A 43,362-nucleotide genomic window follows, 5' to 3' on the forward strand; every position below is an offset into this window, starting at 1 on the left:
GAAACCTCTGATATCTCTACAAAATTCTCCCTAAATTTGTTTGCATAATTAAAATATGTTATATTTATAACTAAGGGGAAGAAAAAACATGTTTAGTAACTTAAGAAAATTAGTAATCTTTATTTTAATATTATTTCAGGTTCATATTCTTTTTGGAACACCTGATTTTAACTCCAATATTCTAAGAAGACAGAGAGATGTCACATTTCCTCTCCTAACAGCCGAGGAATTAGTGGCTGCAGTTGATGAGTGGTCAGGCTACGATTGGATACCTGAGCCTAACCCCTGGCGTCGTATAGGCGCCATAAGCACTTTAAGGGGGCAAACTATTGGAGAGAATGAGGTTTTCAAAATCTATAGAAACGATTCCGGATTCATGACTTTTTACAAACATCTATTCATAAAACTCCTGGATGATTATTGTGTAAGTAGCGGTAGATATACACATCCGCACATTAGCCCTCCATTAGCTACTTTTGAAACAGATAATAAAAAAGGCTACTATCATATTTACGCTGAAGGATATGAAGGTTTTGAATGGTTCGAAGATGGGGATGCCCAACGCTTGGATGAGTGGCCTCTTTTTTCTTACCATATGGATTTAGCTGGATTCGATATGCACTATGATTTAGTAGATGATGATAATGCTGATCATAATGTTATAGTGGCTGGATCAATATTATGGACAAGAATAGATTTCGATGGCAGAAGTTGTCCTAATAATTCAGCTAAGACAGCACAGTTCTTAGAAGAACATGCCCAATCTTTACAAGCTGTTTTGGGGGATGATAAATACAGGCTTCTTGAATTAGCTTATAGAGGATATGGAGATGGTGATGCTGTAACGGAATCTGAAATGGTAGAATTTAACGCTCTTCTTGCCCAGTATCAGCGTGAAGCCTTAAGAAATTATTTTCCCGATATCTGATAATATTCAGCGAAGTAAAAATCTGTGCCCAAAAAGTGTCCAGAATAGGTGGCAATACATGGTAATAGACGGTAATAGGTGGTAATACAGGTGAGTCACTAACTAACTGATTTTAAAGGGCATTTTACGTAAACTGCTGAATTGATTGAAGACAAGAGAAAGTATATATTCAATAAAACAATCTATTAATTCAATTAAAAGCAATGAGAGATGATTCTAAGAAAATAATTAAAACTTTGAGTCAAAAGTAATCCTGTTAAAAACTACACATCTCAACAGCTATAATCCTCTGGCTTTGCTTCTCTGGCCATTAAATCAGAGACTGCCTCATAGGGCTCTTTATTATTATAAAGCACTTGATAAACCTGTTCTGCGATAGGCATCTCTATCTTGCTGTTTTTGGTAAAGCTATGTAGTGCTTTAACTGTATATATTCCCTCTGCTACAGTATTCTTACTCTTTAATACATCGCCTAACTTAACGCCCCTACCTATCTCTTCCCCTAGCGTCCTATTCCTGCTCTTTAAGCTAAACGATGTGGTTACCATATCACCTAATCCGCTTAAACCAAACAGGGTCTCTGCTAGAGCACCTTGACTTTTGCCGAATCTAACCATCTCTGCCAACCCGCGAGACAACAAGGCTGCTTTTGTATTAGCTCCAAATCCAAGTCCATCGCATATCCCTGCTGCTATAGCAATAACATTCTTTAAAGCACCTCCTAACTCAAGCCCTACAATGTCACTACTCGTATAGACCCTAAAATAAGTAGTAAAGAATAATTCCTGCACTATTTTAGCAACACAGTCATCCTCTGAAGCAACAACAACGCTGGAGGGGCTCCTTCTAGCAACTTCATATGCTATAGCCGGCCCAGAAAGAACTGACATTTTGACCTTGCCTAATTCCTCGCAGATTATTTCAGAAACACGCTTGAAACTCTCCTGTTCTATACCTTTTGCAAGACTAACAAAGATAACATCCTCCCTAAACCCAGAGAGCCTACTCAAAACAGCTCTTATGTATATAGATGGGATGGCCAAAACTATAATCTCTTTGTCTGATACTGCTAGGTTTAAATCTGAAGTAATGTTTATCTCTTGAGGAATTTTAATTCCGGGGAAAAACATCTTATTCTCTCTCTCTTTATCTAGAATCAAAGCATGACCAGCGTCATAACTCCAAAGAGTAATTTGATGACCTTTCTGCTGCAACAAAATTGCCACCGTCGTTCCCCAGCCGCCATCTCCCAATATGCCGATACCACTCATCGTCTCTATGTTTTTTGATATTTGATATTGTTAAAATGCCCCTTCTCTATTGATCTGAGAAGATTCAAGAGGGGTCTCTTTTAAAACTTTTTTATGCAGAACCTCATATTTAGAACCAACTATAATAAACTCCAAAAACCTCATACTTTTAAAGGGGGTGAATAATAATTTTGTCTCATTGTCAATGGGCTTCTCAATTATTCTTCCATCCTCGACAACCTTCATGAAAATTCTACCTGTCACCAGAACTCCACTATTATTTTCATCTATAGCACTACCTCGAATAATAATAACAGGATCATCTTTAAAATTTTTCTCTAATACTATGCGAACCTTGCTCTCTTTAAAATTCATTTATCCTCAATAGAATCCTGCTCAAAATCACCAAGTGAATCCATCATTTGAAGTCTATCCCTTGATAATTTAAGATACTTGTTAGCATCCTTATAGTTCGGTTTTAAATCCAGCACCTCCAAGAAAAACTGGATACTCTTCCCATAAATATCTTTTTTAAAATAATCCAAACCAAGCTGATATTTTTCTTCAACTTTACTTAAAAGGATCGGTTCCCTTATCTTCTCCAAGCATGATTCCATCTTTTTTTTGGATATCTTCTGATATTTAGAGTCTAATTGAGATAAGAATCCGAATTTATCCAGAGCCTTATCATACTCCTTATCTTTGTATAATCTAACCGCCTCTTGATATAATCCTCTTATCTCTTTCTCTGTTAAGATCTTCTCTCCTAAAGCATCTTCTCCAACAGTTGTTTTTAATTCAGTCTCTACTACAGCTTCACTCCCGGCTATACCCTTCCTCTTATACGCCATCTCTAAGTATCGATATGCATTCTCATGAGTAGGATCAGCCATTAAAACCTTCTCAAAAAGATGTATAGCTTCATTATAATTAGCCTCATTATAACTTTTAACACCACTTGTATACAATGAGTCCGGCTCTTTTTCTATCTTAGCCTTATAAGGCTGCACCTCTTTGGATCTAAGAACATCTTTTATTTTGGAAATATTTTTTTCCGCCTTTTTATTAGTAGAATCCAACTCTAAGACTTTCGTAAAGCAGTCCAATGCCTCTTGGTTTTCGCCTCTAATTAAATATTTCTTTCCTGCAGAGAGCAGCTCCGCAACCTCTTTTCTATTATACCGCTGAATACCATTCTGACACCTTTCGACCATCTGGCGAGCGGATTTATTGTTAGAATCAATTGTAAGAATATCGTTATATTTTATCTGGGCCGACTCATACTCTTTATCAGCATAGAGACTATTGGCTTCCTCCCAGATATTTTTTAAATCCTGCTCTTGTTTTATGGCTCCAGCTGTCAAAGTAACATAATTCTGAATCTCTTTATTATCAGAATCTAATTCTAATAACTCATCCAATACAATCTTTGCTTTTTGAAACTTTTCTTCATCATAAAGAGCTTTCGCCTTAACTAAATCGTCTTTAATCTTCTCTTCCTCTTCAAGAGATCTTATGCTCTCATAGATATCTTCTACGCTCTTTTTTGCTTCTTTATTATCAGGGTCTAACTGAAGTACATCATAATAGTCCTCTAAAGCCTGATGATACTCTCTCTCTTTAAAAGACTTCTTGGCTCTAAGAAGAAGAGCAGGTACTCTCTCGCTCAGCAGCTCTATCTTCTCTTCAGACTTTTTAAGCATGTCAACCGCCATCCCATCTCTTGGATCCTCTGCTAATATGCGAGCATATCTATCCTTTGCCTGCTGATATTCTCCCTCCGCATAAAAACTATTGGCCTCTCTCCAAAGAGACATCAAGTATATATCTCTCTCTTTGACCTTCTCTGCTTCCTCTATCTCTTTCTGCTTAATCTTCTCTTCCGCTTTTATCCTTAGATCCTTAGCCCTCTCTTCCTCTTCATCTATTTCTAAGATCTCATTAGCTTTTAAGATAATAGATTCATAATCATCATCAAGCATCAACTTACCTATATCGCTATACAGCTCATCTATCCTTTTTTTTTGAATCTCTTCTTCTCCCTCAAGGTTGAGAATATGAGGGGTAACAAATATGAGAAGCTCTGAACTGGATTCACTTTCCCCTTCATAGGAAAAGAGTTTACCTAAAAGAGGAATGCTACCCAATAAAGGTACTTTAGTCATAGACTTCACCTTTTCAGTGCTAATAAGCCCGCCTATTACAATAGTCTCGCCATTTTTAATAGTAACTTTTGTAGTAGCAGTCTTAGAACTTATTATGGGAAGCTCAAATCCAGTATCTCCAACACTAATAGTAGCCCCCACAGTACCGACTGTCGGCTCTATGGTCATCGTTATATAATCATCGCTTGCAATAAAAGGAGTGACATTGAGCGTAATGCCGATATCTTTATATTCATAGCCAGATACTGTCAGTTCTCCAGTATCAGTACTAACTTCATAAGTAGGAAGAGGATATTCTGTTGTAACACCCATTGTAGCCAGCTTATTGTTCAATGTTGCAACTTGAGGATTAGAGATAACCTTAGTATTGCCGTCAGTCAACAGAGCTTGTAAGACTGCTTTAAATTGCGTAAAATCCAGTGTTCCAAATGTATATAGATCACTATCAGCCGCAGGAAAACCGGCCAAATTTGTCCTAGAAGCTGCTGCCGTACCAATCTGAGCATCCTCATTACCAAGAGCAAACTTAGGATCCACAACATTAAAGGGAAAAGTATGCGGTCTCGCTGCACCCCTAACAGTTACCGTAGTCCCCCATTCTATACCAAGGTTTTTTGAAGTATCCAGCGTAGTCTCGACAAACTTTGCCTCTATTAAAACCTGCCTTCCTTTTACATCAACATTTTCAATAAAACTTTTAATCATATTCAAGTTATCAAGGCTATCAGTTACCATAATTGAGTTAGTTGCCTCATCAATTACAATCTTACCTTCAGAGCCAAGGAGAGAAGTTGTATTCTCTGAAACATCTTGAGCCGAAACATTATGAAGCTTAAAAGTCTTGACAAGAGAAGGCTTTGCTTTAACGCGGATCACATTATCTATCTCAATCATAGTATAATTCTGAGAATCAAGAATCTGACCTAAGGCCTGCTTTATGGTGATATTGCCAAGACTTGCAGTGACAACACCTTCAACATCTTTATCGGCTATAATATTAAGTCCATACTCACGGGCAAAATATCTTATAATATCTTTAATGTCAGCATTTCTAAACTCAATGTTATATAAATTGTCGGCTTTCTGCTCAATCTTTATATTCTTGGTAAGCTTATCAGATACGCCCTCATCATCCATTAATCCAGGGGCTGCCTGAACATTTAAAATAAAAGGGGGTATTAACAATGAAAGTAGAGATAAAAAACATATTGTATTTCTAATCATTCTGTCCCTCCAAGCAATTGCTCAATTATACCATCGGTCCATTCTTGCCTGCTAACCTCCTCTTCCTCTTTGGCTTCTTCTTCCATATCCTCTTTAGGCTCTTTTGCTACAGCCAAAACATGTCTAAGCTTAAGCTCGTATTCACGTCTCTCTGTATTTAAGGTTACACTTAAAGGCCCTATCTTTTTCACGGTAAAGTTTCCCACTAAATCACCTTCGCTGTAAAACTCAGAGTTAATTATAGCTAATTTTTTTTCTCCGTATATAATCCCAGAAAGATTGAGCTTCTCTAAAGGAATAATTTTTTGCCCTTTCTCTTGAGTAGGTTTAATTCCAAGTATTTTCATTTCTTCTTCAGATGTTAAAAAAGGATTTCTTAATCTTGGTTCCTTTTCTTGAGAATGAACCTCTTTAAAAGAATACAGTAATAGTAAAAATATTAAAACAAAAAAAGTATTTTTTATCATCGGCCTAAAATTTTTTCTAATTTTTGCATATCCATCCAACTATACTCTCTCCATTTATTTATTGGATTACGCCTGGCTCTAGGAAAAAAATTCTTATTCTCATACCTAAATAGTGTCTGCTTAGATATGCCGAGATAATCGGCAACCTCTCTTGCTGAGTAAAATTTCTTTTCTCCGTTAGCAATCATTTGTCCCTACTTAATATGTTTTAATACTACTTGATATATTTTGATATATCCTAATGGCTTTGTCAAGAGAAAAATTAGATACTAAGGTAGGCTTTTGATTCTAGGTAATTCTTAACATAATCTAACACTGCCGAATCAAAATCGCAGCATTCCCCGCTATAGCCGGCACTGTTAATCTTTGAGGTATCAGCCTGGGTAAAATACTGGTACTGTTCTTTTAGTTCCTGAGGCATATCAACATATTTTATATCGGGCTCTAGATTTAAAGCCCTGAAGACAGCTTCAACAAGCTGATTGAAAGAGTGCGCTTCTCCTGTACCAATATTATAAATACCTCCCAAATATCTATTCTCAAAGAAAAAAAGACTCATCTTAACCGCATCTTTTAGGTAAATAAAATCTCTCATCTGTTCACCGTCTATAACTTCATCCTTATAAGATTTAAACAATCTCACTTCACCTCTCTCTTTAATCTGCTCATAAGCCTTAATAATAAAACTTCTCATCTGGCCCTTATGATATTCATTAGGACCATAGACATTAAAATATTTAAGCCCTACCATTTTTTCCAAAACTTTATTATGTTTTGCCCAGATATCAAACCACTGCTTAGAGTATCCATAGTAGTTTAAAGGCTTAAGGCCAAATAGATCCTCTTCGTTATCACTAAAACCTAAAGAGCCATCGCCATAAGTAGCTGCGGATGATGCGTATATAAATCTAATTTCGTTTCTAAGAGCGAAGCTTGCTAAATCCCTGCTATAGTTATAGTTGTTCTCAATTAAATAACCTAGGTCTTTTTCTGTCGTAGAACTGCAAGCGCCAAGATGGAATATAGTATCTATATTGCTAGAACCAAAATTATTACTTAAAATTCTGGCCAGAAAATCTCTCTTATCGATCAATTCATCGAATTTTAAATTGGCTAAATTCTTCTGCCCCTCATTCTCCCCTAACTCATCGACAATAATAATATCTTCTAACCCTTTTTTGTTTAAAGCCCATACTATTCCGCTGCCGATAAAACCACAGCCGCCTGTTACAATTATTTTATCTCTCATCTAATGACTCACTCTATTAACCAGATCAGATATTCTAGAAGCAAACTTTATGCAGTTATCTTCAACTCTCTTATCTGGAGAGCCAATACTTACCACGCCATAATGGTCGCCTTTAGGATCGCCCTGAACTATCATGCCGTGAATTAACATCGCATTTATGATATCTAAAACTGTCGTCTCATTACCCCCTGCTATATTTGCAGCTGAAGAGAATGCAGCTCCAACCTTGCCATCCAACTGGCCATGAAACTTTACACTCCTATCAAAGACCTGCTTTACTTCTGCTGCCATAGAGCCGTAGTAAGTCGGAGAGCCCACAATGATAGCATCATATTTTAAAAGCTGATCCACTTCTATATCTGAAGTGATTCTTAAATCACAATCCATACTTTTAGATAACTCCGCTGCAATTAATTTGGCCATCTTCTCGGTATTACCTGTTTTAGAACAATAGAGAACTAAAGCTTTCGCCATCTCTAACCTCCTTTTTGATTAAGGATTGTCAAAATACTGTCCTTCGTTAAATAGCGGCCGCAAGAAAATTTTTCACCTTCAGAGCAATACCCCAACGAGGCACATCTGGCATCAACATCCTTAAATAAGGCGGGTAGATTATCTTGGCATATTTTAAGCATCTCTTGAGCAAGAGCTCTTATCTCCCATTGAGCCCGAGTACACAGTCTGAGCTTAAAGAAATGTATTAACTCTCTTAAATTCATTGAGATCACTATCTTTGTCTCACAAGCTCCGGGAAGAACAAACCTCACATCCTGATTAGCTTCCTCGCCAGATAACCCCTCCTTTTTAAGGAGATCCAGCATCTTATTGTAAGAACTCTGAATACCAAACAGCAAGTCTTCAAATATCTTTTTAATCTCAGGATTGCTCTTTATAGAATCAGGTACTATATAATCAAAATCCCGCTCTCTCACATAGCGCTGACTCTGCTGAGAAAAAGAAGCCATTCTATGCCTCACAAGCTGATGCGAACATACTCGAGAGATACCCTCTATCGCAAAAGTAAAACTCGCATGCTCTAAGGGGCTCTCATGACCTGAGACTAATATCTTTTCAATAAAGTTCTCGATCTTCTCATTATCCTCAACATCATCAAAGATATCTCCTGTAGCATTGCTGCTATAACATTGACGGGCAGCTGAATAGATAACTTTAAGCGCTGCTGGTGTCTGAGCTAGCAATTTAACTTTTAGCTTAGATTCTGCCATACTACTTTGTCTCTATCTGTCTCAAGAGAGCATCTTCAGCAAATATTGGGACCTCAGCCCGAAGAGCCAAGGCTACTGAGTCAGAAGGCCTGGCATCTATCTCTATTACTTCACCATCCTCACGTTCTATTATAATCTTGGCATAGAATATGCTGTTCTCAAGCCTCTCCACTACTATCTTATCCAGCCTTCCTTTAAGTCTTCTTATAATATTATTTAAAAGATCATGAGTAAGAGGTCGAGGCGAGTTAAATCCGCTCACCTTCATCTTTATAGCGCTAGCCTCTATTATACCTATCACAATTGGAAGCAGTCTCTCGCCGTCCTTCTCTTTTAAAACTATTACCTGCTCTCCACGATGTTCGTCTATCCTAATCCTCACTAAATCCATCTCTATAAGTTCTTTCATATTCAAATCCTTAAATAATATGTCTAAGATCTGTAATCACGGATAAAATTCTCAATAGACCTATCATATGTCTTCTCTTCACTGCTGTTAAAATAACAGGCTGGGAGCTCCCCCCTATCCCTGTGATACTTTATGCATTCACAGCAGATACCTTTCTTGCTGCAGCTAGAGTAACTGCAATTACAGAATTTCATATTCTGATCTTTTTTACATTCCATAGCAATATCTATTTATGAATTTTAACCTCTATAAAAATGTGTGTCAAGCGAGGACTAATTAGTCTCCAGCGCTATAAGACTGTGAAAAACTAAAAGGATGTTCAGGGAAAGCCTTACAGGTAAATACCACAAATATAGCTTTGTCATTATCCAGATTGTTGTTTATGAAGGAAAGCTTCCCGTCCCAGCAGTGAAGGTCTCTGTATATAGTAAATTCCTGACGTTCAAAAGATGAGCTTTGGAATTCATACCTCTGATAGACCCTGAATTTCCACTTCTCATTTATTCTATAATTAAAATCAGTTGTGAACTGAGCTGATGTATCTCTCTCATATCTATCTCCCAAAGATAACTGCCATCTATCTTTGTCTATAACCACATCAAAGCTGGCAGTATTTAATCTGCCAGATTTTATATCATAATTATAATCATTCTCGAAACGGAACCAATCTCCAGGCCTGTAATCAAGTTCTAATTTAGCTTCACCCCACCTGCTTCCCTCAGCAATAGAACAATCATAATAAGCAGAGATATCAGCCTGAAATAGATCTCTCTTTTTAATATCTTCATCAACCTCTGACTTTGTCTGCCACAGATTCTCTAGAGTGAGGGTTATCCTGCTCTTTCTCTCTACCTCATCCACTTCATCAAACTGTATTAGATCTGCTCTGGATATTGTAGGCTCGGTTATATACTCATAATTAAATATCGGTGTAACAACATGCCTCACGGAATCAACTTGTGTAAAAAGAAAATTTCCGGAAGCAGGGTTGAAAACTTTATAGAACCTCATTGAACTATCGAATCCAGCATAGAGATTTCCTCTTAAGATATGCTCCTTACCGCTAACCTTTTTAGAGTAGAATGTCTCTCTCACGCCCAGGTAAGGACTAAAATTAAGAAAGCCTAAATACTTCTTTACGTGGCTTAACTCATTGTAGGTGTCAAACCTCCAAACATCATAATCAATATCTGAGTCAGCATATTTTTTTGTCAAATTAGAGAAGAAAGTATTAGAGCTGTAATAATAATTTGTCTTCTTAATCCTGAGGTCGTTGACATCAACCCCCAACTCAGGAAGCCTCTCAACTTCGGTTAAAAAATGATTTGCCCGTTTTTTTATGTTTAGACTGAGATTAGCATTAGAATATCTTCTTATCATGTAGAGATAGGTCTCTGGATCTGAATCCTCGTCGTGCTCTCTCTCAAAATAATCTTTCAGAAAATCTATATCGCTGATCTTATTATACTCTGCATATATTGAGGTCCTATCGTCCGGATTCCAGCTATGCCTAAGGCTTACTCTAAACCTATCATTATCTTGATAAGCAGAGTCCTTTTCATTCATATAGTAATATTTAACAACACCATCTCCGACAGGACTCTTATACTGATGTTCCACACCGTGGGCAATACCTTTTTTCTCCCGATAATCCAGTCTCAGGAGACCTTCGTTCTCATCATCAAGAGAATACCTATATGAGCCTAGGAGATACCAGCCCCATTTATCACTCTTCCCCGGTATAATCATAAAAGGAGCCTTCTTATCTTTTAAAGACTGTTTAAAATAAGGCAGATAAAATATAGGAGTATTGCGGACATAGAATACGACATGTTTTGCAATGATCTTATCTTCAGGAAATATTTTAATCGTCTTTGCCTCTAACTTATAATGAGGATCTTCTAAGTCGCATGTTGTCATATAGGCTTGCTTAACTAAATATTTAGACTCCTCATACTCTTGAGCTTCTAGACCCTTGCCGTACCAAGGTCCGTAATCTTTAAAAGTCGGCTCTATAATCTTACCTTCATTGTTCTTAAAAGAATAACTTATCTCCTCGGCATAAAAGACAGCATCATCTTTTAAAAATTTCACATCTCCCTGAGCCAGGGCTTTCTCTTCATCAAGCCAGACAGTTATCTTGTCTGCATACAGCTTCATCCCTTTAGATATTACCTCTACATTACCTTCTCCCACCATAACCTGCCTCGTAGGATCATACTCAACCTTATCACCATTGACAGTCACTGGACTCTTTGGCTTGACCTCATCAGATAAACCAATCCTCGCTAAAAACGGCAGCAATAAAAGGAGGGTGACTATAAAACCAATCTGCTTTGAATCTATCTGTTCTGATTTAAAAAACATAAATATCTCTACAGTTTAAAAAATAATTAGGCTTTAACTTTCTTAACTTTTTCCCAATCCTTCAAGAACCGCTCTATACCGATATCAGTAAGAGGATGATTGAAGAGCTTATTTAAAACGCTAAAAGGTAGGGTTACAATATCGGCACCTATTAAGGCGGCCTCTACGACATGTATCGGATGCCTTACACTTGCTACAATTATTTCAGTATTGAAATCGTAATTACCATATATATCTTTTATAGCTTCCACCAGCCCCATCCCATGAGAACTTATATCATCAAGCCTGCCTATAAAAGGACTGACATAGTTAGCTCCGGCTTTAGCAGCAAGTAATGCCTGAGCAGGAGAGAAACAGAGCGTAGCATTAGACTTAATACCCTCAGCATTTAATATCTTTACGGTTTTCAAACCTTCTTTTGTGAGGGGAACTTTTATAACAACATTTTCACCGTACTGGCTAAGCTCTCTAGCCTCCTTAATCATGCCATTAGAATCCTCAGCTATAACCTCAAGAGAGACAGGTCCGGATACAATTCCTACAATCTCTGCTGCAATCTCATTAAAAGAACTGCCCTCTTTTGAAACCAACGTAGGGTTGGTAGTCACTCCGTCCAATACCCCCCAACTATAAGCCTCTCTAATCTCATCTATATTTGCAGTATCTAAGAAAAATTTCATCTGGTCTCCTTTATATTAAATTATCTCTGCCCAAAAGCCCTGCCCCTATAACCCCGGATCTATCTTTAAAACGAGCTTTAACTATTTTAACACTCTTTGCCTGAATGTCCATAGCTTGCTCTTTAAGGTAACCCCTTAACGGTTTAAAGAGACTCTCTCCTGCATTAGATACCCCGCCTCCGATTACAATCTTCTCCAGGTTCAAAACATTGACAACTCCAACTAAAGCCTGGGTCAATTTAGAGGCTGCATAGTCCCAAAATTCGATCGAAAACTTATCCCCTAAAATAGCAGCGCGAGTAACATCTTCGAGTTTTAACTCAGTAAAATCTATCTTATTTAAAATACTCTTACTATATTTAAGTCGCCTCTTAAGATAACCAATTAACCTTCTATTACCAACATAGCTCTCTAAACATCCTCTATTACCGCAACTGCACTTAGGACCTTTAGTGCTCAACTGTATGTGGCCAACTTCAGCGACAGCATTATTACATCCTCGATAGACCTCTCCATTTAATATTAAGCCTCCACCAACACCTGTACCTAAAGCAACCATCAGCATATTGCTGCAACCCTTGCCGGAGCCAAAGTGATACTCCGCAAGAGCAGCCAGATTAACATCATTATCAATGAAGATAGGGACACCAACAGCCTCCACTAACATCTTTTTAAAATCAACATCATCCCAGTTGACTAAATTAGTAAGAGAATGAATATAGCCTCTCTCGTAGTCTATAAGTCCGGGTAATCCGCAAGCTAAAGATTTAATATGATATTTCTTTGACAAAACTTCAAAACGATCTTTGATTATTAAGATTACATCTCCAGGAGTTATCTCTCCGTTTAAAGCATATGTATTAAAATCTAGGAACTTCAATTCACGATCGAATAATCCTATTTTTAAATTAGTACCGCCAATATCCACTCCCATATAAGAACTTTTCATAATTTTTAAAGTAACTCGATTTATTTGATTGAGCTATAAGCTATCGCCCTGTTTCTCCCTTTTCTCTTAGCATAGTAAAGCGCCATATCGGCTTTCTCTACCAGCTCTATATAGTTCTTGGCATCTTCGATTAGAGAAGAGAGGCCTATCGATACTGTAATATTTAGAACCTCATCATAAGCATGAAATACATATTTTTCAACTGCTTTTCTTATACGCTCCGATACCTCTATACCATTATCCAAACTTGTATCCGGCAGAAAGATGCAGAACTCCTCGCCTCCATATCTGCCTACAATATCTATCTCACGCACATTCTGCTGAACTATCTTTGCAGTCTCTCTTAACACTACATCTCCAACAAGATGGCCAAAGGTATCATTGCAATTTTTAAATCTATCCAGATCAAGCATTAAGAAGCAGGCATCCCCTTTTTTTTCTTTGATTCTATCTAACTCTTCCCAACAAACATCCTGGAAATGTCTTCTCACAAAAACCTGAGTCAATTCATCTGTAATAGCAAGCTCTTGAACTTCACTATAAAGCTTGAGCTTTCTTAAAGTGAGAGAGAGAAACCCAGAGAGCGTATGAGCAAGATCAATCTTCTCCTCTGCTAAATCTTCAAATGCTAGGATACCTTTAACTTTGCCCTCTAAGATAATAGGAATAAGATACATCTTATTACTCAAATTGCTCTGTCCTAATTTTGCAAATAAGGGATTTAATTCCTCGCCATCGTAGAACCCAGGCTCTTCCTCGATCAATATCTTCTCAAAATCCAATATGTCTCTATAATTTATATTCTCTTTTAACTCATAACTATTACGTTTAGGATGTATGAAAACACTGTAGCTCTTCTCTCCCTCAAATACCAAGAGAGCGAGAAAATTAAAATTAAAGCTTCCCTTAACAATGTTGGCAATAACCGGCGGCAGCTGCTGAAGATACATAACCCTTGTAAGCTCTTTACTTATTTCAAAAAAACCTGTTATCTTTGCAACATCAAGCTGCAGTTGCTTGTTAACCTCATCCATCTCTGACAACTTATCTTCGCTCTTAGCAAATTGCAACTCCATGCTTTTATGCTCAGAGCTTAGACTCTGAAACTCTTCTTTAACTATACCCCTGTTAATAAAATCAATTAAAGAGAGTGAGAGATAGAGGGCCAGCCAAGAGAAGTAAGTCGCTATTTCTAGCTTCCTAAGGTATAAGATTAAGAAAAAAGAGATAACCGCAAATATGATCTTAAATCTAACACCTCTTTTGACTGTAAAGAGGACACCCAAAATTAGTAGAAAGAGAAACTCATTCATAGATTACTATGTTCTTACCGCTTCTTTTACCTTCATAGAGCCTGGCATCAGAGAGTTCTATTAAAGACTGAGCCTCTCTCTTGTCTTCAGGATATATAGCCAGCCCTATTGTGACTGTTATGTTTACAATCTGCCGCCTTATCTTTATATCGCTCTTCTCGATATTTTTCCGCATGCTCTCCGCTCTTTGAACCAGACTATCTCTATCATCTGAATTCAAGAGTACCAGAAACTCTTCTCCTCCGTAACGGCAGGCAAACTCATTTTTTTTCAACCCGGACTTAATCATCCAAGAGATGTTTTTAAGGACAAGGTCTCCGGCTATATGTCCATAACTATCATTGCAATTTTTAAAATCATCAATATCTATCATCAATAAGGCAAAATATTCCGGCGACTCTCTTTTTAATCTATTATCAAGCAGCCTTAAAAATTCCCTTCTAAGATAGAAACTGGTCAGGCTATCCTGGATCGCAAGCTCTTCCATCTTCTGAAAAAGATAGGCATTATCTATAGCTATAGCTGATAAAGCAGATATAATATCTAAGAGACGCAAGTCATCTACTGTAAACTCATCAACAGCATTGGAGTCTATTCTTAAAATACCTAAGAGCTTATCTCTGGATATAATAGGAGAAGAGAGAAGAGACCTAAACTCTCTACCGTAGGAAAAAACCTCTTCAGAATCAAACCTAAAATCCCTTAAAATATCGTTTATAAGCAGCGGTGTACGCTGCCTAAATACCCAATGCTCGCAAGGATCTCCAGTCTTTGCTTTTATCTTAATCTTGGGAGAGAGAATGCAAGAACTTGCAAGATTGAAGACATCCTTATTACTATCAAAAAGATATATCATAGATACCTCACCCTTAGAGATCACCTCTAAGGCCTTAGTAGAGATAACGCTCAACAGTTCTTGAAGGTCTAAATTTGCAATTATATCTTCAGAGAATGTTCTTAAGTGAGTGAATCTAAATATCTTCTTCTCCAATGCTTCATTTATCTTTACAAGATCTAGATATTGAGCATTGTTTACATTTACCTTTTCCTCAACCTCTTCCAGGCTAAGACTAATAGAATTCAACTTCTTCCGGACCTTTATTTTCAAATAGCTAAACCTAAAAACAAAGAATAAAAAGAAGAATAAAAAATACTGGATATAAGGCGAAGGGTACTTGATTGCAAAGAGAAACACCGTAAGAAATAGCATCTCTAAGAGATAGAAGATAAGCCCTATTTCCAGCTTGAAGAAGATAAAAAATGAAGCTGAAAAGACAATAAGCAGAAGGAATGGAAAATGAAACTTAAAATTCTGAAAAAATATTAAAAAGAACGAGAAGCCGGCTATCTGAGAGATAAAAATAAATAAAAGAAGTAAATTCTTTTTTATGCTGATACCGTTATTCATTAAAAAAATTTAAATGATGGTCTTCTCGGTATCTTTGTCAAAAAAATGTATATTGCTCATGTCAAAGACTACTTCAAGGTCTTGGCCAGCCTGAGCCTGCTCCTGGCCTCCAACTTTAGCAATAAAAGAAGCCTCTCCTATGTTAAGATATAGGTAGACTTCAGAGCCCATAGGCTCAACAACCTCCACGTTGACATGCACAACATTCTCAGGCGGTGCTTCAGATACAAAAAGCCTATCGTATATATCTTCCGGACGGATACCGAATATTAACTCCTTGTCCAAATAATCCTTAATATAGAACACCATATCATCCACTATTCTAACCTTAAAACTGCCGGAATCAAAATAGGTCCGGCTATCAATCCTAACTATTTTACCCTCAACAAAGTTCATCGGCGGAGTACCTATAAAGCCCGCAACGAATTTATTGTCCGGCTTATTGTATAGAACATGCGGATCTGCAATCTGCTGGATATAACCATCTTTCATTACAACGATCTTCTCTCCCAGCGTCATAGCCTCCACTTGATCATGGGTAACATATATCATCGTAGACTGCAGCTTCTTGTGCAGCTTGTTCAGCTCCGTTCTCATCTGGCCGCGCAATTTAGCATCAAGATTACTCAAAGGCTCATCAAATAGGAATACCAGAGGCTTTCTTACGATAGCTCTTCCAACAGCAACTCTCTGCTTCTCTCCGCCGGAGAGCTCCCTAGGTTTTCTCTTCAGCAAGTGTTTTATGCTTAAGATATCAGCTGCCTCATTTACCCTTCTATCTATCTCATCTTTAAGATAATTCCTTAACCTTAGGCCGAAAGACATATTCTCATATACTGTCATATGAGGATAGAGAGCATAATTCTGAAAAACCATAGCTATATCTCTATCCTTAGCCGAAATATCATTGACTATCTTATCGCCGATAGAGATCTCGCCTTCTGTAATCTCTTCTAAGCCGGCAATCATTCTAAGAGTGGTGGATTTACCACAGCCGGAAGGACCAAGAAGAACCGTAAACTCTCCGCTCTCAATGTTGAGAGAAAAATCGTTTACGGCTTTAATATCACCTGAATAGACCTTACTAACTTTATTGAGACTAACCTGTGGCATATCCAAAATATATACTTTATATCAACTCAATAGTCAAGAGGAAACTACATTATAGACCCAAAACAGCTTTTAATTTTCCTTGCTGCCGGAATAATTGAGGTAAAATAGAGTGGTTAGACTCAGACTGAGTGAATACTTATCCTGTAATACCTTTTGCGCTTTAAGATAACCTTCTCTGGATACTAAATCCTTCAAAAAATTCTCAAATGCCACCGTATACCTTCTTGTAGATGAAAGACCCTCTATATTTTCAGTAAATGTTTTAAGCGAACACTCATTATTAGCGCAAGTAAACCTACGCTTATTTAACTCAATCTCAACCTTTTTATCTTGATTAGGCTTATCTAGGATCAGCTGCTTTCTGTATTCATAGACTTTATTTGAGAGAGCACCGCAGTTAGGACAGACTGCATATTCTTTATTTTTTTCGACTATAACTTTAATACCTGAAGTTAAAAGCTTTACCTCTCTTCTCTTGATATCTTTTAGATTAAGGACGACCTTACCTTTTATGTTTTTCTCTCTTTTCATACTATGCCCTCTCCTCTAGTATAATATAAACCACATAATAACTACTTTGTCAAATTTCTTAATAAGTTTTTATTAAAAATAAGGTTAATACTGCCGAATTTTACTCTTTTTGGCTCTTATCGCAGCTATAGATCTCTTTCTCTGCAGCCATTAATACGATTAATATAATTGTTTTAATGGCTGCATTAGAAAAGAAAAAGCCCGCAGACCCCTCTACTGTATACCTCCAAAACCGCCGTGTTTTAAAATATATATTAGAGCTGAAAAAGAATCAAGAATTATTTAAATTTTGGGGGTAGATAAAGGATCAGCTGAATCTCTTGAATAACAAGGAGGCATTATGACCGCCAAAACCCAGAGAATTAGATAAAACTAAATTTAATTCGGATTTACGGGCTTCGTTGGGAACATAATCTAAATCACATTCCGAATCAGGGTATTCATAGTTGGTAGTTGGAGGTATAATACCGTCTCTTAAGGCTAGCACAACTGCAACTGCTTCAACTCCTCCTGCAGCACCAAGCAGATGGCCGATCATAGATTTAATTGAACTTACAGGCACACTGCCTGCATCTTTACCAAGCAATCTTTTTATAGCCTTAGTTTCCATCTTATCGTTAAGTTTAGTAGATGTACCATGGGCATTGATATAATTCAGATCCTCGATATTAACCCCAGCATCATCAAGGGCTTTCTTCATAGAATAGTATGCACCATCCCCTTCAGGATCCGGAGCTGTCTGGTGATATGCATCACAACTTGCTCCATAGCCGACAAATTCGGCATAGATATTAGCACCGCGATTCTTTGCATGCTGATACTCTTCTAAAACCAACATCCCTGCTCCTTCTCCCATAATAAAGCCATCCCTCTCATTATCAAAAGGTCTGGATGCATGGGCAGGATCATCGTTTCTAGTTGATAGCGCTTTAAGAGAGCAGAAACCTCCTAAGGCAAGATTTGTAATACAAGACTCTGTACCGCCTGAGACCATAATATCGGCATCTCCATACTGAATCATCCTCAGAGCACCTCCAAGAGAATGACTCCCAGAAGCGCAAGCCGTCACAACGCAGTGGTTAGGTCCTTTTAGCCCTAAAGCAATTGCAACCTGACCGGGAGCAATATTCACTATCATTAGAGGAATAAGGAAGGGTGTTATTCTACGAACACCTTTTTCCTGATATACTGTGACCTGATCCTCTACCAATTTGAGAGCCCCGATACCAGATCCTATAACAACACCAGCCTTATGTTCATCTATCTCCTCAATATTAAGGCCTGAATCTTTCCAAGCCTTTTGAGCTGCACAGACCGCAAACTGGGTAAAACGCTCCATCCTTCTCAGGTCTTTACCTGAGATATATTCACTAGGATCAAAATCCTTTACCTCTCCTGCAATACGTGATGTAAAAGCAGTTGCATCAATTTGAGTTATGGAAGAGATCCCATTCTTACCGCTAGTTATAGCTGACCAAAACTCTTCCACCTCATTGCCAAGAGGCGAGATAACACCTAAACCTGTAACTACGACTCGTCTTTTCATATTATTATAATGCTATGCCGAGCATTGCTCGGCATAATCATCGCTTCAAAAACTGGCTAAATTACTCCTCTGTACTTCCTGCTTTCTCTCCTATGTACTTAACAGCATCTGATACCATGCGGATCTTCTCAGCATCTTCATCCGGTATTTCAATACCAAACTCTTCCTCAAAAGCCATTACAAGCTCAACCGTATCAAGAGAATCAGCACCTAAATCATCTACAAAAGAGGCGTTATCTGTAATCTCATCCTCTTTAACATTTAACTGTTCTGAAATAATCTTCTTCACTTTTTCTGCTACTCCCATCTGACTCCTCCTTTCAATTATTAATAATAAGGTTAAATTTATATATCATATTCAATCAATTTAGTCAATATTTTATAAAATTAGGAGATCATACCCCCGTCTACAACTATAACTTGAGATGTAATATAATCGGAGAGATTTGAAGCCAAAAAGAGTGCTGCATTGGCAACATCATTCGGCTCCCCGAATCTCTTAAGAGCAATACTGTCCAGCATCTTGGCCTTTACTCCATCTCCTAAAGCATCGGTCATCTTAGTCCTTATAAAGCCAGGCGCTATTGCATTAACATTGATATTCCTTGGAGCAAACTCTTTAGCTAGAGACTTGGTAAGAGCAATAAGGCCGCCTTTAGAAGCTGCGTAGTTGGCTTGCCCCGCATTGCCGATTATACCTATGATAGAGGCTATATTTATTATCCTGCCGCCTCTATTCTTTATCATATGTTTAGATACAACCTTGCTGCAGTTAAAGGCTCCTTTTAAATTGACCTTTAAGACAAGATCCCAATCCTCTTCACTCATTCTAAGAAGAAGGTTGTCCCTTGTGATACCAGCATTATTTATAAGAATATCTATTTTATCAAATTTCTCCAATGACTTGACTAAAGCATCCTCAACCTCTTTAAGATTAGAAATATCAGAGATTAGACCCAGCGCCTTTCTGCCTTTAGATTCAATCTCAGAAACCGTATTTAAAAGCCCTTCTCTATCTAAATCTAGACAAATTATATCTGCCCCCTGATCTGCAAATATTAAAGCTATCTTTCTGCCTATACCTCTGCCGGCCCCTGTTATTAAAGCAACTTTTTCATCCAGCATACCCATAGTTTTATGCCTCCTCTAGGATTAACTCCTGATAAAGATTTTCAATATCATTATAGTTTTCTATATTATAGACCACCAGATTGGGATCTATCTTGCGCAGTAAACCTTTTAATGTCTTACCGCAGCCAATCTCTAGAAAACTTGTCAGACCGGAATTTATCATAGCTCTAACACAATCCAACCATAGCGTAGTGCGATTGACCTGGTTTACGAGGTTGGCTTTTATCTCCTGAGGGAAGAAAGAGTAATATGCATTTACATTGCTTAAGACTGTAATCTCGGGCTTTGAGACAGCCAGATCTTTTAAATAGAGCATAAGCTTCCGCGCTGCAGGCTCCATCAAAGAACTATGAAAAGCTCCAGAGACATCCAGCCTCATAACGCGCCTAGCGCCTCTATCTAAAGCCATGGTTTCAGCTCTTTTAATAGCCTCGGGACTTCCCGCTATAACTATTTGGTTGGGAGAGTTGATATTAGCAATCTCAGCTCCAGTATTCTTTGCTATATCTTCTAGGCTATCTAAGTCTAGACCAATAATAGCGCTCATCTGCCCCTCATTCTGACTAGAAGCCTCTTCCATAAACTCCCCTCTTCTCTTGGTAAGAAGTAAGCCATCTTCAAATGATATTGAAGAAGCAGCCACCAGAGATGCATACTCTCCAAGACTCAGGCCGCCAGTAATAGTAGGTTTTATCAAACCTCTAGCCTCTTTAGCAGAGAAATATTCTTCTAGGCACCTTAAGGCTACAATAGATACAAGAAATACGGCTGGCTGACAATTTTTAGTCTTCCTAAGCTCATCTGTAGGACCAAAGAAACAGAGTCTCATAATATCAAAACTCAGTATATCGTTGGCCTTATGGAACATCTCTTTAGCTAAATCAAAATGCTCATAGAGGTCATGTCCCATGCCTATATATTGAGAACCCTGGCCCGGGAATATATAACCTAAATTCATAATCTAACCCCTAGCTAACCTTGATTACAGTCGCACCCCAAGTAAGGCCACCACCAAACGCAACCAAGAGCAATATATCATCTTTATTTATATCTTTTAAATCCAAAACCTCACAAAGAGCAACAGCACCTGAAGCACTGGACATATTACCATATCTACCTATATTGACAAATACCTGTTCTTTTTTTAATCCAAGCATCTTGGCCGTAGCCCATATTATTCTAGAGTTAGCCTGATGAGGAATAAGCCGTTTGACGTCTGTTTTATCTAGACCAGCCTTTTCAAGCACTATCTCTGCAGAGCTAGCCATAATCTTAACTGCAATTTTAAAAAGCTCATTTCCCTTCATCTTAAGACAGTGTAGTTTCTCATCCACAGTCTTATGAGTTGCAGGATTTCTAGATCCGCCTCCAGGAAGATAGAGCAGCTCATCTTTACTGCCGTCTGCACCTAAGTAACTGCTTAAAAAACCGCCGCTCTCTACTTCTGACAATACAACAGCTCCAGCTCCATCTCCGAATAAAACGCAGGTATTTCTATCCTCCCAGTCAGCTATCATTGATAACTTCTCAGATCCAATAACCAAAGCATTTTTATAGCCTGAGCTAGACATCAAACCTCTTGCAACATCCATTGCATATATAAACCCAGAGCAAGCCGCACTGATATCAAAACAGACTGCATTCTCTGCCTTTAATTTTTTCTGCACAAAGCAGGCGCTGGAAGGAAAAGACATATCCGAAGTTATAGTGGCAACTACGATAAGATCAATATCTCCTGGAGAGAGCCCTGCTTTCTCCAAGGCCTTGCTCCCGGCTTCAGCACCCATATCGCTAACCGCCATATCATCTCCTGCAATCCTTCTTGTCTTAATACCAGTCCTTGTTGTTATCCACTCATCTGTTGTATCAACCATCTTCTCTAAATCAGCATTGCTAAGTACTCTATCTGGGACATAGAAACCCCAGCCGACAATACCTACATTCATCTTATCTCCCCTATTTGCACCGAAGCTATTCTGTCTCTGATCTTCTCTCTTAAGTCTATATCAACCATCTCTTTGGCAACTTTGATAGAGTTCTTAATAGCCTTACTGGAAGAAGAGCCATGACATATAATAACATTGCCATCTACACCTAAAAGCGGAGCACCGCCATACTCTGTATAGTCCATATCCCGCTTCATCTTCTTTAAGGCAGGCAGCATCAGTAATGCTCCCAACCTAGACAAAATACTTTGCTTTATATGCTTTTTAAGCAATGCTGCAGTAGCCATAGCAACCGACTCAGATACTTTTAAGGCAACATTGCCCACAAACCCATCTGCTACAACAACATCACATTTACCGAAAAATATATCTCTGCCTTCTATATTGCCTATGTAATTAGCAGCTCCTTCCTTAAGAAGAGTGTTTACTATCTTCATAAACTCAGTTCCCTTTGACTCCTCTTCTCCTATATTAAGCAATCCAAGACTGGGATTCTTTTTATCTAATATCAGCTCAGCATAAGCTGCCCCCATAAGCCCATACTGGAAAAGATGAAGCGGCTTGGGGTCAATATTGGCTCCTACATCTATCATCAATGAGAACCCTTTGACAGTTGGAAATATTATTGCAATACCTGGTCTCTCAACCCCTGGTAAAGTACGTAGGATCATAGTTGCAGCACAGACAACAGCTCCTGTATTACCTGCACCTATAAAGACGTCGGCTTCTCTGTTTTTAAGCATCCCCATGGCTCTATTTATAGAAGAATCTTTCTTCCTCCTCACACTAAGCGCAGGAGCTTCATCCATAGTGATAACTTCTTTAGCATCAACAATATAAATACCATCCCCTCTTCCTTTAATAAGAGAGGAAATCTCAGAAGACCGGCCAACAAGATAGATTTCGATATTAGGAGTCTCTTCCAAGGCCAGCTGAGCACCCTGGACACAGGCCGCAGGGGCAAAATCCCCTCCCATTGCATCTATTGCAATCTTAGCTTTCATCTTTTACTACTACTTTCCTGCCTTTATAGGAACCGCAATGTGGACAGATTCTATGCATCGTTTTAGGCTGCTTGCACTCTGGGCAGAGCGACACTGAAGGCTCTGCTACCTTCCAGTGCGTACGCCTTTTTTGAGACCGCGCATTGGAATGTCTCCTTTTTGGATTAGCCATCTAAAACCTCCTTAAAAATTATCAATTTTCTGCTATTCTGCACTTACACTCTTCCCTGTTTAAATTCACCCTGCAAGTTAAGCATATTCCAGCACAGCCCTCCCTACAAAGCGGCTTCTGAGGATAGCTCAGTATTACCTCTTCCCTGATGCTATCACTGATATCAATAGAGTCAGAATTCTGAATATTATAGTTCAAAATACAATTTTTATCAAAGGGAAGTTTAAACTCATCTAAACACCTGCTGCAAAAAAGCTTCAGAATATGCTCTATCCTAGATTCAATTATAAGCTCACCAGTTGCTATTTCAATGCTCATATCCAATCTCAAAAGACCTTCAAAAGCAACTGCAGCTTCCTCCGAACCATCTACCTCTAAATCCATCAACAAAACCTTAGGTTCAAGCTCTAAGGTTCTCTTTAGTCCCTCAGGAGGAACACTCTTAATGTTTATCACTAAAGCATCTATCATCTTTTCAGCAACCTCAGCCCTTCTCTGGCAATCATAAGCTCTTCATCTGTGGATACAACAAGGACCTTTGCATTAAATTTACCTAGGATAAATTTAAGTCTCTTCTTTATATCTCTTCTCAGCCTTAACTGGTTCTCTCCTATACCGCCTGTGAGCACAACTGCATCAACACCTTCTAAGATACCGACATAGGAGGATATATATTTTATAAGCCTATAGAGAAAGATGTCGTAAGCAAGGCGTGCCCGCTTATTTTTATTAAGCATTGCTTGCTCAATAACCCTCATATCATTACTTAGACCAGAGATACCCAGGAGCCCACTCTCCCTATTTAAGATTTTATCTATCTCAGTACAGCTAAATCCTTTCTGCTCTAAAAACAATATAATGGCTGGGTCTATATCCCCCGACCTTGTACCCATGACAAGACCCTCTAAAGGAGTAAAGCCCATGCTTGTATCAATTGACCGCCCGCCTTTAATAGCTGTAATACTGCAGCCATTACCAAGATGGCAACTTATAATCTTAGTCTCTTTTAACTTTTTATTTAAAACCTTAGCTGCTTCCAAAGCTATATAGTTATGACTAGTACCGTGAAAACCATATCTTCTTATCTTATACTGACGATAAAATTTATAAGGAATAGCATAACTGTAAGCATATTCAGGAATAGTATGATGGAAGGCTGTATCAAAGACAGCAATCTGGGGAATATTCTTCAACAATTTAATAGATGCCTCAATAGATAATACCGCCGGAGGATTATGCAGCGGAGCCAAGTGACTGCATTTTTTAATATAGTTTAAAACTTTATTATTTATAACAACAGACTCTTTAAACTTCTCGCCTCCATGGACCACTCTATGGCCAACTCCTATTAGAGAAGAGATATCTTTTGTCTTTTTCTTTATTGCATCTAAAATAAAATCAATGGCTTTGTGGTGATCAGGTATATTTAGTCGCAGCTCTCTATCTTGAGTCTTAAAAAAAGATAACTCTTCGCCAATCTTTTCGATAACACCTTTTTCAGCCAAAGATAATCTATCACCTACCTTAAAGAGGCTATATTTAATAGAAGAACTTCCTGAATTAATTGTTAAAAACCACATTTATTGTCTATTTAGTTGAGCCATTATTGAAATAACAGCTGCATCAAGCACTATCTCTTCTACCTCGCAGCCTCTAGAGAGATCGCTGCCGGGATATCTAGTTCCTAGGAATATGGGACCTAGAGCATTCGCAGACGTCAATCTGTCAACCAGCTTATAGCATATATTACCGCTATTTAAATCGGGGAATATTAAGACATTTGCGCGTCCTGCTACCGTAGACTTAGAGCATTTTATATCTGCAACAGTTTTTACTATAGCAGCATCACCCTGCATCTCACCATCAACATTTAAATCCGGTCTTCTCTCTTTAACTAACTTAATTGCAGCTCTTATCTTACCTACGCTTTCACCAGAAGCGCTACCATGACTAGAATAGCTTAAAAAAGCTATATAAGGCTCCTCCTGAAAGAGAGATTTAAAAAGGTCTCCAGAGTTAATAGCAATATCGGCAAGCTGCTGGAAGTCAGGTGAGAGGATAACTCCGCAATCTGCAAATATAAACTTACCTTTATAGCCGAACTCTTCAATGCCCGTATCCATCAAAAAACAACTCGACACAGAACTTCCTTCTCTAGCTCCTATGCAGTGAATAACCGCCCTTGCTACATCTTTTGTGGTATAGGCTGCCCCCGCTATTACAGCATCAGCTAACCCCTCTCTTACCATTAAAGCGGCAATAAAAACCGAGTTGGACTCTAAGAGATTTTTAATTTTATCCTTAGCTATGTTTTTATTTTTTCTCAAATCACTATAAATATCTACATATTTTTTAATTAGATCTTCATCCTTAGGATTTATAATATTAATCCCCGATAAATCGTCGAAATTATCCTGTTCTAGAAAGATAGTAGGCCGGGCAATATTCCTCTCCTTTATCTCTCTTACAGCATCTCTAATCCTGGGGTCATCTCCTTCCGGGAATATAATCCTGCCTGGATTTAGTGAGGCTTTCTTTATCAACTCTTGCATAATTATACTATTTAGACCTCTTTAGTTTAGCATTCAATCTCTCTGTAGCAGACTGCGGAAGAAAACTAGAGATATCCGCTCCTAAAGAGGCTGCCTCTTTTATCAGCCTGGATGAAATATAAGAATACTTTTCATTGGGCATCATAAATATTGTCTCTATGTCAGGAGCGAACCTCCTGTTGGTCAAAGCCATTTGAAACTCATATTCAAAATCAGATATCATCCTTAAACCTCTCAAAATAATCCTAACCCCTTTAGCTCTTGCAAAATCTACCATTAATCCTTTAAACGATTCAACCACAACTCCTTCTAAATCAGATGTAGCATCTTTAACCATCTGGACTCTTTCAGATAACGTAAAGAGATTATCTTTAGAATTGGTATCAGCAACAGCTACAGTTATCTCATCAAAAAGACGCAAACCTCTCTCTATGATATCGAGATGACCAAGTGTAACAGGATCAAAACTACCAGGATATATTGCTCTTTTTTTCATAAAACAGAATTCGTAAATATAGAGACTACGGTATCACCGTATTTTTTTTCTCTTACCAGCCTAAAGACTCCGATATCGCTAGAGACTACCTCTTTCTTATGATGTTCTGTGAAAACAAGCGAATTTTTCCTTACTATATCACATTCAGAAATCTCAAGCAATATAGATTTAATTACCTTCTCCCGATAAGGGGGGTCTATGAAGATAATATCAAACTTTCTACCTCTTAAGAATCTTATCGCCATAGCCGCATCCATAGCAATAACCTCAGTTTTAACACCATTGAGAGGCTTGATATTCTTGCGTATAGCTCCTAAAGAGTCCAGGTTATTTTCAACAAATACCGCTTCTCTACCGCCCCGTGAAAGAGCTTCGATGCCTAAAGCCCCGCTGCCGGCATAGAGATCCAATACCACCTTATTCTTAACATCATCTCTTAAGGAGTCAAATATAGACCTTTTTACAACTGAAGACGTAGGGCTAATCTTACTCTTAAGCGGAGCATAGACTCTTAAACCTTTAAATCTTCCAGATATAACCTGCATCTTAAAACAATAAAAAAATTAACGGCAGGGTTAAGATTAAAAAAATATGTGTATACATAATGCCTTGAGAGACAAACTCTGTATGAGCACCTTTAAAATGCGCAATCAGAGATAAGGTAGTAGCTGAAGGCATAGCAGCCTGAAGCAGTATTAAAAAAGAGCTGAAGCTATCCAGCTTGATAAATTTTAATAATACCAGAACTACTAGTGGTATAAAAAGAAGTTTGGAGAAAATTAAGACCGAAAGCTCTTTTAAATACTCCAGCTTAAAGAGCCTAGATTGAGCCAATATCATTCCCAGCATAACCATGCTTAGGGGTACAGTGGTAGAGCCTAATTTATATATCGGCTGAATAACAACACCTGGTATCTTAGCTGTTAAACCGCTTAAAGCAAAAGCTATACCTAAAATAGATGCAACAAAAGCTGGAGTAATAAAGCTCTTTAGCTTCATCTTTGATGAGGCATGCATATAATAAAAACCAAAGGATAACATTACAAGATTAAACCCCATAAGATAAGAGAATATATAGAGGTAGGCAATCTCTGACTTAGCAGGTGAGAAAAGATTTCCAACCAGAGCCAGGGGAAGATATCCAGAGTTTTGGAATGCATTTAATAGTACAAACTCTCTTTTTAGATCTTCTCTCTTAACAAGAGACTTGGTAGAGATAAGGCCGACCACAAAACCTATTAGGAAAATAATCAAAGAGGCCAAAAAAAACAGAGAGCAGCCTCCGAGGTTAGCTCTATTTAAATGAGAACTGAAAGAGTAAAAGATAAGCGCAGGTAAAGTTACATAGATTATAAACTTCGTTAAATCCTTCGCTGTATTATCTTTAAATATTCCTATCTTAAGGCTAATATAGCCTGCTAATACAAGCAGCGCTGTCTCAAAGAGTGCTTTCCAGAGCCCTATATTGAAATTTAAACTCTCCATAACATATATATCACTGCCGAGAGGGGGACTTGAACCCCCACCCCTTTTCAAGGACATGATCCTGAACCATGCGCGTCTGCCATTCCGCCATCTCGGCCTATTATATTATCTGGCCATTCTATATTATAACCAAAGAGGAGTCAACGAACGATAGTTATCCTGCTTTTAGGAAGGCTTGTACTACTCTTCTTCTGAGACTTGAATTATAGCTATCCTTAAATCCACATCGAGGTAGGGTATTATCTCCGGATTTCTTCTTACATTCAGCTCTTCAATATTTATAAGGTATTTTGCTCTCTGAAGAATATCAAAAAATTTCATCAAATCCATATACCTGCCTCGACAATACACTCTAAACTGTCTCTGGTAGTACCCCTTTTCTATTTCCGTAAGAGGTAGAATATCAATCCTCATATCTCTCAACCCATACTTAGAGCCGAACTCAGAAGAGAAACTATCCAGAAGCTTAACAAACTCAGTTGTAGCAACCTTATGAGGTATATAGTCAGAGAACTTCAAAGTCTTTGCCTCTATCTCTAGATCGGCCTTATTAAATTCACTTATCGCCTGAAGCATCATCACCTTTCTTTTGTTTTCACCTGAGGCGATATCTATCCTGTTATTATAATCCTCTACATTATTGGTGGTCTTAATGATCAGAAGAAGATATAGCGCTACGGCAACAAGAATCCCCGATAAAATATAGAAAACGATTATTGCAAACTGCTTATCAACTCTAAAATTAAACATCGTCACAGCTCTCTCTTAGTTAAAAAATCAGGATTTATATATCCAGCCATAGTATAAGAATAACTTCTAATCTCTCCTATTTTGACCTTGCCAGACCTCTCAATCTCAAATTTAATGTTCTGAAATAAATCTGACTCTTCAAAGCTCAGCCTTGCTTTTCTTAATACCAACTGGGCATCCGGATAAGTGCCTTCGTATTCACCCTGAATCTGAAATACCATAGCACCTTCACTATTAAATCCTACCCAAAAATCAACCACTAGCATAGTCGAGTCTATAAGATTTGAAATCTCAGTAAAAAACCCTTCCCATCCAATATAAGGCCTCTGTAATCTCGAGAAAACATCTCTCAACCTAGCAGAGTCTTCTCTTTTTATTAAAACATCTTCATATTCCTGCTCTAAGTTCTCCGGATAACTATCTATCTCAAACTGAACTTGATTAAACTGCTTCTTCTGCGCAGAGAATCTATTCTTATGACCAAGGTAAAGATAGTATATAGTGGCATAGACAAATAGAAATACCATCACTATCTCAAGATATATTCTTTTACTAGTCCTAGCTTTCTCTACCTTAGGCGCAAGATTAAACTTGCTTTTTAAGTCTGAGATTAAAGCCCCGCCGACACATGAAGCATAAAGAGAGTAGTGGCTCTTAAAATCATCATCGGCAATAAGCCGCTTTGCAATAGGCAGAGTCTCTACTTCTAACTTTAATCTCTCTTTTAAGATCTCAGTTATATCGGCAACTTCCAACCCGCCTCCAGTAAGAACTATTTTAGATATCTTATCTCCGGAGCCGAACTTCTCCTGATAGAATAATATCGACCTCTGCAATTCAGCTCTGAACTTATCTGAGAATCTTGAAATAGATCTCTTGTATCTCTTACCCTCTTCTGTCTCAGGATAGGATTCAAATTTAAATCCATATTGATCAATAAAATCTTTTATTTCTTTCTCTGGAACATTATTATCCTGAGATACCACCTCAGCAATATTCCCTATAGTTACATACATGCTCCTTGCAAACTTCAATTGACCATCCCTAATTATAACCATAGACGTCAACTCGTTGCCCACATCAACGAGAACAATATTATTGAGTTCCGGATAGAGGCTCTGCAGCAAGCTGTAAAGCGTATAGGGCTTGATTGTAAACATATGCGGCTTTACGCCTAAAGATGCAAAATTATTCAAATAACTATTCAGTTTATCTGTATCCGCTAAGACTGTAAAAATATCCTGAACCCTACCGGACTTAACAGTTCTCTCTCCAAGCTTTAGATATTCGATCTTATTATTTCTATCTTCTTGAATTACTGTTGTCTTCTTAATCTCACGCTCTAGGAACTGTACTATATCCTTACCTTTGATAATCGGAATAGTAAGAACTGCATCAGAAGCATCTTTTGAAGGTACTGTTAAAGATATCGAACTGTTGCTGTAGTTTCTATCTTTAATCTCAGCCTTAAACTGAGTGAGAAGTATATCCCAATCAATAACTATATCTTTTGTCTTCTCCCCTCCAGGAAGAGTAAGCATCGGTATAGCTATATTTTTGTAATAGACTATCTTAAAATCGCCATTAGAAGAACCTTCGATCTCAACTATTTTAAGATTCTTTTTACTTAATTCAAGACTAAGATATTTTTTATTTTTCATATTTCATTTAATTCTATCAAAATTTATCTCTACTTAAAAGATATATATCTATAAAAACTATAGGCCTCTAGGATTTATATCGTCATCTGCCCCAGAATCATCAGCTCTATCTGGCCCGTAAGAGTAGAGGTAATATACTGTATTACCGCCTACTGCCATCGAATCTAGAACATACTCATTACCCCAGGCATCATATTTAAAAGCATAATCATGTAAGTCAAAATAATCTCTTGGGTATCCTGGGTTAAGATAGTGTTGATAAATTTCCTCTACCGAGAGAGCAACATTGTAAATACGGACTTCATCGATAGACCCATTAAAAAATCGAGTCGAAACATCATAGCTACCGATTTGAGCATCGTAACTACTCAAAGGAGAGACAAAAGAATCAGAATAAGGGCCCAGCTCTACACCATCATAATACATATTGTATTCTGTGCCTGATTCATCATGTGTTACAGCAAGAAAATGCCATTGATTATCATAATAATTCTGAGTACTTTTCCTAAAAACATGCGCACTACCAGTATGATATAATAGAGCTATTTGATCCTGTTCTACATAAAGAGCCAGCGCGGTACTCGGTAAGGCTCTATGTAAATTGACAATTCTTCCCTCATTTCCATAAGCAGGATGGTTTAAGTTGGTCTTAAACCAAGCAGTGACAGTAAAATCCTGCGTTGTTAAAATAACATTAGAATAGGATAAGTTGACATGATCACCGCTACCGTCAAAATTTCCACAGCTTCCCACCTTACCGCTGGCGGATATAGCTGCATTTCCATTAGCAGTACCGCTGTTACCCATACCACTATTATCAACAACTTCACCTGCTGCCCCTGCCCAGGCAGACTCATCCATATGCAGATTCAAAACCTCCCATTCAAACAGGTCTGAGATATCACTTGGAGCAGATCCTGTTGCTCTTACATAATCAGCTAATGCAATCTGGATAACATCGAGCTCATCCTGTACTCTTCTTATCTTATCCTCTTTTATTGTTATAGCATTAGACCTAACAACTATATCGTCTCCTCCTCCGCTTGCTCCATTTTGACCATAGCTTGTAACAACACAAAAATCATCTCCGTAAGTATAATCATAGATATAATCATTCTGCCAAGCATCTTTTTGATAGCTATCATCATCAAACTTATCCTGAATATAAGGGCCATCCCAAAGACCAACCCTATAGGCCTGTAAATCTGTATCTGCAGCATCCATTCTACTGTTAGGCGTAGGGGTTCTCTCTAAATCAAGAAAGTCAGTACTAACAGCTCCGGAATCTCCAGGAAACTGGTCTAGATCTTTATAAAAATCGAGCAAAGATTCAGCTATAATATCCAGCTCGTCTCTAGTTGCATCTTTTAATTCAGAAGTTGTAATATTATAGAATACAGTGGCAAAAGTACCAGCGATAAGTGATGAGATAATAATTGCAACAATAAGCTCCATAAGGGTGATGCCGGAAGACCCAGAATGCTTAAATACTAATAACTGATTAAATCTATACATTATATCTAAGGCATACCCTCAGGTAGAATATCATCATCACTACAGGAGTCATCAGCTCCGTCAGGACCATAGCTATAAAATGTCTGCTTGGTCTCATCGTAATGGTAAGGCTCTCCAGCTGCCCTATCTTCTCCGGGAGCACCTCTAATGCCCCAGTTATCATACTTATAATCACTATCTATTAGATAAGTACTGAAATCGGCTGATTCAGATGTAATAGAACTGCTTAAAGCATAACCATCTCTTACAAAATCTTCAACAGCCTTGTTAACCTCTATCAACTCATCCTCTACTGCTCTGTGATAGTTCCTATAGATATCGCTGCAGGAGACATTGTATGTTATATCATCTCCCCCGCTTATCCTATTTGGCCCATAAGAAACAAGGGTTGCATTCTTTGAATCTGATTTGGTATATACAATGGCTTTTCTCCAGGCATCATAAGCATAGTCACCACTATACTCAGATGACCTAATATACTCCGGAGAAAGATCTGTCAAATCACTGGCTGGCAGATCAAAGTTACACTCATAGTAAAGCCTCAACGCCTCACCTAAAGCATGGAGCTTGCTCTCAGCGTTAGATATCTTTGCTCTTCTTATAGTCGTTACTGCAAGAGGAGTTAACAGCCCGGCTAAAACCCCCATTATTATAATGACTACGATAAGCTCCATCAGAGTTACACCTTTAATTTTATTGTACAGATAACTCATAACTATGGTGTTAAATCAACTCCTGCCGGATATATTTCATCATAGACATCATCTTCGCCGCTCGGAGAACTATCCGGACCGTAACTATAGAAGGTAGATAGATTCTCATCATAACGGTAAGGCTCTCCCCAGGGATCATAGATATCAGCAGCATCAAGCTCAGAAGATAGAACCTCAGAGCTATTCCCAGTAGTAATGGTATTACCTTTTGAGATATACTTTTCAACAGCCTGGTTCACCCTGCTCAGCCTCTTCTGAGTATCTCTACGCCACTTCTTCCAGATGTCCTTGGCCTGCACTATATAAAGAATATCGTCATCACTTGCAATCCTATCCGGACCAAATGAACGTAATGTAGCGCTAATTTGACCGGCATTATAGGTATATTGAAAAGCTACCCGCCAAGCATCATAAGCATAGTCATCACCATATTCAGACTCACTAATATAACCTGCCGTCTCTAAAGATGTTAGATCATTAGGATCTAGTGTCGTATCTTCTGGAAACTCAGCATTGCTCTCATAATATGAAGATAGAGCTTTATCAAGAATCTCTATCTTCTCTTCTGTGCTCCGAATCTTTGTTTGCCTAATAGCAATATTACCAAGGGGCGTTAAAACCCCGGCAAAGATGCCCACAATAACAATCACAACTATTACCTCAAGTAATGTAAAGGCTTTTCTATTCACTCTGGTATATATCATCATCACCTCCTGTAACTCTATCAGGACCAAAACTATAAAAAACTCCATTTCCGCTATCCCAGGCATACTCACTCTGCCATTCATCGTATTTATAAGCCCAATCAGTTAAATAAACCCCTCTTAAGTATTCCTGAAAAACATCGCTGGCAGGTAAAGCCCGGCTCCAGATACGGACTTCGTCGATAAAGCCATTTAAAACATTATCGGCACTATATTTACCTATTAAACTATCTCCACTAATAGGCGTTGAAGGTATAAAGGCATTATCCTCTTTCAAAACCGCATTAAGATACAAATAATAATGATCTTCTGTCCAAGAAAAAACAACATGATACCATTCGTCTTCTGAAATGCTATATGTATTAGTATACTCGCCTCCACCTACTAACATCCCGCTGGCACCACTCCAATAAATCTGAATATTTTCAGTATTTAATACATAAACTAATGGCCGACTTGATCCCCCATTACTGAATATTCCCCCAGCAGAATTACTGCCTGATGAATCTCCTGCTTTATTAAACCATGATTCAATAGCTCCTCCAGCTGTAGCTGTACTGAGATAATATCCCGGAATATTCACATAATCATCCACCCCATCAAAACTCCCGCATCTACCAAGCTTGCCTGTAAAAACAGTAGTCACCCCTCCGTAGGCAGTGCCATCATTAGATCCTTGAGAATCTACTGCATCAGGAGCTACTCCATCCCAAGAACCTTCATCCATCTTCCAATGACTAATGAGACCCGTAGTATCACAGCCGTAAGTTTGAAATAAATTGTCTATATCAAATCCAACAGGGGAAAATGTCTCACCTGCATTATCATATCTTGTCTCCAGCTCTTCTTTTCTGGCATTTATATAAGCAAGCTCTCCTTTTGTATTTCTTATCTTCTCCTCAACCACATCATTTGCAGTAATTGTTATAACTACATCGTCTCCTCCACCAGCTGCACGATTTAAACCATAGCTTGTAATGGTAGCTGTTGTAGCCCCAGCAGTATAATCATAGATATAGGGTTTATTCCAAGCATCCTTAAGATATTCTTGTATAAAATCGACAGTATCTCCGTCTTTATCCTCATCATACCCCCCTCTAACATAGGGGCCGTCCCAAACGCTCTGTCTGTAACTCTGCAGAGACGCAGTGCCCTCAAAGCGGGCTGCTAGAGGCTGAGTCTCTAAGTCTAGGAAGTCTGCTGCAGCATCCCCGCTATCAGTTACAAACTGATCGCAATCTCTATAGAAACTTAAAAGGCCGTTGACTATTATCTGCATTTCATCTTCAGTCGTACTAATACTCTTTGCCTTAAGTATTACATCGCTCAATACCAGAGATGCCCAAATAGAGAGCGACATTACAGCAACCAGGATAACAGCTGAGACGAAAGTGACGCCCTTCTCCTCTGTCAATAGAGCAGAACCTTTCTTATGACGATAATTTTGGAACAGAGATAAAACCATTTTTTAATGTGACTTAACAACATTAACCATATTGAACATCGGAACAAATATTGAAAAAGCTATAAAACCTACGCCTATGCCCATAATGACCAAGAGCAACGGCTCCATCAAAGCAAAGACCCTGGTTATAGTCTTAGGAACGTCATTGTCATAGTATTCAGATACCTTACGTACTGTCTCCTCTAACGTACCGGAACTCTCACCAACTGAGACCATTCTTGTAAGTAGAGGAGGAAACCCGCGGCTCTCTTTAAAAGAGTTGGCTAGATTTTCACCTATATTAACCTTATCTCTTATTGAAGATATGTCCATCTCTAAGACCTTATTGCCTACGACCGAGCGGCATAAATCTAATGCTCTTATAACATCAATGCCGCTCCTTAAAGCCATTGAGAAAGTATGAGTAAAACGAGATACGGCAACTTTATTAAGCAGTACTCCAAATATAGGCAGTTTAAACTTCAATCTATCAAACAATAACCTTCCCTGCTGAGTACCAAGGTAAGTCTTAAAAGCAATGAAAGCGGCAATAGAGCCTACGATAAGGACCTTCCACTGAGTGCGAACAGTATTGCTCATCCACATCAGCGTCTTGGTTGTGATGGGTATTTCCATATCCATACCTTCAAATATACCTATAAATTTAGGCAGTACAAACGTAACCAAAACTATCATAGCTCCGCCTATAGCAAGCAACAAAACAACCGGATAGATCATGGCCTGCATAACCTGAGATCTTATCGCAGATTTCCATTCTAAATAATGAGAGAGATATTTTAAAACCTCAGCCAGATTACCTGTTGTCTCACCGCTTCTTACAGCCCCTACATATAAGTTGTCGAATATTTTGGGATAAGATTTCAAAGCTTCCTCAAAAGAGAAACCTTTCTCTATCATAGAATAGATATCAAATACTACACTGCTTAAGTACGGATCCTCAGGGGTCTTAGAGAGATCATATAGCGAACTTAAGAGCGGCACACCGCTATCAACGTATGTTCCCAGTTGGTAAGTGAAGCTTATTAGAGAGCTGTTCTTTATCTTAGACACTTTTTTTGTCGAAGAGAAAAGCTGCTGCTTCTTAACTGCTTCCTGGACGCTTATAAGCGTTTGACCCTGCTGAGAGAGCACGCCCTCTACTTCAGACTCACTCGATACCTTAAGCTTGCCCTTAAAATACTTTCCGTTAGCATCTATTGCTTTATATGTATATGTAGGCATATCTTATCAATTTAAAATATTAATCTTAGCCTTCTGAAACATAGATGTAGATATAAGTTGATCCATTAGACCTGACTTTACCGGTCGTAGTCGTACCATCGTCTAAGAGATTATCCACATCTACGCATGTCTCAGATGTTAAATCATCACTTCCTTTATTTATAGAGAGATAGGCTTCATTACCTGCTGTACCGTCAAAATTAAAAGTAGCATATGTGCCGTAATTATATTCGTACTCTCCATTCCAGGGATTCTCATCCGGCCAGGAGTCTATATAGTCTGGAACTAAACCGGGATCAGCTCCGGCAGAAGCATTAGCAGGAAAAGCAATATTATCACCAAAATAACTCATAAGAGCCTTCTTTATTATATTAATTTCTGAGACCGCAGTAGCAACTCTACCTGCATGCATAACATTATTTATTTTAATAATGGATATCGAAGCTAAAGTAGATACAACTACTATAACCATAACCATCTCAATCAAAGTCCAGCCTCTTCTTGAGGTTCTCATCTTTAAACCTCCAGAGTTTAATAAATTAGCATCTCTATCTTTCATAGAGCTGTTTATAATAATATAATGTTTCACTTGAAACAGTACCGCCCATAGTAGAAAGTTGCTCAAAGGTCTTGCAACCAATAACCGCAAAAGGTATAGCTCCTGTAGCATCCCTCTTATAAGCATACTTATAAGTAGCATCGTTCTTAGGGTCTTCTATGGTCTGAGTTATATAGTTGCCTGTCGTAAGATCCCCTAAAAAAGCACCTGTTGAATAGGTCCAGGCCGCAGCTGTAGGATAGGCAGCATTATCTAGATAATAAGCCTGAAGAGCCGAGGCAAGACTATCAATATCTGAAATACGCCTGACATCTCTTCCTTTTTTAATAGTCTTAACTATCTGAGGTGTAATAACGCCTGATAAGAGCCCTAAAATAACAATAACTGCAACTACCTCTGCAAGGGTAAAACCGGATCTTTTTCTCTTTTTAGATTTCATCATTTTTAATCTCCGTCGTTATAGACAACAACATAAATATCATCATCGACACCTGAAGCAGTTGTTAGATGAGGGTTTAATACATCTTTAGTCTCATCCGGACCTTTAGAGAGCAGATAAGATATTGGTCTGCTTGTCACTCCATCATTATCAGCGTATATATAATCTTCCCCCCAGGGGTCGGTCAGAACCGACTTATCGAGGTAAGGACCGTCCCAGCCTGATGCACTATCAGTAGCTAGGAGAGCATTTATAATAGCTGCAGTGATAGAGGCCTCAGTAAATGTGGCTGCCTTAGGAGGAAGTTCTCCGGTATCTTTCTTATAAGCTAACATAGCAGCTTTGATATGCTCTAGCTCTGCTTTTGCTTTTGATGTTCTTGATTCCGTTATTACGCGATTAACCTGAGGAAGCAATACCCCACCTAAGACGATTATAACAGACATAACAACTATCAACTCCATTAAGGTAAAAGATCTCAACTTCTTCATATTCATATTCAAATCCTTTTTATACTACAGTTACTATACAACTACATCCTGAGTAACCCTAAACATCTCTTCAATCGTTGTCACTCCTTTCCTAACTTTATCTAGGCAGTCCTCTCTTAAGGAGTTCATACCCTCTGATCTGGCCACCTTATCGATGTCAGTAGCCGGAGCGCGGGAGACTACAAGCTCCTGAATCCTGGAAGTCGATCTTAGAATGGAGAATATTCCAATCCTTCCCTTATAGCCTGTACCTTTACAAAGCGGACAGCCAACACCCTCATAAAAAACAACATTATCTCTATCTCTAATACCCAGCTCACCTAATGCTGCCTCGGAAGGTTTATGCTCTTTCTTACAATTCTCACATATCACCCTGATAAGACGCTGGGCTATAACAGCTGCTATAGAACTAGAGGCTAGAAAAGCTTCGACACCCATATCGATAAGCCTTGTAAAAGCAGAGGCAGCATCATTAGTATGTAAGGTTGAGAAGACTAAGTGGCCTGTTAAAGCAGCATGGATAGCTATCTCGGCCGTCTCTAAATCCCTGACTTCACCTACCATTATAATATCAGGATCCTGCCTCAATATCGCGCGTAACCCGGCAGCATAAGTAAGGCCTATCTGAGGATTAACTTGGGTCTGCCTAACAAGAGGAATCTGATATTCTGTAGGATCTTCCATTGTCATAATACTTCTATCTTCTGTATTTATCCTATTAATAGCAGAATAGAGCGTCGTTGTCTTTCCACTCCCCGTAGGGCCTGTTACAAGAATCATTCCATGCGGCGTGCGTACAACATCTGCAAAGGTATTGAAATCGTTTTTTGAAAACCCCAAGCTCTCAATACCTATCATAATGCTGGATTTATCTAATATTCTCATTACAAGATTTTCACCAAATAATGTCGGCTGCAGAGAGACTCGTAAATCTATAGACTTATTACCTACATCCATCCTGATCCTTCCATCCTGCGGAAGCCTGCGCTCTGCAATATCTAAATCAGCCATAATCTTTATACGTGAAGTAATAGGCATCTGTAAAAACTTTGGCAATGATACAACTCTATGTAAGACTCCGTCAATCCTGTATCTGACTCTAACCATCTTCTCTTCAGGTTCAATATGAATATCCGAGGCCCTATCTCTTACAGCCTGAACTATGAGAAGGTTGGTAAGTTTAACTATCGGGGCTTCCTCTCCTGCCTCTTTTGAACTTAAGAGCTTCTTCTCGTCAATACCTTTGACAACCTCATAGATTGTGTCGGCTGTACCATAAGTCTGGTCGATCGTCCTTACAATCTCCATATCAGATGCAAGTACCGGTTCAATCATGAGAGATGTCTCGCGGTGCAGCTCATCGATAATCCTAACATCAGTCGGATCAGCCATGGCAACTGTTAAACTATTGCCCTCTTTAAATAAGGGAAGAACCTTTAGCTTTCTTACCGTTGATTCAGGAACAAGAGCGGCTATTTCAGGCTCTATGATAAAACTGGATAGATCTACACTCTTAACCCCAAGCTCAACACCTAAGAGGATGGGCATATGCTCCTGAGAGATAAAGCCGCTCTCGATCAATATGTCTTTTAAGGTTTTTCCAGTCTCTTTGGACTCAGCCTTAACTGAGTCAAGCTGCTCATCTGTAAGAAGACCTCTATCTATAAGGAGCTCTTCTAAACCCTTCTCTTTTATAAAAGAAGGCTGCCCGTCTTTTTTAATCGCTTCATTTAATATAAGATCCTGATCTCCGTCTAAACCTGATAGATCTCTCTCTTCAATCTCAGAGCTCTCTTCTTCAGAATCTAACTCTCTCTCTTCTTCAGCCATAGAAACCTCTCTTTTTGTAACCCTATATTATAATAATTAATCCTTAAATTCAATATAATGTTTGAACTGTCTATGGAGATAAGGGTCGCTGTATTCCATCTTTTTAAAATAGAGATTCATTCCCTCTTTGTCCCCTAGCCTGCTGTAAGCAAGCGCCTTAAAAGCATAGAGCTGAAGATAATTCCCGACCATATGCTCTACGTTATTATAATGCCTCAAAGCCTGATAGAGATTGGCCTCATTCCCATCTTCTAAATAGAGGTTCCCAAGAAGATAGTGAGGCAGAGCATTAAAATAATTATACTCTATCGACTTCTTATAAAGAGGCTCTGCGCGGGACAGCTTTCTGAGCTGAGAATAATAGACCGCCTTTCTTAAGCAGCTATCAGAGATAAAAAACCGCAAAGCATAATAATTAGTTACTATATTCAGTGCAATAAAGAGTGAGATGATTGGAACCCGAAGCTTGACTATATTAACTCTTTTGGCTGAACTAATCTTGACCTCACGCATCGCTAAAGCAAATATTATCAGGTATAAAAAATAGGGAGTAAAACTATAGAAGCTCTGTGAGAATAGATTCTGGAATAACATAGAACCTAAGATGGCACAATAACAGAAGCTTAAGCTTGAGCCTCTCTTATGCTTAAAGAGATAATAGAGAAGCGCGATATTCATAAAGAGAAATGAGAACAGATACAAGATACCGCCCTCAATAATTAAATTGAAATAATAATTCTCAGGATGAGAAAACTCTATCTGGTGATCTTGAAGTAAGATAAAAAGTTTGGGGTTTCTAAAATAAGGATATATAGAAGAGAAGCTCCCTAAGCCCCAGCCTGTGAAAGGTCTCTCTTTTATAGCCCTATAGACATCGCTCCAAACATAACTTCTGTAAAATAAAGATTCGGTCTTCAGTAATACAACACTCATAATCAGGGAGAAGAGTATAACTGCAAATAAAGTTACACTCAAGACCCGGATATTTTTCTTTAAAGAGAAAGAAAGTATCAGAAGCCCAAAGACAAAAGACATCAAGCCGCTCCCGCTCTTTGTAAAGATTAAATTAAAGAGCCCAAAAACTATAATAATAAGATAGATAAAATTTCTCTTCTTCTGGTAGCAGTAGATGCTTAAGAAGATAACCATATTAGCATATAGTGCCAGGTTGTTGGGGTTTGCAAGGCTTGAGAATATCCTGGATTGCTTGATAAGCTCATCTCCGTAATTAGCTATATTTATTCCAAATACCTGGAAAACTCCGAAACCAAAGACTAGAAGCGCCGGATAGATAAGCGCCTTATGCAGCAGCTCTCTTCTAGGCTTTTCTGCTATTAAAGAGAGTATCAGAGCAAGAGATAGAGTATTTAAAAGCAGCTTTTCAAAACAGGCAGTATGAAAACTGTTCTTAAAGTATAAGAATAACCCCAGAATATAGAATAAGACCACGGCCAAAATCAGCACAAAAGGCTGTTTGGACAAATCCTTAAATCCGGATTTAAAATTACGCCAGAGCCAGATGGAGAAGATCCAGGGTAAGATCAATTCAAATAACGTGATCTTTACCCTCACAACTTCAAAGGTAGCCCTAGAGAAAAGTAGCGGAATTAAAACCACTACCAATAGAAGTAAGACATCATACAACTTTCTCATTACCGTTATTATACCAAAAATATCCTCAACGGTTAATAAAATTGACATAACTAAACATAAATTTTATTATATAAACATATTCATTAATTTTAAAAAAACAACAATCTTATGGCTCTAAAAATAGGAACCGGCATAAGCTCAGATACCAATGCTTACTTCGCCGGCAAAAATGCTGCGATCAAAGCCCTCTCATCTCTAGGAGTAGACGTCCCTGAGCTAGGAATAGCATTCTCTCATTATGAATACCCTATACTGCAGATTAACGACGGCATAAAAGCAACCTTGGGAGAGAAGAACCTTGTAATAATAAACTCCCAAGCCAATGTAATGAACAACACTTTTAAAAAAAGATCTGTGGTCTTAAATCTCTTATCCGGCCACTCCTACTACCATGCAATATCTATGGTCAAGAACTTAAGCGAGAACCCTTATGTAGCAGGGCATCACCTGGCCTGGGGGCTATTGGATTCCCTGGAAGCTAAAACACATAAAAAAGAATCTCAGAAAAAGCTTGCTCTTGTTTTCGGCTCTGACAGCTTTATCCAAAAAACAGAACTCTTAAGAGGGCTGCAAGAAGTGCTGGGGGTAAGATTTCCTATTGTAGGAGGTATAGTATCGTCTGATTCGTCTTTAAGTCCAACTGAAGTATCTTTTAACCGCCAGAGCAGCCGAGATGGAGTGGTTGGGATATTATTTGCAGGTGAAAACCTTGTTATCGGAGTAGGATCTCACCATGGCTGGATCCCTCTGGGTCTACCCAAGAAAATAAAGAAAGCAGAGGCTAATAGAGTCCAGAACTTAGATGATATGAGCCCTTTAAAATACTATTTTCAATATCTGGGTAAACACCTTGATTTAAGGAAAGAGGATACGGATTCAATCTCTACAATATACCCCTTAGGACTTGAAGCAGAGAAAGATAACTATGTAATAAGATTTCCTAAGTTCTTTGAACCCGGCGGCAGTATATTGCTAGACTCACAAGTCGCGGAAAACCAAAACTTAAGACTGATGATGGGGACCAGAAAGACCTTACTTGAGGCAACCGAAAAAGCCTTAAACCAGGCCTTAGAGCCATTCCAGAAAGAGAAGATAAGCCCTAAGTTCATAATATTGGTTGCAGGAATAGAACGCAAAGATATCTTAGGGGTGGATATAAATACTGAGATAAATCTTATAAAGAAAAAAGTTCCTGAGACCACCAAAATAATCGGAATATATACAAGGGGACAGTTTGCACCTCTAGGAGGCTCTTCTAAATTAGCCAATACCTCCCGCTACCAAAACGGAGCAATACTTCTAGCTGCGGTAGGGGTAAAGAGAGTATAATGCTGCTTATATAAATAAAATGAAAAGAGAGACTAAATGTATATAAATATCGGGCTGGGCTTGTTAATACTTTTTTTTATACTGCTCACCCTGGCTACATTTCTTATTACACTTCTTGGCCAAGAGAAAATAAATAAAAAGAAGCTTCTCTCTGAGCTTGATTATATGCGCCGAGTCTATGCTGATGTTGAAACCCAGTCAAAACTCCTTGTTGATACAAACCTTAACTTCCAGAGAATTCAAAGAGAGCTGGATAAAAAACTAAAAGCATTAAATACCCTCTACAAGATAACCCAGACTGTATCCAATACTTTTGAAACCGACAAGATACTAGAGAGCATAGATCAGGAAGATATTGAAGAGTTAGGCTTTGAAAAGCTGGCTTTCTTTATATTCAGCGAGGATGGCAAGGGTATACGAGTTAAGAATTTTACCGGCTACGGTGACGAAGAACCTGAAATACCAGACAATATAATAGACTCTATCTCAGCCTTAAAAGGACCTATATATATAGGAAGTAAGGTCCATATGCCAGAAGGCCTAGTTCCTTTAGCTGAAAAACTCAACTTAACATCCATGATTATAATGCCTCTATCTATTAGAGAGAAGCATATCGGTGTTATGGTAATAGGGAATACAAAGACATTCCAAAAGCCATCGGAATCGGATATAGAGATACTCTCTCTCCTAGCAAACCAGCTCGTCCAAAGCATAGAGAATTCATCGCTATATGAGCAACTTTGGAAATCTTATCAGGACCTAGAAGAGCGCGTCAAAGAGAGAACCAGAGAGCTGGAGGAAGCAAATAAGGCTCTGCAGGTAGTAGACCAGGCTAAGAATGAGTTTGTATCTGCAGTTGCCCATGAGCTGCGTACTCCCCTCACCTCAATAAAAGGCTATGCAACAATACTCGCTAGCGGAAGATTGGGAAAACTAGAGAAAGACCAGCAGGAAAGATTAAAGAGGATCAACAAACATTCTAATGAGCTCGTAAATCTTATAAATAATCTGCTCGATATCTCAAGGATTAAAGCTGGTAAGACAACAATGCACATTGAAGATACCTCACTGCGTGAAGTTATAAGAGACGTTGAAGAGATAATAACTCCTCAGACAGAAGAGTTAAAAATAGAGTTTAGAACCAGATTTGAAGCTGAGACTGAAAATATAATGGTTGATAAAATCCAGCTTGAAAGAGTGCTTATCAACCTGCTCAGTAATGCTTTAAAATTCACTCCCGAACTTGGGCAAATTGGATTTAACCTAACTTCAGAAGACGGCTATATTAAATTTGAAGTCTATGACACCGGAGCTGGTATTGACGATAAAGACCTGGATAAATTATTTAATGAGTTCTTCAGAGCTGATAACAATATAAACAGAGAGAAGAAAGGAACAGGTCTTGGGCTCTCTCTTGTTAA

45 protein-coding genes and 1 tRNA gene are annotated in these 43,362 nt (G+C 38.4%); 3 read left to right on the top strand and 43 right to left on the bottom strand.

What is annotated here, in order from left to right:
• The first annotated feature begins 88 nt into the window (after positions 1-88).
• Positions 89-928 (top strand): hypothetical protein, encoded by an 840-nt coding sequence (locus P9X27_03950; GenBank protein MDP8253536.1) that lies wholly within the window; start codon positions 89-91, stop codon positions 926-928.
• Between the two features lie 272 nt (positions 929-1,200).
• Here P9X27_03950 and P9X27_03955 read toward each other — a convergent pair whose 3' ends face one another.
• The 43 genes from P9X27_03955 to P9X27_04165 all read right to left on the bottom strand — a co-directional run bounded on the left by P9X27_03955 (position 1,201) and on the right by P9X27_04165 (position 40,660).
• On the bottom strand, positions 1,201-2,199 hold the full coding sequence (locus tag P9X27_03955) for an NAD(P)H-dependent glycerol-3-phosphate dehydrogenase (protein ID MDP8253537.1): 999 nt from the start codon (positions 2,197-2,199) through the stop codon (positions 1,201-1,203).
• Positions 2,200-2,229: 30 nt separating this feature from the next.
• Complete coding sequence (locus P9X27_03960) at positions 2,230-2,553, bottom strand: hypothetical protein (GenBank protein MDP8253538.1); 324 nt, start codon at positions 2,551-2,553, stop codon at positions 2,230-2,232.
• Positions 2,550-5,567, bottom strand: a complete 3,018-nt coding sequence (locus tag P9X27_03965) for a secretin N-terminal domain-containing protein (GenBank protein ID MDP8253539.1) — start codon at positions 5,565-5,567, stop codon at positions 2,550-2,552. Before P9X27_03965 ends, P9X27_03960 begins: the two co-directional genes overlap by 4 nt.
• Positions 5,564-5,914 (bottom strand): hypothetical protein, encoded by a 351-nt coding sequence (locus P9X27_03970; GenBank protein MDP8253540.1) that lies wholly within the window; start codon positions 5,912-5,914, stop codon positions 5,564-5,566. The genes P9X27_03965 and P9X27_03970 overlap by 4 nt, the downstream gene beginning before the upstream one ends.
• A gap of 116 nt (positions 5,915-6,030) precedes the next feature.
• The gene (locus P9X27_03975; GenBank protein ID MDP8253541.1) at positions 6,031-6,222 is read right to left on the bottom strand and encodes a MerR family transcriptional regulator; all 192 of its coding nucleotides are present in this window, start codon (positions 6,220-6,222) and stop codon (positions 6,031-6,033) included.
• A gap of 74 nt (positions 6,223-6,296) precedes the next feature.
• Positions 6,297-7,283, bottom strand: coding sequence for an ADP-glyceromanno-heptose 6-epimerase (rfaD, locus tag P9X27_03980; protein MDP8253542.1), 987 nt, complete (start codon positions 7,281-7,283; stop codon positions 6,297-6,299).
• Positions 7,284-7,757, bottom strand: a complete 474-nt coding sequence (locus P9X27_03985; protein MDP8253543.1) for an NAD(P)H-dependent oxidoreductase — start codon at positions 7,755-7,757, stop codon at positions 7,284-7,286.
• Between the two features lie 2 nt (positions 7,758-7,759).
• Complete coding sequence (gene thyX, locus P9X27_03990) at positions 7,760-8,509, bottom strand: FAD-dependent thymidylate synthase (protein ID MDP8253544.1); 750 nt, start codon at positions 8,507-8,509, stop codon at positions 7,760-7,762.
• A 1-nt stretch (position 8,510) separates the two neighbouring features.
• Positions 8,511-8,918 carry a bifunctional nuclease family protein gene (locus P9X27_03995; GenBank protein ID MDP8253545.1) on the bottom strand — a complete coding sequence of 136 codons (408 nt, stop codon included), beginning with the start codon at positions 8,916-8,918 and terminating at the stop codon, positions 8,511-8,513.
• A 23-nt stretch (positions 8,919-8,941) separates the two neighbouring features.
• A complete protein-coding gene (locus tag P9X27_04000; GenBank protein MDP8253546.1) occupies positions 8,942-9,136 on the bottom strand; it encodes a DUF6485 family protein in 195 nt (64 codons plus the stop codon).
• Positions 9,137-9,194: 58 nt separating this feature from the next.
• Entirely contained in the window at positions 9,195-11,285 is a 2,091-nt protein-coding gene (gene lptD / locus P9X27_04005; protein MDP8253547.1) for an LPS assembly protein LptD, read from the bottom strand.
• A gap of 26 nt (positions 11,286-11,311) precedes the next feature.
• On the bottom strand, positions 11,312-11,965 hold the full coding sequence (fsa, locus tag P9X27_04010) for a fructose-6-phosphate aldolase (protein ID MDP8253548.1): 654 nt from the start codon (positions 11,963-11,965) through the stop codon (positions 11,312-11,314).
• A gap of 10 nt (positions 11,966-11,975) precedes the next feature.
• On the bottom strand, positions 11,976-12,914 hold the full coding sequence (locus P9X27_04015; protein ID MDP8253549.1) for an ROK family protein: 939 nt from the start codon (positions 12,912-12,914) through the stop codon (positions 11,976-11,978).
• Between the two features lie 20 nt (positions 12,915-12,934).
• Entirely contained in the window at positions 12,935-14,227 is a 1,293-nt protein-coding gene (locus P9X27_04020) for a GGDEF domain-containing protein (GenBank protein ID MDP8253550.1), read from the bottom strand.
• On the bottom strand, positions 14,220-15,635 hold the full coding sequence (locus tag P9X27_04025; GenBank protein MDP8253551.1) for a sensor domain-containing diguanylate cyclase: 1,416 nt from the start codon (positions 15,633-15,635) through the stop codon (positions 14,220-14,222). Before P9X27_04025 ends, P9X27_04020 begins: the two co-directional genes overlap by 8 nt.
• 9 nt (positions 15,636-15,644) lie before the next feature.
• Positions 15,645-16,748, bottom strand: coding sequence for a sn-glycerol-3-phosphate ABC transporter ATP-binding protein UgpC (ugpC, locus tag P9X27_04030; protein ID MDP8253552.1), 1,104 nt, complete (start codon positions 16,746-16,748; stop codon positions 15,645-15,647).
• Between the two features lie 69 nt (positions 16,749-16,817).
• Entirely contained in the window at positions 16,818-17,279 is a 462-nt protein-coding gene (locus P9X27_04035) for a transposase family protein (GenBank protein ID MDP8253553.1), read from the bottom strand.
• A 307-nt stretch (positions 17,280-17,586) separates the two neighbouring features.
• A complete protein-coding gene (gene fabF, locus P9X27_04040; GenBank protein MDP8253554.1) occupies positions 17,587-18,825 on the bottom strand; it encodes a beta-ketoacyl-ACP synthase II in 1,239 nt (412 codons plus the stop codon).
• Positions 18,826-18,886: 61 nt separating this feature from the next.
• Complete coding sequence (locus P9X27_04045; protein ID MDP8253555.1) at positions 18,887-19,132, bottom strand: acyl carrier protein; 246 nt, start codon at positions 19,130-19,132, stop codon at positions 18,887-18,889.
• A gap of 80 nt (positions 19,133-19,212) precedes the next feature.
• On the bottom strand, positions 19,213-19,956 hold the full coding sequence (gene fabG / locus P9X27_04050; protein MDP8253556.1) for a 3-oxoacyl-[acyl-carrier-protein] reductase: 744 nt from the start codon (positions 19,954-19,956) through the stop codon (positions 19,213-19,215).
• A 4-nt stretch (positions 19,957-19,960) separates the two neighbouring features.
• Positions 19,961-20,914: an ACP S-malonyltransferase gene (fabD, locus tag P9X27_04055; GenBank protein MDP8253557.1), complete on the bottom strand. Its 954-nt coding sequence runs from the start codon at positions 20,912-20,914 to the stop codon at positions 19,961-19,963.
• Positions 20,915-20,924: 10 nt separating this feature from the next.
• On the bottom strand, positions 20,925-21,902 hold the full coding sequence (locus P9X27_04060) for a beta-ketoacyl-ACP synthase III (GenBank protein MDP8253558.1): 978 nt from the start codon (positions 21,900-21,902) through the stop codon (positions 20,925-20,927).
• Positions 21,899-22,906, bottom strand: a complete 1,008-nt coding sequence (gene plsX, locus P9X27_04065) for a phosphate acyltransferase PlsX (GenBank protein ID MDP8253559.1) — start codon at positions 22,904-22,906, stop codon at positions 21,899-21,901. Before plsX ends, P9X27_04060 begins: the two co-directional genes overlap by 4 nt.
• Positions 22,896-23,078: a 50S ribosomal protein L32 gene (gene rpmF / locus P9X27_04070; protein ID MDP8253560.1), complete on the bottom strand. Its 183-nt coding sequence runs from the start codon at positions 23,076-23,078 to the stop codon at positions 22,896-22,898. The genes plsX and rpmF overlap by 11 nt, the downstream gene beginning before the upstream one ends.
• 21 nt (positions 23,079-23,099) lie before the next feature.
• On the bottom strand, positions 23,100-23,549 hold the full coding sequence (locus P9X27_04075) for a YceD family protein (GenBank protein MDP8253561.1): 450 nt from the start codon (positions 23,547-23,549) through the stop codon (positions 23,100-23,102).
• Entirely contained in the window at positions 23,546-24,658 is a 1,113-nt protein-coding gene (locus P9X27_04080) for an acetate kinase (protein MDP8253562.1), read from the bottom strand. Before P9X27_04080 ends, P9X27_04075 begins: the two co-directional genes overlap by 4 nt.
• A complete protein-coding gene (locus P9X27_04085; protein ID MDP8253563.1) occupies positions 24,659-25,630 on the bottom strand; it encodes a phosphate acyltransferase in 972 nt (323 codons plus the stop codon).
• Positions 25,631-25,637: 7 nt separating this feature from the next.
• Complete coding sequence (gene coaD, locus P9X27_04090; protein ID MDP8253564.1) at positions 25,638-26,126, bottom strand: pantetheine-phosphate adenylyltransferase; 489 nt, start codon at positions 26,124-26,126, stop codon at positions 25,638-25,640.
• On the bottom strand, positions 26,123-26,671 hold the full coding sequence (gene rsmD / locus P9X27_04095) for a 16S rRNA (guanine(966)-N(2))-methyltransferase RsmD (GenBank protein MDP8253565.1): 549 nt from the start codon (positions 26,669-26,671) through the stop codon (positions 26,123-26,125). The genes coaD and rsmD overlap by 4 nt, the downstream gene beginning before the upstream one ends.
• A gap of 1 nt (position 26,672) precedes the next feature.
• Positions 26,673-27,662 (bottom strand): AEC family transporter, encoded by a 990-nt coding sequence (locus tag P9X27_04100; protein MDP8253566.1) that lies wholly within the window; start codon positions 27,660-27,662, stop codon positions 26,673-26,675.
• A tRNA-Leu gene (locus P9X27_04105) sits at positions 27,626-27,708 on the bottom strand. The genes P9X27_04100 and P9X27_04105 overlap by 37 nt, the downstream gene beginning before the upstream one ends.
• A gap of 83 nt (positions 27,709-27,791) precedes the next feature.
• Positions 27,792-28,361 carry a hypothetical protein gene (locus P9X27_04110; protein MDP8253567.1) on the bottom strand — a complete coding sequence of 190 codons (570 nt, stop codon included), beginning with the start codon at positions 28,359-28,361 and terminating at the stop codon, positions 27,792-27,794.
• Between the two features lie 2 nt (positions 28,362-28,363).
• Positions 28,364-30,022 carry a pilus assembly protein PilM gene (pilM, locus tag P9X27_04115; GenBank protein ID MDP8253568.1) on the bottom strand — a complete coding sequence of 553 codons (1,659 nt, stop codon included), beginning with the start codon at positions 30,020-30,022 and terminating at the stop codon, positions 28,364-28,366.
• A 57-nt stretch (positions 30,023-30,079) separates the two neighbouring features.
• The gene (locus P9X27_04120; protein MDP8253569.1) at positions 30,080-31,537 is read right to left on the bottom strand and encodes a LamG-like jellyroll fold domain-containing protein; all 1,458 of its coding nucleotides are present in this window, start codon (positions 31,535-31,537) and stop codon (positions 30,080-30,082) included.
• A gap of 5 nt (positions 31,538-31,542) precedes the next feature.
• Positions 31,543-32,250, bottom strand: coding sequence for a type II secretion system protein GspG (locus P9X27_04125; GenBank protein MDP8253570.1), 708 nt, complete (start codon positions 32,248-32,250; stop codon positions 31,543-31,545).
• A gap of 2 nt (positions 32,251-32,252) precedes the next feature.
• Positions 32,253-32,954, bottom strand: coding sequence for a type II secretion system protein GspG (locus P9X27_04130; protein MDP8253571.1), 702 nt, complete (start codon positions 32,952-32,954; stop codon positions 32,253-32,255).
• Positions 32,932-34,419 carry a LamG domain-containing protein gene (locus tag P9X27_04135; GenBank protein ID MDP8253572.1) on the bottom strand — a complete coding sequence of 496 codons (1,488 nt, stop codon included), beginning with the start codon at positions 34,417-34,419 and terminating at the stop codon, positions 32,932-32,934. The genes P9X27_04130 and P9X27_04135 overlap by 23 nt, the downstream gene beginning before the upstream one ends.
• A 3-nt stretch (positions 34,420-34,422) precedes the next feature.
• Entirely contained in the window at positions 34,423-35,640 is a 1,218-nt protein-coding gene (locus P9X27_04140) for a type II secretion system F family protein (protein ID MDP8253573.1), read from the bottom strand.
• Between the two features lie 25 nt (positions 35,641-35,665).
• Positions 35,666-36,199: a prepilin-type N-terminal cleavage/methylation domain-containing protein gene (locus P9X27_04145; GenBank protein MDP8253574.1), complete on the bottom strand. Its 534-nt coding sequence runs from the start codon at positions 36,197-36,199 to the stop codon at positions 35,666-35,668.
• A complete protein-coding gene (locus tag P9X27_04150; GenBank protein ID MDP8253575.1) occupies positions 36,189-36,641 on the bottom strand; it encodes a prepilin-type N-terminal cleavage/methylation domain-containing protein in 453 nt (150 codons plus the stop codon). The genes P9X27_04145 and P9X27_04150 overlap by 11 nt, the downstream gene beginning before the upstream one ends.
• A 2-nt stretch (positions 36,642-36,643) precedes the next feature.
• Entirely contained in the window at positions 36,644-37,129 is a 486-nt protein-coding gene (locus P9X27_04155) for a type II secretion system protein GspG (protein ID MDP8253576.1), read from the bottom strand.
• Positions 37,130-37,162: 33 nt separating this feature from the next.
• Positions 37,163-38,959: an ATPase, T2SS/T4P/T4SS family gene (locus P9X27_04160; GenBank protein MDP8253577.1), complete on the bottom strand. Its 1,797-nt coding sequence runs from the start codon at positions 38,957-38,959 to the stop codon at positions 37,163-37,165.
• A 36-nt stretch (positions 38,960-38,995) separates the two neighbouring features.
• Complete coding sequence (locus P9X27_04165; GenBank protein MDP8253578.1) at positions 38,996-40,660, bottom strand: O-antigen ligase family protein; 1,665 nt, start codon at positions 40,658-40,660, stop codon at positions 38,996-38,998.
• 60 nt (positions 40,661-40,720) lie between these two features.
• On the opposite strand from P9X27_04165, the gene P9X27_04170 reads away from it, so the two are divergent.
• Together P9X27_04170 and P9X27_04175 are read left to right on the top strand one after the other, a co-directional pair.
• Positions 40,721-41,941: an FIST N-terminal domain-containing protein gene (locus P9X27_04170; protein MDP8253579.1), complete on the top strand. Its 1,221-nt coding sequence runs from the start codon at positions 40,721-40,723 to the stop codon at positions 41,939-41,941.
• Positions 41,942-41,977: 36 nt separating this feature from the next.
• Positions 41,978-43,362, top strand: a 1,385-nt coding sequence (locus P9X27_04175) for a HAMP domain-containing sensor histidine kinase (GenBank protein MDP8253580.1), incomplete at its 3' end; no start/stop codon positions are given.

This window comes from Candidatus Kaelpia aquatica, assembly GCA_030765335.1.
In the GTDB taxonomy this organism is placed as follows: domain Bacteria; phylum Omnitrophota; class Gorgyraeia; order Kaelpiales; family Kaelpiaceae; genus Kaelpia; species Kaelpia aquatica.

Excerpts from the sequence above, each read along its gene's own strand:
- P9X27_03950 (MDP8253536.1), top strand. The coding sequence starts at position 89 with ATGTTTAGTAACTTAAGAAAATTAGTAATCTTTATTTTAATATTATTT.
- P9X27_03955 (MDP8253537.1), bottom strand. The coding sequence starts at position 2,199 with ATGAGTGGTATCGGCATATTGGGAGATGGCGGCTGGGGAACGACGGTG.
- P9X27_03960 (MDP8253538.1), bottom strand. The coding sequence starts at position 2,553 with ATGAATTTTAAAGAGAGCAAGGTTCGCATAGTATTAGAGAAAAATTTT.
- P9X27_03965 (MDP8253539.1), bottom strand. The coding sequence starts at position 5,567 with ATGATTAGAAATACAATATGTTTTTTATCTCTACTTTCATTGTTAATA.
- P9X27_03970 (MDP8253540.1), bottom strand. The coding sequence starts at position 5,914 with ATGAAAATACTTGGAATTAAACCTACTCAAGAGAAAGGGCAAAAAATT.
- P9X27_03975 (MDP8253541.1), bottom strand. The coding sequence starts at position 6,222 with ATGATTGCTAACGGAGAAAAGAAATTTTACTCAGCAAGAGAGGTTGCC.
- rfaD (MDP8253542.1), bottom strand. The coding sequence starts at position 7,283 with ATGAGAGATAAAATAATTGTAACAGGCGGCTGTGGTTTTATCGGCAGC.
- P9X27_03985 (MDP8253543.1), bottom strand. The coding sequence starts at position 7,757 with ATGGCGAAAGCTTTAGTTCTCTATTGTTCTAAAACAGGTAATACCGAG.
- thyX (MDP8253544.1), bottom strand. The coding sequence starts at position 8,509 with ATGGCAGAATCTAAGCTAAAAGTTAAATTGCTAGCTCAGACACCAGCA.
- P9X27_03995 (MDP8253545.1), bottom strand. The coding sequence starts at position 8,918 with ATGAAAGAACTTATAGAGATGGATTTAGTGAGGATTAGGATAGACGAA.
- P9X27_04000 (MDP8253546.1), bottom strand. The coding sequence starts at position 9,136 with ATGGAATGTAAAAAAGATCAGAATATGAAATTCTGTAATTGCAGTTAC.
- lptD (MDP8253547.1), bottom strand. The coding sequence starts at position 11,285 with ATGTTTTTTAAATCAGAACAGATAGATTCAAAGCAGATTGGTTTTATA.
- fsa (MDP8253548.1), bottom strand. The coding sequence starts at position 11,965 with ATGAAATTTTTCTTAGATACTGCAAATATAGATGAGATTAGAGAGGCT.
- P9X27_04015 (MDP8253549.1), bottom strand. The coding sequence starts at position 12,914 with ATGAAAAGTTCTTATATGGGAGTGGATATTGGCGGTACTAATTTAAAA.
- P9X27_04020 (MDP8253550.1), bottom strand. The coding sequence starts at position 14,227 with ATGAATGAGTTTCTCTTTCTACTAATTTTGGGTGTCCTCTTTACAGTC.
- P9X27_04025 (MDP8253551.1), bottom strand. The coding sequence starts at position 15,635 with ATGAATAACGGTATCAGCATAAAAAAGAATTTACTTCTTTTATTTATT.
- ugpC (MDP8253552.1), bottom strand. The coding sequence starts at position 16,748 with ATGCCACAGGTTAGTCTCAATAAAGTTAGTAAGGTCTATTCAGGTGAT.
- P9X27_04035 (MDP8253553.1), bottom strand. The coding sequence starts at position 17,279 with ATGAAAAGAGAGAAAAACATAAAAGGTAAGGTCGTCCTTAATCTAAAA.
- fabF (MDP8253554.1), bottom strand. The coding sequence starts at position 18,825 with ATGAAAAGACGAGTCGTAGTTACAGGTTTAGGTGTTATCTCGCCTCTT.
- P9X27_04045 (MDP8253555.1), bottom strand. The coding sequence starts at position 19,132 with ATGGGAGTAGCAGAAAAAGTGAAGAAGATTATTTCAGAACAGTTAAAT.
- fabG (MDP8253556.1), bottom strand. The coding sequence starts at position 19,956 with ATGGGTATGCTGGATGAAAAAGTTGCTTTAATAACAGGGGCCGGCAGA.
- fabD (MDP8253557.1), bottom strand. The coding sequence starts at position 20,914 with ATGAATTTAGGTTATATATTCCCGGGCCAGGGTTCTCAATATATAGGC.
- P9X27_04060 (MDP8253558.1), bottom strand. The coding sequence starts at position 21,902 with ATGAATGTAGGTATTGTCGGCTGGGGTTTCTATGTCCCAGATAGAGTA.
- plsX (MDP8253559.1), bottom strand. The coding sequence starts at position 22,906 with ATGAAAGCTAAGATTGCAATAGATGCAATGGGAGGGGATTTTGCCCCT.
- rpmF (MDP8253560.1), bottom strand. The coding sequence starts at position 23,078 with ATGGCTAATCCAAAAAGGAGACATTCCAATGCGCGGTCTCAAAAAAGG.
- P9X27_04075 (MDP8253561.1), bottom strand. The coding sequence starts at position 23,549 with ATGATAGATGCTTTAGTGATAAACATTAAGAGTGTTCCTCCTGAGGGA.
- P9X27_04080 (MDP8253562.1), bottom strand. The coding sequence starts at position 24,658 with ATGTGGTTTTTAACAATTAATTCAGGAAGTTCTTCTATTAAATATAGC.
- P9X27_04085 (MDP8253563.1), bottom strand. The coding sequence starts at position 25,630 with ATGCAAGAGTTGATAAAGAAAGCCTCACTAAATCCAGGCAGGATTATA.
- coaD (MDP8253564.1), bottom strand. The coding sequence starts at position 26,126 with ATGAAAAAAAGAGCAATATATCCTGGTAGTTTTGATCCTGTTACACTT.
- rsmD (MDP8253565.1), bottom strand. The coding sequence starts at position 26,671 with ATGCAGGTTATATCTGGAAGATTTAAAGGTTTAAGAGTCTATGCTCCG.
- P9X27_04110 (MDP8253567.1), bottom strand. The coding sequence starts at position 28,361 with ATGTTTAATTTTAGAGTTGATAAGCAGTTTGCAATAATCGTTTTCTAT.
- pilM (MDP8253568.1), bottom strand. The coding sequence starts at position 30,022 with ATGAAAAATAAAAAATATCTTAGTCTTGAATTAAGTAAAAAGAATCTT.
- P9X27_04120 (MDP8253569.1), bottom strand. The coding sequence starts at position 31,537 with ATGTATAGATTTAATCAGTTATTAGTATTTAAGCATTCTGGGTCTTCC.
- P9X27_04125 (MDP8253570.1), bottom strand. The coding sequence starts at position 32,250 with ATGAGTTATCTGTACAATAAAATTAAAGGTGTAACTCTGATGGAGCTT.
- P9X27_04130 (MDP8253571.1), bottom strand. The coding sequence starts at position 32,954 with ATGATATATACCAGAGTGAATAGAAAAGCCTTTACATTACTTGAGGTA.
- P9X27_04135 (MDP8253572.1), bottom strand. The coding sequence starts at position 34,419 with ATGGTTTTATCTCTGTTCCAAAATTATCGTCATAAGAAAGGTTCTGCT.
- P9X27_04140 (MDP8253573.1), bottom strand. The coding sequence starts at position 35,640 with ATGCCTACATATACATATAAAGCAATAGATGCTAACGGAAAGTATTTT.
- P9X27_04145 (MDP8253574.1), bottom strand. The coding sequence starts at position 36,199 with ATGAAAGATAGAGATGCTAATTTATTAAACTCTGGAGGTTTAAAGATG.
- P9X27_04150 (MDP8253575.1), bottom strand. The coding sequence starts at position 36,641 with ATGATGAAATCTAAAAAGAGAAAAAGATCCGGTTTTACCCTTGCAGAG.
- P9X27_04155 (MDP8253576.1), bottom strand. The coding sequence starts at position 37,129 with ATGAAGAAGTTGAGATCTTTTACCTTAATGGAGTTGATAGTTGTTATG.
- P9X27_04160 (MDP8253577.1), bottom strand. The coding sequence starts at position 38,959 with ATGGCTGAAGAAGAGAGAGAGTTAGATTCTGAAGAAGAGAGCTCTGAG.
- P9X27_04165 (MDP8253578.1), bottom strand. The coding sequence starts at position 40,660 with ATGTCAATTTTATTAACCGTTGAGGATATTTTTGGTATAATAACGGTA.
- P9X27_04170 (MDP8253579.1), top strand. The coding sequence starts at position 40,721 with ATGGCTCTAAAAATAGGAACCGGCATAAGCTCAGATACCAATGCTTAC.